Here is a 57,671-nt window from a genome sequence, read left to right as displayed (position 1 = left end):
CGGGAACCACCCCGCCGACTGCACCGCCGCTTCGCGCGTGCTGTGGCGTGAGGAGTTGCACGTCCGTCCGCTGCCGGGTTTCTGCGACCCGCCCCTCGGGTGGGTGTCGCGGCGGACGTTCGGCCGCGCGATGGACGGGCTGCTGCGGGGCGCGCCCTCCGGGCGCTGAGCAGTTCCAGCGGTGCGCGCCCCGGCCAGTGCCCGGCTGCCGGAGGCGTGCTGTTCAGCAGGGAGCAGGGTCACGCGCTCCAGCGCGGGTCACGGCCGAGGTGGCGCAGGAGGACCGCCACGTCGCCGTCGCCCTCGTCGGGGGCCAGACGTCCCAGTCGCTGGAGGGCATGTCATCGCTCGTCGGAGGTTCCGCGTTCGTGGTGCCGTCGCCGTGATGGATGTCGTGATGCATGTTGTGGTGTCGGTTCCGGGTCGCCGTTGCGGTGGGCGGCGAGGCCGTCCCGGCGGTCGCGGTCGCCGTCGCCCGTGGTGCTGAGGAGGGTGTCGCAGATCTCGCGGAGCTTGTCGGTGGCCTGCTTGGAGAACAGGCCGCACAGGCCCGCTATGCCGGAGAAGCCGTACGGGTTGGTGGCGCCCGCGCCGGAGCTGCCGGCGAACAGGCCGCCGCGCAGCAGCAGGTAGACGAGGAGCGCGAGGGCCACGCCGATGCCGGCGCGCAGCAGGTACCACCAGAGCCAGCTCGCGTAGAGCCGCCGGTTGCCGACGTACGTCGCGAACGAGGTGGCCGCGTGGACGAAGCTGCCGAGCGCGCTGCACACCACCACGGCCAGCAGCATCGCCGTGTCCGCGGTCAGCGCCCAGTCGCCGAGGCCGAAGGGCGACCAGCGGGCGGTGGCCGCGGGGTCCGCCCCCGGCTCGACCGTCGCCAGGACCACCGGCCACAGGGTCACGAGGGCGCCGCAGACGGCGACCACGTCGACCAGGAGGAAGAGGCCCAGCAGGGTGGTGGCGGGTGCGGACAGCCGGCGCTCGTCGCGGGTGCCGTCGGCTCCCCCACCGCCCTCGCCGTCGCCGGGGCCCGAGCCCGTGCCGCCGTCGCCCCCGTCCAGGCCCGTGCCGCCGTCGGGACCCTCGTCCAGGTCCTCGCCCGAGCCGCGCCCCACGCTCACCGTGCCCAACTGTCCGCTCCCGCCGCGCTGTTGTCGTATGACAGACGGTCAACCCTGCCGTCCGGGCGGTCAAGTCACAAGTCGGGGTGACCCCTGAGGGGGCGTCAGGATGTTGTGCGAGTCCTGAGGGGACGTCAGGACACCCGCAGGCTCGGTATGTCCGCCGTGTCCGACGACGGGCCGTCGTGGTGGATCGGGGTGTGCGCCCCCGTCAGGGGGACGCCGCTGCCGCCGCGGCGGTGGGCGACGATCTCGGAGGCGATGGACAGGGCCGTCTCCTCGGGGGTGCGGGCGCCCAGGTCCAGGCCGATGGGCGAGCGGAGGCGGGCCAGTTCCAGGTCGGTGACGCCCTCGTCGCGGAGGCGTCGCTCGCGGTCGAGGTGGGTGCGGCGGGAGCCCATCGCGCCGACGTAGGCGACGGGGAGGCACAGGGCGAGGCGCAGCAGCGGCACGTCGAACTTGGCGTCGTGGGTGAGGACGCACAGGACGGTCCGGGCGTCGACGTCCGTGCGCTCCAGGTAGGTGTGCGGCCACTCGACGACGATCTCGTCCGCCTCGGGGAAGCGGGTGCGGGTGGCGAAGACGGGGCGGGCGTCGCAGACGGTCACGTGGTAGCCGAGGAACTTGCCGATCCGGACGAGCGCGGAGGCGAAGTCGATCGCGCCGAAGACGATCATCCGGGGTGGTGGGACGGACGACTCCACCAGGACCGTGAGCGGTGCTCCGCAGCGTGAGCCCTGCTCTCCTATCTCCAGGGTGCCGGTGCGGCCGGCGTCCAGGAGGGCGCGGGCCTCGGCGGCGACCGTGCGGTCGAGTTCGGGGTGGCCGCCGAAGCCGCCGTCCCAGGAGCCGTCCGGGCGGACCAGCAGGGCCCGGCCGCGCAGCTCCGCCGGGCCGGAGACGATCCGGGCCAGCGCCGCCGCCTCCCCGCCCGCCGCCGAGGCGAGCGCGGCGGCGGCCACCGGGCGGACCGGGTCGCCGACCCGCACCGGTGTCACCAGGATGTCGATGACCCCGCCGCAGGTCAGGCCGACGGCGAAGGCGTCGTCGTCGCTGTAGCCGAAGCGTTCGAGGACGGCTTCGCCGTCCTCCAGCACCTGCCGGCACAGCTCGTAGACGGCGCCCTCCACACAGCCGCCGGAGACCGAGCCGATCGCCGTGCCGTCGGCGTCCACCGCGAGGGCGGCGCCCGGCCGGCGGGGGGCGCTGCCGCCGACGGCCACCACGGTGGCCACGGCGAAGTCGCGCCCCTGCACGGCCCACCGGTGCAGCTCGTCGGCGATGTCCAGCATCTCTCGGTCTCCTTTTCGTGCGGCGGTTGCGCGGACGGTACTCGACGAACGGCCCGCGGGCCCGGTCCGGCTAGTGCACGCCCAGCCAGCTCTCGATCGGGTCGAGGGCGAAGAAGACGACGAACACCGCCGTCAGCCCCCACATGAACGCGCCGATCTCCCGCGCCCGGCCCTGGGCGAGCCTGATGGCGACGTACGAGACGACTCCGGCCGCGACGCCCGCGGTGATGGAGTACGTGAACGGCATGATCACGACCGTCAGGAAGACGGGGATCGCGGTGGCGCGGTCGGACCAGTCGACGTGCCGGGCGTTGGTCATCATCATGGCGCCGATGACCACCAGGGCCGCCGCCGCGACCTCGCCGGGCACGATCGCCGTCAGCGGGGTGAAGAACAGGCAGGCGGCGAAGAACAGTCCGGTGACGACGGAGGACAGGCCCGTACGGGCGCCCTCGCCGACGCCGGTCGCCGACTCGACGAACACGGTCTGGCCGGAGCCGCCGGCCACACCGCCGATCGCGCCGCCCGCCCCGTCGATGAACAGCGCCTTGGACAGGCCGGGCATCCGGCCCTTGTCGTCGGCGAGGCCCGCCTCCGTGCCCACGCCGATGATGGTGGCCATCGCGTCGAAGAACCCGGCGAGGACGAGGGTGAAGACGATCATGCCGACCGTCATCGCGCCGACGTCGCCCCAGCCGCCGAACTCGACGTGCCCGAAGAGCGAGAAGTCCGGCATCGAGACCGCGCTGCCGTGCAACTCGGGTGCGCCGCCCGCCCATTGCTTCGGGTCGACGACGCCGAGGGCGTTGAGGGCGACGGCGAGGACGGTGCCGCCGACGATGCCGAGCAGGATCGCGCCGGGGACACCGCGCGCCTGGAGCATGAAGATCGCGAGGAGGGTGGCCGCGAAGAGCAGGACGGGCCAGCCGGCGAGTTCACCGGCGGGGCCGAGGGTGACCGGGGTCGCCTTGCCCTGGTGCACGAAGCCGGCCTTGTAGAAGCCGATCAGGGCGATGAACAGACCGATGCCCATGGTGATCGCGTGCTTGAGGGCCAGCGGGATCGCGTTCATGATCATTTCGCGGAGGCCGGTGACGACCAGCAGCATGATGATCACGCCGTACATCACGCACATGCCCATCGCCTGCGGCCAGGTCATCTGCGGGGCGACCTGCGAGGCGATGACCCCGGAGACGGACAGGCCCGCGGCGAGGGCGAGCGGCACCCTGCCGACGAAGCCCATGAGGAGGGTACTGACGGCCGCCGCGAGAGCGGTCGCCGTGATCAGGGCCTTCTGGCCGAGGGTGGCGCCCGCGGCGTCCGGGCCGGACAGGATGAGCGGGTTGAGCAGGAGGATGTACGCCATCGCCATGAAGGTGGTGACGCCGCCGCGGACCTCCCGGGCGACGGACGACCCTCGGTCGGTGATGCGGAAGTACCGGTCGAGTGAGGACCCGCCGGCGGGGACGCGGGGTTCCGGGGCCGCGTCGTCCGCTGCGGCGGCGTCCTTCGGATGGAGGGACTGCTGGGTCATGTGGGCCTACTCCCAAGGTTCACAGGGGCCCCCGCGCTGCGCTTGGCCTACGCGCGGGATTTGGGAAGGCGCCCGACCCGGGGGACGGCCCGAGACGAACGGGTTGCCTGCGGTGCTGGAACGGTGCCGGGCGGCCGTGGGGTGTGGCTGTTGCCCGGCGGTGGGGTTGCTTGCGTCGAGCCCGGTCGGTGCGGTTCGGTCGGCGACCGCGGGGGGCTGGGGGCTGATCGCGCGGTTCCGACGCGCCCCTTTGCGGCAAGGGGCGCGCCTGGGCTTGTCAGGGGCGCGGGGAACCGCGTGAGGGACCACACACCACCCGCAGCCGCAGACGAGACGGGATCCCCGGACTCACCGGCGGACCGACGGAGTCACGCCGTGCCCGTCAGGTGTTCGGGCCGTACCGGCGTCCGGTTCAGTTCCAGCCCCGTCGCCGCCCGGATCGCCGCGAGGACGGCCGGGGTGGAGGACAGGGTGGGGGCCTCGCCGACGCCGCGCAGCCCGTACGGCGCGTGCTCGTCGGCGAGTTCGAGCACGTCGACGGGGATGGTCGGCGTGTCGAGGATCGTGGGGATGAGGTAGTCCGTGAAGGACGGGTTGCGGACCTTCGCCGTCTTCGGGTCGACGATGATCTCCTCCATGACGGCGATGCCCAGGCCCTGTGTCGTGCCGCCCTGGATCTGGCCGAGCACGGACAGCGGGTTGAGGGCCTTGCCGACGTCCTGCGCGCAGGCCAGCTCGACGACCTTGACCAGGCCCAGCTCGGTGTCGACCTCGACGACGGCGCGGTGCGCGGCGAAGGAGTACTGGACGTGGCCGAAGCCCTGCCCGGTGCGCAGGTCGAAGGGTTCCGTCGGCCGGTGCCGCCACTCCTCCTCGACCTCGACGGCCTCGTCGCCGAGGACGTCCACCAGGTCGGCGAGGACCTCGCCGGCGTCGGTGACGACCTTGCCGCTCTCCAGGAGGAGTTCGGCGGTGGCCCACGCGGGGTGGTACGTGCCGAACTTGCGGCGCCCCAGCTCCAGGACCTTCTCCCGGACCAGTTCGCAGGCGTTCTTCACGGCGCCGCCGGTGACGTACGTCTGGCGGGACGCGGACGTCGAACCGGCCGAACCGACCCGGGTGTCGGCCGGGTTGATGGTGACCTGGGTGACGCCCAGCTCGGTGCGGGCGATCTGCGCGTGGACGGTGATGCCGCCCTGGCCGACCTCCGCCATGGCCGTGTGGACCGTCGCCACGGGTTCGCCGCCGACGACCTCCATGCGCACCCGGGCCGTGGAGTAGTCGTCGAAGCCCTCGGAGAAGCCGACGTTCTTGATGCCGACGGCGTAGCCGACGCCGCGGACGACGCCCTCGCCGTGCGTGGTGTTGGACAGGCCGCCCGGCAGCTCCCGTACGTCGGCCGCCTCGCCCGCCGCGAGCCACTGCTGCTCGGGGGGCATGGGCATCGCCTTGACGCGGCGCAGGAGTTCGGCGACGGGGGCCGGGGAGTCGACGACCTGCCCGGTCGGCAGGGCGGTGCCCTGCGACATGGCGTTGATCCGGCGGAACTCCACCGGGTCCATGCCGAGCCTCGCGGCCAGCTTGTCCATCTGGGCCTCGTACGCGAAGCACGCCTGGACCGCGCCGAAGCCGCGCATCGCGCCGCAGGGCGGGTTGTTGGTGTAGAGGGCGACGGCCTCGATGTCGACGTCCTCGATGACGTACGGGCCCGCGCCGAGGGAGGAGGCGTTGCCGACGACGGCCGGGGATGCGGAGGCGTAGGCGCCGCCGTCGAGGACGATGCGGGCCTTGAGGTGGGTGAGCCTGCCGTCCTTGGTGGCCCCGTGCTCGTAGTGGAGCTTCGCGGGGTGGCGGTGGACGTGGCCGAAGAAGGACTCGAAACGGTTGTAGACGATCTTGACGGGTTTGCCGGTGCGCAGGGCCAGCAGGCAGGCGTGGATCTGCATCGACAGGTCCTCGCGCCCGCCGAAGGCGCCGCCGACCCCGGCGAGCGTCATCCGGACCTTGTCCTCGGGCAGGCCGAGCACGGGGGCGATCTGGCGCAGGTCGGAGTGGAGCCACTGGGTGGCGACGTAGAGGTCGACGCCGCCGTCCTCGGCGGGGACGGCGAGCCCGGACTCGGGGCCGAGGAACGCCTGGTCCTGCATGCCGAAGACGTACTCGCCCTCCACGATGACGTCCGCGCGTTCGCGGGCCTTCGCGACGTCACCGCGGATGATGGGCTGGCGGTGCACGATGTTCGGGTGGGGGACGTGGCCGATGTGGTGGTCGGTGCGGTTGTCGTGGACGAGGATCGCGTCGGGCGCGGTCGCGGAGGCCTCGTCGGTGATGACGGGGAGTTCGCGGTACTCCACCTTGATCTTGGCGGCGGCGCGGCGCGCGGTCTCCGGGTGGTCGGCGGCGACGATCGCGACGGGCTCCCCGTGGTGGCGGACCTTGCCGTGGGCGAGGACCGGGGTGTCCTGGATCTCCAGGCCGTAGTTCCGCACGTCGGTCGGGAGGTCGTCGTACGTCATGACGGCGTACACGCCGGGGGTGGCGAGGGCCTCGCCGGTGTCGATGGAGACGATCTCGGCGTGGGCGACCGTGGAGCGCAGGATCTGGCCCCAGAGCATGTCCTCGTGCCACATGTCGGAGGAGTAGGCGAACTCCCCGGTGACCTTGAGGGTGCCGTCGGGGCGGAGGGTGGACTCGCCGATGCCGCCCTTGGTGCGGGAGCCCTGGGTGATGTTGGTGGGCAGGCCGGTGGTTCCCATGATCAGACCCCTTCGGACTGCCGGGCGGCCGCGAGGCGGACCGCGTCCATGATCTTCTCGTAGCCGGTGCAGCGGCACAGGTTGCCCGAGAGGGCCTCGCGGATGTCCGCGTCGGTCGGGTTGGGGTGGCGCTCCAGCATCTCGTCGGCGGCGACGAGCAGTCCGGGGGTGCAGAAGCCGCACTGGACGGCGCCGGCGTCGATGAACGCCTGCTGGATCGGGGAGAGTTCGGTGCCCTCGCCGGTATGGGAGTCGGTGCCGCGGGCGGCCCGGCGCCGGGCCTCGTCGAGCGGGGTGCCGGCCGCGGCGTCCGCGGTGCCGCACGCGCCGGAGGCGCAACCGCCGTGCTCGGCGCGCTGCTTGGCGTAGTCGGCGAGCCCTTCGACGGTGACGACCTCGCGGCCCTCCACCTGCCCGGCGGCGACCAGGCACGCGCACACCGGCACGCCGTCGAGGCGGACGGTGCACGAGCCGCACTCGCCCTGTTCGCAGGCGTTCTTGGAGCCGGGCAGGCCCAGGCGTTCCCGCAGGACGTACAGCAGGGACTCGCCCTCCCACACGTCGTCGGCCTCCTGCGGACGTCCGTTGACCGTGAATGTGACGCGCATCAGGCGACTCCCTCCGTGCGGGCGGCGTCGCCGCGGTACGACTCCCAGGTCCACATCAGCGTCCGGCGGGCCATGACGCCGACGGCGTGCCGCCGGTAGCTCGCGGTGCCGCGGACGTCGTCGATCGGGTTGCAGGCGGCGGAGCACAGCTCGGCGAACTGCTTCGCGACCGACGGGGTGATGATCCGGCCGTTGTCCCAGAAGCCGCCCTCGTCGAGCGCCGCGTTCAGGAACTCCTCGGCGGCCTTCGCCCGGACGGGCGTCGGCGCGGCCGAGCCGATGCCGGTGCGGACGGTGCGCGTCGCGGGGTGCAGGGCCAGCCCGAACGCGCACACGGCGATGACCATGGCGTTGCGGGTGCCGACCTTGGAGTACTGCTGCGGTCCGTCGGCCCTGTCGATGTGCACGGCGCGGATCAGCTCGTCGGGGGCGAGGGCGTTGCGCTTGACGCCGGTGTAGAAGTCGTCGATCGGGATGAGCCGGGAACCCCGTACGGACTCCACCTCGACCCGGGCGCCCGCCGCGAGGAGGGCCGGGTGGGCGTCACCGGCCGGGGAGGCGGTGCCGAGGTTGCCGCCGACGCCGCCGCGGTTGCGGATCTGCGGGGAGGCCACCGTGTGCGAGGCCAGGGCGAGGCCGGGCAGCTCGGGCCGCAGGTGCTCCATGATCCGGGTGTAGGGGACGGAAGCGCCCAGGCGAACCGTCTCCTCGCCGACCTCCCACTCGTAGAGGTCGCCGACGCGGTTCAGGTCCAGCAGGTACTCGGGGCGACGGTGGTCGAAGTTGATCTCGACCATCACGTCGGTGCCGCCGGCGATCGGCACAGCGGTGGGGTGCTCGGCCTTCGCGGCGAGCGCCTCCTCCCAGCTGGCGGGGCGAAGGAAGTCCATCTGACCGGCTCTCTTCTTCGTCTCAGTCGTCTCGGAGTGGTTCCGATCGAGCCAGATCGTGTGCGGCGGGCCCGGCTCGTCCATGTGCTGTTCATGAGGGGTCGATGCCAGTACACAGCGCCCTCGCGCGCCCCGGTCAGTCACGGAAACCATGAAGGAGTTGCCTGGCCAGGGGGCTCATCTTGTAGATTCGTATGAACGGAGGCCCTCCGCAACCTCCTCGTTCTGCTCTGGAAACACGCAGCACACATCTGGAGCGGGACGGGTCGGTTTTCGAAAGTCCCAGGCCACGCCCCGCACGTGTCCCGGCCTTCGGTGACCACCCTCCTCCGGAAGCCACCGGGGCGCCCTCCGGGCGAACCGACCACAGATTTCGAGACAGGAACGGCGGCGACGAGAATGCGCCTGCGCGCACTGCTGGACACCGACGCGCTGGGTCTGCGGCTGCTCGGCGGCGAGGACGAGCTGGACCGCACCGTACGGGGTGTCATGACCACCGACCTGCGGGACCCCAGCCGCTACCTCTCCGGCGGCGAACTGGTGCTCACCGGCCTGGCCTGGCGCCATGACGCCGCCGACTCCGAACCCTTCGTCCGGATCCTCGTCGGCGCCGGGGTCACCGCCCTGGCGGCCGGCGAGGCCGAGCTGGGCGACATCCCCGAGGACCTCGTCGTGGCCTGCGCCCGGCACCGGCTGCCGCTGCTGGCGGTCAACGAGTCGGTGGCCTTCGCGACGATCACCGAGCACGTCGTGCGGCAGGTGTCCGGCGAGCGCGCCGGGGACCTGGCTGCCGTCGTGGACCGCCACCGCCGGATGATGACGTCCGGCCCGGCGGGCGGCGGCCCGGACGTGGTCCTCGATCTGCTGGGCTCCGACCTGGACCTGCGGGCCTGGGTCCTCTCCCCGGTCGGCCGCCTCGTCGCGGGACCCAGGGGCGCGGGGCCGGCCCTGCCCGCCGAGCTGTGCGCGCGGCTGGCCGGCGAGCACCTGGCGGCGGCCCGTACGGGGCGGCGGGGGCCGCACCGGGTGGGCGTCGGGACGACGACGTACTCGCTGTTCCCCATCGGCGGCGCGGGCCGCACCGGGAACGCCGCCGCCCGGGACGCGCGCGAGAGGGTGCTGTCCGACTGGCTGCTCGCGGTCGAGGCGGACGCCGGCGACTGGCCCGCCGAGCGGCTCGACCTGCTGCACGGTGTCACCCAGCTGATCGCCGTCGAGCGGGACCGCCGCGACGCCGCCCGCTCGGTACGGCGCCGGCTCGCCCAGGAGGTCCTGGAGCTGGTGCAGGCGGGTGCGGCGCCCGCCGAGATCGCGGCCCGGCTGCGGGTCGCCGCGCCGGTGCTGCTGCCGGGCCTCGGGGCGGCCCCGCACTGGCAGGTCGTCGTGGCGCGGGTCGAGTGGGAGGAGCAGGGCTCAGCGGCCGGGGACGCGGGCGGGCGCCGGGCGGAGGGGATCGGCACCGGGCCGGTGGCGCAGCCGCTGCTGGAGGAGATCCTCGTGGACCCGCGGGCGACCGGCCCCGAGCAGTCGGACCGGATCGCCGTCGCCCACACGGGTGACGAGGCCATCGCGCTCGTCCCGCTGCCCGCCGTCGCGGCGGAGCCCGGTGGCTCCGCGTCGGGCATCCACGCCGACACCCTGCTCGCGGCCGTACGGGAGCCGCTGTCGGCCGGGCTCGACGGCGACGGGCGGCTCACCCTCGGCGTCAGCGCGGCCGTGCACTCGGCGGAAGGGCTGCGGGGCGCCCTGGAGGAGGCCCGGCACGCCCGCCGGGTGGCGGCGGCCCGTCCCGGCCGGGTCTGCGCGGCCGGCCACCAGGAACTGGCCTCCCACGTCCTGCTGCTGCCCTTCGTGCCCGACGACGTCCGCCGTGCCTTCACCGCCCGGCTCCTGGACCCGCTGCGCGACTACGACCGCCGCCACCGGGCCGAGCTGATCCCCACCCTGGAGGCGTTCCTGGAGTGCGACGGGTCCTGGACCCGCTGCGCGGCCCGCCTCCACCTGCACGTCAACACGCTGCGCTACCGGGTGGGCCGCATCGAGCAGTTGACGGGGCGGGACCTGTCCCGGCTGGAGGACAAGCTGGACTTCTTCCTGGCGCTGCGGATGAGTTAGCGCCCGCGCGGGGCGAGTTGGCGCTGACGCCCCGGAGCACGGGGGGTGGTGGACGAAGATCGAAGTGCGCCCTCCGCACCCCATGACTTTGTGAATTCTTTCACCCACCCTCTTGGCCAGCCCGGCCATTCGTGTTGAGATGCCGCCACCAACTCAAGGCTCAACGGTGTGCTCGGGGAGGGCAACGTGGCGCATACCGCCATGTCTGGTTACGGAACGACCGCCGGCGACGATCCACTCCAGACCGCGGTATGGCGCCTGCGTTCACGAGCGTGCTGGGTCGACGCGGCCGCTCTCGTCGAACCCGTCAGCCCACGGGCCGCGCTGCAGCGCACCGCGCTCCTCGTCGAACGCTGCCTCTACACCGAGCAGGGCTGGGAGGAGGCCGAGGACGCGCTGCGCACGGCCGAGGCGCAGGCCCGGACCGACGACGAGCGGGGCGCGGCGGCCTGTGAGCGGGGCCAGCTGGCGTACGCGGCCACGCTGCTCGGCGTCCGTGACCGCTCGGACGAGGCGCGGGCCGCGCTGGGCCGGGCGGCCGCCCTGATCGCGCCGGGCGCGCCCGGCCGGGCGCTGCTCGACTTCCGCCGGGGCCTCCTCGCGGAGAACCTCGCCGACGCCCCGCAGGCCGCACGCGCCGCCTACCGCCGCGCCCATGCCGGCGCCACCGCCCACGACGACCTGCTGCTGCAGTCGTTCACCTGGCGCCATCTGGCGGGACTCGCCCTGCGGGAGGGCGAGTTGGCCGAGGCACGCCACGGCTTCGCCGAATCCCTGCGCATCCGCGAGGAGTTGGGCTATCTGGTGGGTACGGCCCCCGCGCTCGCGTCACTCGCCGACGCCGAGCCCGAACCGGAGGCGTCCCGCCTCCGCGAGGAGGCCCGCCGCCTCTTCCGCCTGCTGGGCGGCGTACCGACCTGGCTCGCCCGCCAACTGGCCCCACCGGCGGCCACGGCGTGAGCGCGGGGCCGGGCCGTAACGGGACCTGGTGACGCGAGAGCCGGACGCCGCAGGACCGCCCTCCGGGCGGCGAAGGGGTCCGACGACTGCCCCCAGCTTGTTCTTTATCTACCAAGATCTTCCGGGCTTGCCGATGGCCTTGAGGGTCTCGGGGCGTTTGACGGTTTTCCCGACGTCGTAGCGGGGTGCCCGGCGTTTGTTCTTGGCGCCGGGTGGCCGCCCGGGACCGGTGCCACGAGGTTTGGGAACACGGCTCGGGCAGGCGAGGTGAGCGCGGATGTTCCTGAACCCCCGGCGGACACGGGCCGGGGTGAGCCGGCCGGAGGTGGTGGGTTTCTCCCACGGTCGGCGGAGGTCCTCAGCGAGTGTCCGGGCGAGTCTGAGCTGGGTGTGAGCGACGATCAGGAGCCAGGTCCAGCGGTCCGCGGCCTGAGGAGTGCGGAGTTTCGGCGTGGTCCAGCCCAGGGTCTGCTTCGCGAAGCGGAAGGTGTGCTCCAGGTCGAAGCGGCGGAGGAACACCTGCCAGAAGCGGTCCACGTCGTCCGAGGTGGCGCCGGTCTTCGAGGACCACAACCACACCGGCGGAGCATCTCGTTCCTTCGACAAGTGCTCAACCTTCAGCCGGATCAACGTCCCTTCCACCAGGGGAAGTTCGCCCTCATGGTCCAGCCACGAGGAACGGTGAGTGAGCCGGGGATGGACCCGGTCCCATGCCTGGGTCTCGGCCTTGCCGTAGTTGCTGGTGTCCGTGATCGTGGTGATTGCGGGCTCCGGCCAGGTCTCCGGTCTGGTGAACCGGAACTCCGGACCGTGCTTGGGCGGCCGGCCGTTGACGCCGTGCATCCGCGGTGGCTTCGGTAGACGCATGACGCGGTCGGAGCGGACCCGGCCGACCAGCTCAACCGGCAGGTCGCGCAGCACCCAGGCCAGACGGGTCACGTCGTAGCCCGCGTCACTGACGATCACGATGGCCGGGTCCCCGGCCTGCCACTGACCAGCGGCCATGAGCCGCTCGACGACACCTCTCAGCTGGTCTGCCGTGACGGCGGTCGCGTCGTCCACCGGACCCAGCCGGACCGCGTCCAGGATCGCGGTCCAGGAGGTGGCACCCGGCTCCAGCACGGCGACAAAGGAGTAGGGCCAGCCCGGAATGAACTGCGACGCCGTCTTCGCCCGGCCATACACGTGGCAGAACAGCCGCTCCGCCGAGCACGGCGCGTCCGAACGCAGCCACGGTGACACATCGACCGCCAGAACCAGGCGTCCACCATCGAAACGCGGCAGCGGCAGCCCTGCCAGCACTGTCCGCAGTTGGCCGACGTCGATCCTGCCGTGATTCAAGCCGCCGTACATCGCTCCGTGCCCACGCCGGTGCTCGGGCAGCAACGTCAGATCCACCGGTGACTTCACCGCACCGTCCGCGCACAGCACCGCGTCCACCAACTCGAACAACTCATCGCGCCGAGCGGTCAGACACTCGTAGAACTCGTCCCGGAAGCGTGACGCCTCCGCGAACGCTTCCCTCCGTACAGCATCAGGCAGCAGACTCACCCTCACGGCCTTCGTCTTGGTCACGTGCACCTTGGTCGGAGCACAGGATCAGACGAGGGCCGCCCCCACGTCCGGCGAATCCCCAGGTGAGCGACCCAGTTCGACACACGATTCGAGCCCGGAAGAAAAAGAACAAGCCCAGGGCGTGTTTTGAAAGTAGCGTCGTCTGCCCGAAGGGCAGGCTCGGCGGCGTCTGGTGCGTGCGATCGCACGGCGGAGGGTCGCCCCCCGGATACCGGTGGTATCGGGGTGATCCCGACAACGCGGCGAGCGTGCGCACCAGACGCCGCCGGGCAGACGGGACTTTCGCAACACGCCCTAGACCACCCCGCCGAAGTGGTTCCCCATGAGGCACTCCACGGCTTCGAGGTCGCCCGCGGCCAGCGCGTCCAGCAGCGCGATGTGCTCCGCCGCGTCGGCCATCAGCTCGATCCGCGTCCCCGCGGGCCCGGTGGTCAGCGGCAGCTGGCTCCTGCGGTGCAGGTCGTCCGCGACCTGCACCAACTGCTCGTTGCCGGCCAGCGACAGCATCCCACGGTGGAAGGCCCGGTCCGCCTCCCCGTAGGTCGCCCGGCATCCGGAGGACGCCGCCCGTGCCGTCTCCTCGGCCAGCGGCCTCAGCTCGGCCCAGCTGCCGGCCGGCAGGGTCCGCGCGAGCCGCAGGATCACCGGCACCTGGAGCAGCGCCCGCACCTCCGCCAGTTCGGCCAGCTCACGGGCGCCGCGCCGCACGACCCGGAAGCCCCGGTTGGGCACGACCTCGACGGCGCCCTCGATGGCCAGTTGCTGCATCGCCTCACGGACCGGGGTCGCCGAGACCCCGAACCGCTCGCCGAGCGCGGGCGCCGAGTACACCTCGCCGGGCGCCAGCTCACCGGCGGCGAGCGCGGCCCGCAGCGCGTCGAGGATCTGACCGCGTACGGAGGCCCGCTGCACGACGGGACGCCCCGGCGGCCGGGACCCGCCGGGCTCCGTGTCGTCCTTGTTGCCGCGGCCACGGGCGAGGGGGATGGGCGTCTCACTGTGGGTGTGCTCACCGCGGGCGGTGTCGACCGGCGGCGCACCCGCACGGCGGGCCGTACCGGCCGGCGGCACGGCGTCGCGGCGTCCCGCCTCACCGGTCGGGGCGGTGTCGCGGCGGCCGGCGGCCGCGGCGCGGCCCCGCTCCCGGTCCACGTCCGTCACCCCCGGCTGCGCGGGCACGCGGTAGGCCGTGGCCGGCCGGGCGGCGTCCGGCGCACTCGCGGCGGGGGCCTGGCGCGAACGCGGTCCGGCCTGGTTCACAGGTCCTCCTCCGAGCCGAGTCATGGGTCCACATGCGTGGGGCGGTGCGGCCGACCGGTGCGACCACCGGCGCCCGGGGGCGGTTGGTCACCACTGGGGTTGTTACCGGTCGTTAAGCACCATAGGCGCACATGCCCTCAGTTCAAACCCGGACCACCCAGAGCGAGCCTCGGGTAAGGTAAGCCTTACCTGGCAGCGACGGCGAAACGGCGGTCCCCGTATGCCCCACTCCGCACCGGCACCGGTCTCCCCCGCGCGCACGTCGCCCCTGACGGCCGCCTACGCGCGGTTGACCGAGGTCCTGCCCGTGATGAGCGTGACAGAACTCTCCCCCACGGATCCATTGCCCGAAGGGGAGGGATGGGTCAGCGCCGCCGGACTCGCGGCGGGCGGCGCGGACCTGGACGCGTTCCTGGCGTGGGACGAGGACCAGGTCCTCCGGGACCACGGGCGCACGGGACGCCCGGACGTCGTGGCCACCTTCGGACTGCACCGCTACTCCTGGTACGCGTGCCTCCTCTTCACCGTCCCCTGGTTCCTGGAGCGCCGGGTGCCGCGCTTCCCGGCGGAGCACGTGGCGTTCCAGCGGGAGCGGAGCCGGCTGGCGGTCCGCGGCGAGACGTTCAGCTGCCTGCCCGGCGATCCGGCCGCCACCGCGCCCGGCGCACGCGTGGTCCCGGACGAGGAGGCGCTGCGGGCCGAGGTGCGCGCCGCCTTCGCCGAGCACATAGAACCGGTCCTCGGCGGCTTCGGCCCGCGGATGCGGCGGCGCGGCCGCGCCCTGTGGGGCATGGCGACCGACGAGATCGTGGAGGGCATCTGGTACGTCGCCGAACTGCTCGGCCCCGACGAGCGGGAGCGGTGCCGGCGGGAACTGGAGCTGCTGCTGCCGGGCACGACCCGGCCGTACGTGGGCTCCGCGGGGTTCCGCGACCTGGCCGGGCCCGGCGGCGAGCCGCTGCCGACACGGGAGCGGGCGAGCTGCTGCATGTACTACACGCTGGCCCCCGAGGACATGTGCGTCACCTGCCCGCGCACCTGCGACGCCGATCGGATCGCCAAGCTGTCGGCGCCCGCGGCCGCCTGACGGTCCGTCTCCCGCGGGGCGGAACGGGACCCCCCGGCCATCGGCGGGGGCATGTGGCGTAAGATCCACTCCGGGTGGGACCCTCGTTGGGTTACAGGTGGTTCACAAATTCCTCACTCATCACGGGAACTTTCCGTAGAACCACTCGAACGGGTAATCTCACTCGCACTCAACTCCCGTCCCTCGCGCGGCAGTTCGAGCAGAATGCCGCCTGGCGTCACTCATTGCACTTCCTTGGCGGTCTCTTGCCCCGAAACCCCCTGAGGGCCGCGAGGATTGGGCCACTATGGCGGGCGTTACGCCCTATCCCAATGCAAGGGACCCCTGATGAGATTGACCGACATATCGCTGAACTGGCTGCTTCCGGGCGCCGTACTGCTCCTGGGCATGCTGGCGGCGGTGGCGGTGCTCGCGCGCGGCAAGCGCTCCGGGGAGCACGCTAAGACCGAGGATTCGTGGGAACGCAGTGAGGAGCGCCGCCGGCGCAAGGAGGCCCTGTACGGCACGGCCTCCTACATCCTTCTGTTCTGCTGTGCCGCGGTCGCCGCGGCGCTGTCCTTCCGGGGCCTGGTCGGGTTCGGTGAACAGAACCTGGGCCTCACCAACGGGTGGCAGTACCTGGTCCCGTTCGGCCTGGACGGCGCCGCCATGTTCTGCTCGGTGCTCGCGGTCCGCGAGGCCAGCCACGGTGACGCCGCTCTCGGCTCCCGCATACTCGTGTGGACGTTCGCGGGCGCCGCTGCCTGGTTCAACTGGGTGCACGCGCCCCGTGGCCTCGGTCATGACGGCGCCCCGCAGTTCTTCGCCGGCATGTCCCTGTCCGCCGCGGTGCTGTTCGACCGCGCGCTGAAGCAGACCCGCCGCGCCGCGCTGCGCGAGCAGGGCCTGGTGCCGCGTCCGCTGCCGCAGATCCGTGTGGTCCGCTGGCTGCGGGCTCCGCGCGAGACGTACAGGGCCTGGTCGCTCATGCTTCTGGAGGGCGTGCGCAGCCTGGACGAGGCCGTGGACGAGGTGCGCGAAGACAAGCGCCTCAAGGAGGAGACCCGCGCACGCAAGCGGGAGCAGGAGCGTCTGGAGCGTGCCCACCTCAAGGCCATCAGCCGCGGGCACCGCGGACTGCCCGGCCGTGGTGGCGGCGGTGGCGGTGGCGGCGGCCAGCGCCAGGTGGACACCACCGTGGAGCGCGTCCCGGCACAGGCGGTCTCGGAGCCTGCCATATCGGCGCCGGAGCCCCTGCCCGTGCGCACCCGCCCCTCCCTGCAGCCCGTGCGCAACGGCTCTGACAAGTCGATCACCGTGGACCTCACCGCGGAGGACGACACAATGGCCCTGCCACGACTGGACTCCCTGGAGCGGAAGCTCAAGGACCTTGAGCAGCAGTTCGGCTGAGTCCGGACACACCATCGGACAGGGGCGCGGCAGCAGCCGCGCCCCTGTCCGTTTCCGCTTCCAGCGCCGCGGCACGCCCTGAGGGCTGTCCCGTAACCCGCGGTGGATCAGCGCACGGCGTCGGATACGGTGCATCGCAAGGCGGAGGAGCGTCCGCATACTGGATGTATGCGGGCGTTCCGACAACGCGGCGAGGTGCCGTAGCCGACGCCGTGCGCCCGCCGGGGATCACGGGACAGCACTCAGGTGAGGCCGCCGTCGAGGTCGAACCAGACCGACTTGCCCACCCCGTGCGACCGTACCCCCCAGGCGTCGGCGAGGGACTGCACGAGGAGGAGACCGCGGCCGTTGGTGCCGTCCTCGGTCTGCGCCGTCCTCGGTCGGGGCCTGCGGGCCACGAAGTCCCGCACCTCCACGTGGAGTCCGCGGGGTGAGACCGTGGCGGTCAGCACCGCGTCGTCGTCGGTGTGGATCAGTGCGTTGGTGACCAGCTCACTGGTGAGCAGTTCCGCTATCTCCGATCGTCCCGGCCGCCCCCACTGCCGCAGCAACTCCCGCAGGGCCTTGCGGGACTCGGGCACCGCCCGGAGATCCGCCCGCCCGAGTCTGCGGCTGAGCCGACCGGCACCGGGCTGCGCCGGCACGTCGTCGGTCTCTTCCTCCACCGCTTCCGCCGAGGACGCCCCGATCGCCACGGGACCGCCTCCTCGCGCCTGCCTCTTCATGACCCCCGCCCACGCGCCGATGACCGATTCCCCTCCTGCTCGAACACGCACACGGGGATCCTTGCCCGGTCCGGATCGCGGCACTCATGCCGAATCGCCAACGACCCTCCGTACGCCTTCAAACGCACAGGGTCAAGCCAGCCGTCGGTGCCGGAAGACAGCGCTTCCCGCCCCGGAAAACCCCCTCACACACCGGCGAACCCGACGGCGCGCCCCGGCCGGGCGGCCGGCATTCGACCCCGTGGTCCCGGCCGACCTTCCACGTGGGACGGGGGATTCGGCCGTGTCGCGACGGCACGGGACGGGCGGACGAGCCCCGCACCAGCAGTACGGACGGACCGCTCGGCGAGGATGATGTTCATTGGCTGAAATCAGACGCTGGTACGGGCCAAACGGGCCGGTACGGCAGCCCGGCAAGGGCCGCCCGGCGGGAGCCGTACGTGCCGACCTCCGCCTACCCCGGTCCGCCCGCTCCACGCGGCCCACGTGTCCGGCGGTCCCGCTGCCCGTGTGGCTGCGATCGGGCGCGATGGCCGGGCGCGGTGGTCAGGCCTCCCAGACGGCCGCCGCCGTGCGGTCGTCCGCGTACCCCTTGACGCGGACCTGGGCGTCGGCGAGATAGGCGGCGAGGCCCGGCGGCTCGCCGGTGCGCCAGCGGGCCGCGAGGTGGTCGGCGAGTTGTTCCTCGCCCCGCAGGGGGTCGGCGAGCCCCGGGGTGCACAGGAGCAGGACGTCGCCCTCGCGGGCCACGGAGGCACGGAACCGGAAGGGTGCGCGGGGCGGCGCGGGGGCGGGTTCGTACGGGCTCGGCGGGGTCGCGATGCCGAGGTCCATGGTGAGCCGGTCGCCCTCGGGGGTCTCGTGCGGCAGCGAGCCGAATCCGACCACCGGCGCCCCGGCGGACTCCGCGACCCGTGGCTCGATGTCCTGCCATTCCCCGCCCCGCAGCCGGAACAGTCCCCCCGTCCCGACCCCGAAGAACACCCGGGTACGGCACCGGGGGTCGGCCGGGAGCAGCAGACAGCGCAGGCTCGCGGTGTACTCGTCCGGGTCGAGCCCCTGCTCGACCCCGCTCGCGCGGAGTCTGCCGAGGCAGCGGTCGGTGAGACGGTGCAGCCCCGACTTCAGCTCGCCGCGCCGGGCGCCCCTGATGTCCTCCGCCAGACGGGCGTGGCTACGCCCGACGGCCTGCGCGATCCACCGGCACGCCTCGGCCGCAGCCCGGTGCGCGCCCGGGGTCGCCCGGCCGCCGGTCGCCATCGCCACCAGCACCAGGGCCTGCTCGCCCACGCCGAACCGGGCGGTCAGCAGCGCGTCCCGGCGCGGTTCGCCGCGGTAGCGCGCCGAGTCGCCGCGCAGGGAGACGGCACGCAGGGTGCAAGCGCCGTAGCAAGCCCCGTCGAGCACCGTGTCCGCGACCAGGTCGCCGAGATCGTCCGGGTCGGCCGGCGGCAGGGCGGTCGGCTCCGGGTCGTACGTCGGCGGCCCGGACCCCACGTGGTCCACGTGCACCGGCCGGCTCCCGGTGGCGAGCCTGACCTCCCGCGCCTGGAGGGTGCGCGGGTCCACGTCCGCGTCGGGCCGCGCGTCGGAGGGCTCGGGGGCGGCGGGACCGGACGGCGCGGCGGCAGCCGCCGGGGCGCCGGGGACCGGGGGACGGTCCGGGGCGGGAGGCACTGTTTCCGGTGGGGCGTCCGGGGCGGGGGTGCCGGGCGGGGCGAGGGCCGGCTGGGGGTCGGCGGGACGCTGCGCGAAGGGGGCGGCGTCGGTGGGTGGGGGCGGGGTCGGAGGGCCGGCGGGGTCGGGTGCGGGGCGGTCGGGGGCGGGCGGCACCGACCCGGAGGGCGGGGGTGGTACGGCACCGGTGGGCGGGGGCGGGACGAGGGGTGGGGCCGGAGGTGGGGCGGGGTGCGACCAGGGGGTGGAGGTCAGCGGGCCCGTTCCGGAGCGGGTCGGTCCGGCCGGGCGCGCCCAGGGTCCCGGCGGCCAGGACGAGCCGGGCTGCCCCGACCGCCTCGACGACGGGGAGGCGGAACCGGGCAGCGCATCCGGCCGGGGCGGTGTGCCCGCGCCACCGGGGGCCGCATCGCCGAGGGCCGCGCCGCCCGTGGCCGCGCCGCCGGACGGCCGCCCACGCGACGCATCCGCACGGAACCCGGGGGGCCTCGGCCCGGGTGGGAAGACCCCGGGCTCCGGCGCCTCGGCCGAAGGGGGCTGAGCGGGGGGCGCCGGAGGCTGTCCCCCGGATCCGAACGGACCGCCTGACGGGGGCCGGCCACCGGCTGGGGGCTGCTCGGCGGACGGGGTCCGGTCTCCCGTCGGCTGCTGGGCGGCTGCCGACGGCGGGGCGGACGGCAGCCGGCCGTCCGCGGGGGGCCGGCCACCGGCTGGAGGCCGGCCCCCCGCGCGGGGCTGCCGCCCGGTCGGGGACTGCTCGGCGGGCGGCGCGGTGCGGTCCGTCGACGGCGGGTGGGCGGGCGAGGAACCGTCGGGCGGTGGTGAGGCGACGGGCGGCGGCTCCCACGGGGCCGGCTGAGGGTGCAGGCCGCTGCGGCGCAGGGCGGCGGTGGCGGGATCGGAGTCCTGCGGCGGAGGGGACGGCTCGGGGGCCGGGGTGGGAGCAGGCCCAGGACGGTCGGGGGAGCCCTGCGGCGGGACCCTGTCCGAGCGGGAGGCCCTGTCAGAAAGGGACCCACCGTCCGGGCGGGGCCCGGTGGCCGGGGGGTCCGACGGTCCTGTCGGGACCGGGGCGGCGGGGCTGCCGGGGCCGGTGCTTCCGGTGGCCGTACCGCTGGGGCCGTCCGGTTCGGCGGCCCGGGGTCGGCGCGCGCTCGGCGGGTCGGTCGGCCCCGTCCCGTTCGGTGGCGCCGCCGGCCCGTTCGCGACCGTGTTCGCCGCGGAGGCGAACCGGTCGTCGAGGGAATCGGCCGCGACCGAGGGCCCCGTGTCCCCACTGGCGTCGTCGTACAACTGCCGCCACCAGTCGTCCTCATGACCGGTCGGCCTCTCCCCCTGCTGACTCATGCCCGTAATTGTCCACCTCAACAGCCGTATGAAAACGGGGCATCCAGAAAATCAGCTCGTAGGGCCGACGGCCGCACGGCGTGTCGCATTACACGTCGAACTCTGGTGCGAGAAAAGGGAGTCGAGGGACGGGAGGACTCTCCGGGGGCGCCCGTCGTTCCGCGTCCGCGGGGGTGGTGCGGGACCGTCCGCCCGGGTCCGCCTGGGGGCGCGCCGTCTCGCGGAGCGGGACGGCGGCGGACGGGTCGCGGCCTCCCGGTGCCAGGCCACGGCCGACACCAAGGCCTCCTCCCTGACCTGCGGTTTCTCGTGCGGTCCTGCACCCTGGGCAGATGGGAGCGTGGGAACTCCTGCTGGTCGGCGTGGTCGTGCTGCTCGGCCTGTGCGGAGTGCTGGTGCCGGGTGTGCCGGGGTCCTTGCTGGTGTGGGCCGGGGTGATGTGGTGGGCGCTGGAGGAGCCCCGCCCGGTTGCCTGGTGGGTGCTGGTCGGCTCCACGACCGTCCTGCTGCTGTCCCGGGCGGTCCGCTGGATGCTGGCTCCCCGTCGCCTGGAGCTGAGCGGCGCCTCCCCCCGCATGGCGGTGTACGCCGGTGTCGGGGCGCTCCTGGGTTTCGTCCTCGTGCCGGTGGTCGGCGCGATCCCGGGCTTCGTCGGCGGGATCTACCTCTCCGAACGGCTCCGGCTCGGCCGGCACCGCGAGGCGCTGGCAGCCGCCCGCACGGCCATGCGGTCCGGTGGCTCCAGCGTGCTGGCGGAACTCTTCGCCTGCCTGCTCATCGCCGGGGCGTGGCTGGGGGCGGTGTTCGGCCGCTGAGCGGCCTCCCCCGCCCCGGCCCGCCCGTCCCGCCCCGTCTCACTCCGCCAGGAGAGCTCCCTCCAGGCCGAGCAGCTGACGCTTGCGGTCGAGGCCGCCGGCGTAACCCGTGAGGGTGCCGTCCGCACCGATCACCCGGTGGCAGGGGCGGAGGATGAGCAGCGGGTTGGCACCGATCGCGCCGCCGACGGCCCGGACGGCGGCCCGGGGCGCGCCGATACGGGAGGCGATGGCGCCGTACGTGGTGGTAGCGCCGTACGGCACGTCGTCGAGGGCGGCCCAGACCCGCTGCCGGAACTCCGTGCCCTCGGCACGCGTCGGGAGCCGGAACTCCTTGAGTTCCCCGGCGAAGTAGGCGGCGAGCTGCTCCACGGCCTCCCGGAAGGGTGCCGGGTCGTGGCGCCATTCCGGGAGCGGCACCCGGCCGCCCTTCTGCTCCGGCACGGACAGGGAGGTGAGCACGCCGGACGCGTCGGCGGTCAGGAGAAGGGGGCCGACGGGGCTGTCGACGGTGGTGCAGTAGGTACGCTGTGCGGCGCTCACGGCTGTGCTCCTCGGTGCCATCGGTCTGGTCGTCGTTACTGGTGGGGGCGTTGTCATCCGGTGCTCCGGGATGCCGGGTGCAGGTGGCGCAGGGCGTACGAGCGCCAGGGCCGCCAGGCGTCGGGCAGGGGGGTGTCCGGCGGGGCCACGTCCGGGTCGCCGAGGGCGCGGGTGCGGATCTCGGCGACGGTGCGCGGGTCCATGCCGGGCAGGGCGAGCAGCGCGGCCTCGGCCTCGTCGCGGTCGGCGCCCACGTCGAGGCGTACGGCGCCGTCGGCGAGGGCCGTGGCGAGCGCGCGGAGGGGGCCGCGGGTGTCGGCGTCGGCCAGCGCGGCCGGTTCGGGGAAGAGGTGGGTGAGCGTCCCGTGCGGGGCGTCCAGGGCCTTGCCGTACGTCTGTACGAGGCGTGCGGCTTCCGCCGGGCCGGCGAGGGCCCGGATCGCGAACTCCTCCGGGTCCGCCGCCCCCGGTGAGCGCAGGCCGGGCCGGGCGGCGACCAGCGGGGCGAGCCGCTCGTCGGCGCCGAGGCGCTCGTCGACGGCGTACGGATCGGCGTCGAGGTCGAAGAGCCGCCGCAGCCGCTGCACGGCGGTGGTGAGGTCGCGGGGGTCGGTGAGGTGGAGGCGGGCGTCCAGCCAGCCGCCGGGGCGGCCGGGCGCGGGGGCCGAGCGGTCGCGGCCGCCGGTGCCCGGACGTTCGTCGACCTCGGCGATCCCGGTGCCGTAGGGCAGGCGCAGGGTGCGGCGGTAGGTGCGGCGGCCCCGGGGGCCGCTGAGTTCCTCGACGCCGGGGATCGCCTCGGCGGCGAGGACGTCGAACAGGGCGGTGGACTGGTGGGGGCCGCGGTGGGCGAGGCGCAGGGGGATACCGGCGGACGGGATGCCGGTGCCCTCGGCGGAGGCGGCGCGGGCTGCGCGGGCGCCTCCTCCCGGGGCGGTGGGGGTGCCGGGACGCGAGCGGGCGGAGGTGGCCGGGCGCCGGACCGCGGGAGGTGCGGCGCGCAGGTCCGTGGGGGTCGCCGCGTAGATCGCGCGGATCGTGTCGTTGAACTGGCGGACGCTCGCGAAGCCGGAGGCGAAGGCGATCTCCGTGATCGGCAGGCTCGTGGTCCGCAGGAGGACGCGGGCGGTGTGGGCTCGTTGCGCGCGGGCGAGGGCGACGGGGCCCGCGCCCACCTCCGCGGTGAGCTGCCGCTGGATCTGGCGGGTGCTGTAGCCGAGCCGTCCGGCGAGTCCGGCGACGCCCTCGCGGTCGACGACGCCGTCCGCGATGAGGCGCATGGCGCGGGCCACGGCGTCCGCGCGGACGTTCCACTCGGCCGAGCCGGGGGTGGTGTCGGGACGGCAGCGGCGGCAGGCCCGGAACCCGGCCTGCTGAGCTGCCGCCGCGGTGGGGTGGAAGCGGACGTTGTGCCGTTTCGGGGTCACCGCGGGGCAGCTGGGGCGGCAGTAGATACCGGTGGTCGTGACGGCGAAGAAGAAGGTGCCGTCGAAGCGGGCGTCCCGGCTTCGCACGGCCTCGTACCTGGTGTCCTCGATGTCCTCCACGGTTCCAGTCTCGGTGACGACGAAGGGTTCGGCTGGCGGGATTCGGACACGGTTCTCCACGTCGACGGGCCTCGCCCGCGCCGCAGGCTGCGTGGGCACCGCCGGACGCCCGGCCCCGCTCAAGGTGGACCGGGCCGGCTCCAGGGGCCGGCCGGCCCCTGGAGGGACGGGCCTGCCGCCCGCCCTCCGGGGGCCTCGTGCCGGAGGCTGGTGCCGCGGCAGGTGACGTTCGCCCGTCGAGGAGCGGCGTGCGGTGCGTGCTCTCGGCGTGCCGGGCGCACGTCCTCGTACGGGATGTACTCGGGCTTGTGCCCGGTGCGGCGAGAGTGCGTGCCCACCGTCGCGACGGGGCGAACGTTGCCGGTCGCGGCACTAGTGACGGCCGCCGCGCTTCGCCTCCATCGCCGCGCGGCCCGCCGCGCCCCTGCGCTTCCACTCCTTGCGGATCTCCGCGCGCAGGCGGGCGTCGCTCTTGGCGACGATGCGCTGGTTCTCGCGGAGGAGCTTGCGGTAGCTCTCCAGACGGCGCGGGGACAGGTCACCCCTGTCGACCGCCTGGAGAACCGCGCAGCCCGGCTCGGCGACGTGCGCGCAGTCGTGGAAGCGGCAGCGCGCCCCGAGTTCCTCGATCTCGGCGAAGACCTGGTTGACGCCGGTCTCGGCATCCCAGAGGCCGACGCCGCGCAGTCCGGGGGTGTCGATGAGCACTCCGCCGCCGGGGAGGGCGAGGAGGTTGCGGGTGGTGGTGGTGTGCCGGCCCTTGCCGTCGACGTCGCGGGTGGCCTGGACGTCCATGACGTCCTCCCCGAGCAGCGCGTTGGCGAGGGTCGACTTGCCCGCGCCGGACTGCCCGAGCAGCACGGAGGTGCCGCCGGAGAGCACCGCGCCGAGGACGTCGAGGCCCTCGCCGGTGGTGGAGCTGACGGGGATGACGGGGACGCCGGGGGCGGTCGTCTCGACGTCCTGCACCAGGTACGCGAGCGTCACAGCGTCCGGTACGAGGTCGGCCTTGGTGAGCACGACCACGGGTTGCGCCCCGGACTCCCAGGCCAGCGCGAGGAACCGTTCGACGCGGCCGAGGTCGAGTTCCACGGCGAGCGACACGGCGACGACGGCGTGGTCGACGTTGGCGGCGAGGATCTGGCCCTCGGCGCGCTTGGAGGAGGTGGAGCGCACGAACGCGCTGCGGCGGGGCAGGTAGGTGCGGACATAGCGGGGGTCGCCCGCAGGTTCGACGGCGACCCAGTCGCCGGTGCACACGACCCGCATCGGGTCGTGCGGGGTGACGAACGCGGTGTCGGCCCGCAGCGGGCCGTCTGCCGTGACGACGTCGCACTGCCCCCGGTCGACCCGGACGACCCGCCCGGCGACGAGGCCCTCGGCGTCGTACGGGGCGAAGGCGTCCGCCCAGGCGTCGTCCCAGCCGTAGGGAGCGAGGGCGGAGGCAGAGGAGGCGGAACCGGAAGGAGAGCCGGAGAAAGTCAAGGGAGACCCTTCACAAGGGTGGTCCCGGCGGCCTCGCGCGGGCCCGTCAGGGGCGCCGCGGGGCGAGATCTGTGGGTGTCAGCCGGAGACCACGGAGGTGGACTGGATGGATTCCTGGATGCGGGCAGCGCTCGTCACCGTGACAGCCATCGGTCGACACCTCCTGTTCTCTGCTCGTCGTCGGCACCGGCGGCCGAAAGGGCCGCGGTGCGGGGTGGTCCCACCCTAGCGGGGGCCTACGGGGGCCCGTCAATCGAATTGACGGGCGGCCGGGAATCGGCCCGCCCGGCGGGCCGACCGAGGCCCCGGCGCGGTCGCCGACCCGCCGGTCCCCCGGCCCGCCCGCGGGCCGGGCCCCCCGCTGGTCAGCCGGCCGTCTTGCAGGGGCGGCCGTTGAGCGTGAAGTCGTCGGGAACGGTGTTGGCGTCGCTCTCCCAGGCGCCGAGGAAGCCGACGCCGAACGTGCCGCCCTTGGCCACCGTCTTGTTGTAGTCGGCGGCGGTGGCCGTCACGCGGGAGCCGTTCTGGTCGAAGGTGCCGTCCCACATCTGGGTGACGCGCTGGCCGCCCTCGTAGGACCAGCTGATGCGCCAGCCGTCGAGGGCCTTGGTGGTGGTGACGGTGACGGTGGCCTGGAAGCCGCCGGGCCACTCGTTGTCGACCTGGTAGCGGACGCGGCAGGTCGCGGAGGAGGGCTTGCCGGGCTCGACCGGCTCGTGCGACACCCGGGCGGGCGTCGAGGAGTCGCCCTGCGGTTGCTCGTTGCTGTTGCTGTCGCCGCCGTCCTCGTCGTCGGCGCCGGGCTCCTGCGGGCGGGTGGTGCTCTGCAGTTCGGACGACTTGCCGGACGGGCGGGGCTGTGCCTGCGGGAGGGAGGGGTCCCGCTGGGCGACCGGCGACTCGCTCGTGGTGCCGCCCCCGGCCACGGCCGTGTCGTCGTCGCCGAACTGCATGAGGGAGACGGCGAGCGCGAGCACGGAGACGACGGCGGCGCCGACCAGCAGCCCGGTGCGGCCGATCCGCGGGCGGGGTTCCGTGCCCGGCGACAGTCCCCGGTCGGTGCCGGTGGAGTCGGCGCGGCCGGGCAGGAGGCCCGCCTCGGCGGCGCGGCGGCGGCGCTCCAGGTAGGCGAGTCCGCCCCAGCCGATGACGCCGCCGGCGAGGGCGGCGGGCAGGCCGCCGCCGTGCAGCCCGAGGCAGGAGGCCGCCTCGGCGCACTCCACACAGGTGGCGAGGTGCCGGGAGAGGTCGTCGGGGGTCTCCGTGCCGGGCGAGCGGGTGACCGCGTCCAGCAGCCGCGCGTAGCTGCGGCAGTCGGCGTCCATGGGGGTGTCGGCCAGGTTGCGCTGGCAGCGGTCGCGGAACAGGCCGCGCACCTGGTCGAGTTCGGCGCGGGCGACGGCCGGGTCCAGGCCGAGCCTGCGGGCCACCGACGTCAGGGGCAGCGACTCGACCTCGGCCAGCCACAGCAGCGCCGCGTCGGGCTCCTGCATGTCCCGGAGGGCGCGCAGGGCGAGGGGGCGGTGCAGCGGCGGTCCGGCGTAGCGGAAGGCCTTGTCGGAGTTGAGCCACAGGCGCAGGTCGGGGTCGAGCCGGTGGCCCTGCCCGCCCGACTCCCAGGTGGCGGCGGTGGTCCTGACCCAGGTCAGGAGGAAGGGTATGCGGGGCAGGCGCAGGGCCCGCCGTCCCGCACCGCGGCCGGCGCCCGCCTCGAACTCCAGGACCTCGGCCTCCCGCATGCCGCTGCTGAAGGCCTGGGTGGCCAGTTGGGTCGCCGCGTTCGAGCCGGAGGTGCACAGATCGGCGTACGACAGGACCGCGTCCCAGCACTCCGAGAACAGCGCGGCTTCGACGGCGTCCTGGGGCTTCGGCAGGTCGGGCATGGGTCTCCTGCATCCACAGAGCGAGGGGGGAAGTCCACAAGAAAGGTCAACCGACCCCTGAGGCAAGGGAGTTGAGGGGACCACCTTGTGGCGGCCCCGAGCTTTTCACGCTTCCCACACAACTGACAAGCCGCGTGTTCAGATGTGCCGAACGTCGGTTTCCGCTGTGGAGTTGTACGTACCGGAGCCCCATCCGACTCACCGGTCACGGCGGTTACTCGACTGTAACCTCTTCGGTGGCGCCCTCGACCGCCGGGAGGCTGTCCATGAAGGAGCTGACCGAGAAGACCGCGTGACCGGGGCCGGGCGGGCCGTAGCCGGGGGGCGAGGACAGACCGAAGTCGTCCATCGTGGCGCGGTATGCCTCCAGCAGCCTGATGTGGTACTCCAGCGGCGCGCCCTGCGGGTTGGCCTTGCCGAGCGGGGTCGTGGGCTCGGGGCACCAGGTGGTGAAGCGGGGCGTGATGCCGTGCGACATGAAGAAGCGCAGCCCCTCGGTGGTGGACGCGATGGCCTCGTCGACCGTGGTGAAGCCGAACGGCTCGGCCATCTCGACGCCTGCGACGAAGTTCGGGATGACGTTGCGCGCGCCGAAGACCTCCGCCGAGTCGAGGATGCGCTTGTGCCACTCGTCGCGGCCGACGTAGCGCTCCTTGCCCGGGCAGTACATCTTGAAGAGGTACTCGTCCCACACCTCGTAGTTGGGGTGGTAGATCTTCACGCCGTAGTCGTGGAAGCGCTTGACGTCGTCCAGCGGCAGCGCCTGCGCGACGACCTTGCCGATCCAGCGGTTCGGGAAGCGCTCCTCGATGGCCTTGGCGTAGTGGCCGTAGAAGTCGGCCTCGTCCCGTCCGGCGACGGTCTTGGTGATCGCGCCACCGGTGAGGGTGTACGCGGTGGAGGTCTTCGCGGTGTCGTACCGGTCGATGATCTCCAGGGCCTCCAGGACCTCGTCGACGTCCTTCACGCCCGTGTACGGCCGGCCGGCGGCCTTGTGCTGGCGCCAGTTGTGGTTGATGTCGCAGTACTGGCACTCCTCCTTGGCGCCGAAGTACTGGCAGACCCGGAACACGGTCAGGTAGATGAGGTAGCCCCACTGGATGGTGGGGGCCACCTCCATCACGGACTTCCCGTTGGAGAGGGTGTGCCGGTAGTACTCGGGCATCGGCGGCACGCCGACGTCCGCGATGCGGCGGCCATCGAGGTAGAGGCCGAGGAGGCCGTCGTCGTCGGCCGCGACGCGGTACGGCGACGACGGGTTGACCCGTACGGAGACGACGGTGCGCCGCAGGTCGTAGGGGCCGCCGGTGAGGATGATCTCCTCGGGCGGGCGGCGCAGCGCGGCCTCGCCCAGTTCGGGCAGGGTGCCGTGGTCGAAGGAGAAGATGAAGTACGACTTCGGCTTGACCTCGCCGTTCTCGTTGTCGCTGAGGGCGGAGGCGTCGAAGGCCACGCCGCCCCTGAGCAGGTCCTCCTTGAAGACGGCTTCCCGTGGCACGTGCGGGAACCTCTCCATCAGGTCCTCCACCAGCGCGGTGCGGCTGCCCATGCCGTTTCTCCTCTCGTTCGACTCCTCACGGTATGCCTCCGGCCCGGCGGAGGTGGGAGCGGGGCCCCCGAGCGGGTCGCGCGGCGGCCACGACCGGGATCACCCTTGTCGCGCGCGTCACACTGAGCACCGCGTCCCACGGAGCCCGCACGTCACGCGGAGCGCCGCCTCACGCGGAGCCGCACATCACGCGGAGCGTTCCAGTACGGCGCGGTCGAGCGCGTGGGCCGGGAGGGTGCCGGCGGCGAGGCGTTCGGCCTCCTCGGTGACCGAGAGGCCCAGGCGGGCGAGCTCGTTGCCCTGGGAGCCGGCGAGGTGGGGGGTGACGAAGGCGTTGGGGAGGTCGAGGAGCGGGGAGTCGGCGGGCAGCGGCTCGGGGTCGGTGACGTCGAGGATGGCGGAGAGGCGGCCCGCGCCGAGTTCTGCGATGAGCGCGTCGTGGTCGACCAGGGCGCCGCGGGCGGTGTTGACGAGGACGGCCCCGTCGGGCATGAGGGCGAGTTCGCGCCGGCCGAGGAGGCGGTGGGTCTCGGGGGTGTCGGGGGCGTGGACGGTCACGATGTCGCAGGTGCGCAGGAGGTCGTCGAGCGGCAGCAGGGTCACGCCGAGGGCAGCGGCTCCCGCCTCGTCGACGTACGGGTCGGTGAGGCTCACCCGCAGGTCGAAGGGGCGCAGCAGTTGGATGACACGGCGGCCGATGCGGGAGGCCCCGATGACGCCGACGCGGCGGCCGTGGTTGCCGATGCCGGGGACGATGCCCCAGCCGGGGTGGCTCGGTTCGGCGCGCAGGCGGTCGCGCCGGACGAGGACGTCCTTTCCGGCGAGCAGGATCATCGCGAGGGTGTACTCGGCGACGGGCACGGCGTTGGCGTCGGCGGCGGTGGAGACCGTGATGCCCCGTTCCCAGACGGCCGGCGTGACGAAGCCCTTCACCGAGCCGGCGGTGTGCAGGATCGTGCGCAGGGCGGGCGCCGCGTCGAGCACCGCCGCGTCGATCAGGGGACAGCCCCAGCCGGTGATCAGCACCTCGGCCGCGGCGAGCACCGGCCGGACGCGCGGGTCGGCGAAGTCCTCGGCGCGCTCGACGACCAGCGCGGGGTCGACGTCCACAGCCTCCCGCAGCCGGGACAGCACCTCCGGCGGGAAGATCAGCGGAACGTTCTCGGCGGTCATGGCGAACACGGCACGGGGACGCTCGGGCAAGAAAGTGGCCTTCCGGTCGGGACGCTCGACGGCAGTAACCGTTCTCACACCGTAGGCGGGCGGGCGAGAGGGGGTCAACGGACCGCCCGGACCAGGGAGGATGAGCGCACCTAGGGAATGGGCCCCCGGGCTCGCGGACGGTGGAGGACTTCAGGCATGACGACCGAGACCCTGACCAACTGGGCGCGGAACATCACGTACCGCGCGAAGGAGCTGCACCGGCCGCGCTCGGTCGACGCGCTGCGGGCCCTGGTCGCGGGCAGCGAGCGGGTGCGGGTGCTGGGCAGCGGCCACTCGTTCAACGAGATCGCCGAGCCCGGCCCGGACGGGGTGCTGCTGTCGCTGTCCGCGCTGCCGCCGGTGATCGAGGTGGACCCGGCGGCCCGGACGGTACGGGTCGGGGGCGGCGTGCGGTACGCGGAGCTGGCCCGCGCGGTGCACGCCCACGGCCTCGCCCTGCACAACATGGCCTCGCTGCCGCACATCTCGGTGGCGGGGTCGGTGGCCACCGGCACCCATGGTTCGGGAAACGGCAACGGGCCGCTCGCGGCGGCCGTCAGCGAGGTCGAGCTGGTCCTCGCGGACGGCTCGACGCTGGTCCTGGGGCGCGGCGACGAGCGCTTCGGCGGGGCGGTGACCTCGCTCGGCGCCCTCGGTGTGGTCACGGCGCTCACCCTCGATCTGGAGCCGGCCTTCGAGGTGAGCCAGACCGTGCACGGCCCGCTCCCCCTGGCGGGGCTGGACTTCGGGGCGGTCTCGGCGGCGGCGTACAGCGTGAGCCTGTTCACCCGGTGGCGGCACTCCGGTTTCGACCAGGTCTGGGTCAAGCGGCGCACCGATCAGCCGGTCCGGGAGTTCCCGTGGGCCGAGCCCGCGGCCGGGCCGGTGCACCCGGTGCCGGGGATGCCGTCGGTGAACTGCACGGAGCAGCTGGGGGTGCCCGGCCCGTGGCACGAGCGGCTGCCGCACTTCCGGGCGGAGTTCACGCCGAGCAGCGGGGAGGAGTTGCAGTCGGAGTACCTGCTGCCGCGTGCGGAGGCCGGCCGGGCGCTGCGCGCGCTGGACGGGTTGCGGGAGGTGGTGGCGCCCGTGCTCCAGGTGTGCGAGGTCCGTACGGTGGCCGCCGACGACCAGTGGCTCAGCCCGTCCCACGGCCGGGACACGGTCGCGCTGCACTTCACGTGGATCGCCGACACGGCGGCCGTGCTGCCGGTGGTGGGTCGGGTGGAGGAGGCGCTGGCACCGCTGGGGGCCCGGCCGCACTGGGGAAAGGTGTTCACGGTTCCGGCGGCCGCGCTGCGGGAGCTGTACCCCCGGCTGGGTGAATTCCGTGCGCTGGCCGAGGCACTGGATCCGGCGGGCGCGTTCCGCAACGCGTTCGTGCGGGAGGTGCTCGGCGGCTGAGGCGGGTCTCTCACCTGGGGTTGCGGCGGCCCGCCACTCTTCGGCCATGTGCCGCCGCCCGCCACGGCCACTTTGTAAACCCCCTTTCCTAACCCCTTGTCGAAAGTCCCTCCTAGTCATAGCCTTGCGCCGCGCCGGGGCCGCATGCCTCGCCACGGCCCGGAGGGATCGAGGAGAACATGTCGTCGGTGAAGCGCACGTCTCGCGACATTCGCACCGCGAACCGCTACGAGGTGCTGCGCCAGATCATCGCCGAGTCTCCCACGTCCCGGCAGGAGCTCGCGGCGGCCACCGGACTGAGCCTCGCGACGGTCGCGACGCTGGTCGGGGAGCTGCTCGACCTGCGGTTGATCACCGAGGTCGGCTTCGAGGACTCCGCCGGCGGGCGCCCCCGGGGGCTCGTCGCCGTCAACACCACCGGCGGCGCGCTGATCGGCGTCGACATCGCCGAGACCTATGTCCGGGTAGAGCTGTTCGACCTGGCGCTCAACGTGCTGGCCCGCGCGGACGAGGACATGCGCCCGGGTGAGAGCCGGCCGGAGCAGGTCGTCGGCCATGTCGCGGCCGCCGTGGGCTCGGTGGTCACCCAGGCCGGGGTGGAGGGTGCGCGCGTGCTCGGGGTCGGGGTGAGCGTGCCGGGCCAGGTGGACCGGGAGGGTGGGGTGTCGGAGTACGCCCCGAACTGGGACTGGCACGACGTCCCGCTGCTCGACCTGCTCGCCGAGCACATCGCCTACCCGCTCTACCTGGACAATCCGCTGCGGGCCTGCGCGGTCGCCGAGCTGTGGTTCGGCGCGGCCCGGGGCCGGGGGGACGCCGTCGTGGTGAACCTCGGCACGGGGGTGGGCGCCGGGCTGGTGCTGGGCGGCGGACTGCACCGGGGGGTCAGCAACAGCGCCGGGGAGTGGGGGCACACCACGCTCGTGCTCGACGGGCGGCTGTGCCACTGCGGCAACCACGGCTGCGTGGAGACCTATGTCGGCGCGCCCGGCATCATGCTGCACCTGCGGGAACTCGCCCCGCAGAGCACCCTGCTGCACCCCGAGGACCAGACCGCGACCATCGACGCCCTCGCCCGGGGTGTGGCCGACGGGGACCCCGTCGCGCTGAAGGTCGTCCGGGACACCGCCCGTTACCTCGGTGCCGGTATCGCCGACCTGGTCAACCTGCTCAACCCCGAAGTGGTCGTGCTCAGCAGCTGGGTCGCGGCCACGCTCGGCGAACCGCTCCTCGCGGAGGTGCGGCAGGCCGTGGCCCGGCACTCGCTGCGCCGGCCGCTGGACGCCGCCGAGATCGTCCTGTCCCCCATCCCGACCGACCCGGTGTGCCTGGGCGCCGCGACCTTCGCCCTCGAAGGGGCGCTGTCGTCGTTCAGCCAGCGGCCCGCCCGGCGTGCCGTCCCGGCGAGGAGCCGTACCGCGTCGGCGTCGTGAGGGAACGGGTGCGCACCGCGCCGGCCGGGCGTCGGGCCTGGTCGCGGCGGTGACACCCCCATGAGCAGAGGGCCGCCGGACCCTGACCCGGCGGCCCTCGCACATGTCCCGACCGCCTCCGGAACCACGCGCGTTCGGCTGCTCGAACCGAATACAACGCTTCGAACAGACTTCGTTCAACCCCTTGCCGAAGCCTTAGCCGAAGGTTAACGTCCCGCTCCGCAAGCCTCTTTGAGCCACTGGCACTGAGCCGCAGAGCCCTGCACCGGCGCAGCGCCGGGAGCCGCACTCGAGACAAGGACGTCAGCATGTCGGCATTGAGCAACAGGAACTTCGACCGCCGCACCGCACTGCGGGCCGCGCTGGGTCTGGCCGCCGCCGGCGGTCTCGCCGCGTGCGGCAGCAACAACGGCCGAGGCGGCGGCTCCGGGTCCGGCAAGGCCCTGACGCAGTACTTCCACGCCTACGGCGAGGCCGGCACCGAGCAGGCCGTCAAGCGGTACGCGAAGGCCTACAAGGACGCAGGCGTCACCACGCAGTGGATCACCGGCTCCAACTTCGAGAGCAAGCTGTTCGCGTCGCTGCTCACCGACAAGGCCCCCGACTGCTTCGAGTTCCACCCGCAGCTGCAGATGATCGAGAGCGGCCAGGTGGCGGACCTGACCGACCTGATCGAGCCGGTCAAGGACGACTTCAACCCCGCCGACATCCAGTCGCACACGGTCGACGGCAAGATCTACGGCATCCGGATGATCGACGACCCGCAGTTCTTCTTCTACCGCAAGTCGATGTTCGAGAAGGCCGGCGTCGAGGTCCCGCAGACGCTGGAGGAGCTGATCGAGGCCGCCGCGAAGCTGACCACGAGCAAGGTCAAGGGCGCCTACCTCGGCAACACCCTGCACGCGGTCATCAGCCCGATGATCTGGTCGGCCGGCGCCCAGCACCTGGACGACAAGAACCAGATCGCCTACCACACGGACGCGGTCGTCGACGGCTTCAAGCAGCTCCGCAAGCTGTTCACCAGCGGTGACCTGCTGCTCGACGCACCCACCGACTTCTGGGACCCGGCCGCGCTCAACCAGGGCCTGACCGCGATGCAGTGGTGCGGCATGTGGGCGATGCCGCAGATGCAGGAGGCGCTCGGCGACGACCTCGGCATCTTCCCGTTCCCGAAGGTCGGCGACGCGGGCAAGCAGTCCGTCTACAACGGCGGCTGGTCGATGTTCGTCAACGCCAAGGGCAAGAACGTCGAGGCGACCAAGGAATACGTGAAGTGGCTGTGGATCGACCAGAAGGAGTACCAGGAGGACTGGGCCCTCTCCTACGGCTTCCACATCCCGCCGCGCACCTCGATCGCGGAGTCCGCCGACAAGCTGAAGTCGGGTCTGCCGGCCGAGGGCGTCAAGCTCTTCAACGAGTTCGGCCACTTCGACAACATCGGTTGGACCCAGGCGAGCATCACCGCCCTGGAGGACGTCATGGCCAACTCGGTGCGCAAGGGCGGTGACCCGGACAAGGAGCTGACCAAGGCCGACGCCAAGGTCAACCGCGAGCTGAAGAAGCTGTTCGGATAGGCCTGGGGACAGGTAGCCACGACATGTCGACCATCACCAAGGACGGCGTCTCCAGCCCCGCCCCGGCGAAGGCCGCTCCGGCCAAGCCGCGGCGGGGGCTGCGGGGCTCCCCCTCCCTCAACTTCTGGCTCTTCACCGGGCCGTTCCTGATCGGCCTCGCCGTCTTCGTCTACACGCCGATCCTGTGGAGCCTGTGGCTGTCGTTCTTCGAGGCCCGCTTCACCGTCACCCCCGACAAGTTCGTCGGCCTCGAGAACTACGTCGTGATGCTGACCGACGAGGACTTCGTGGGGTCGCTCGGCACCTTCACCGTCTTCGCCGCGATCATCGTGCCGCTGACCTGGGCGACCTCGCTCGGGCTCGCGCTGATGGTGAACCGGCTGCGGTTCATGCGGGCGTTCTTCCGCTCGGTGTTCTTCCTGCCGACGGCGGTCAGCTACGTCGCCGCCTCGCTGATCTGGAAGATGTCCATCTTCAACGGTGTCCGCTTCGGCATGATGAACACCTTCCTCGGCCTGTTCGGGATCGACAACACCGCGTGGCTCGCCAGCCCCGACCCGCCGTGGTACTGGCTGGTCATCGTGACCGTGCGGCTCTGGCTCCAGGCCGGCTTCTACATGATCCTCTTCATCGCGGCCCTGCAGAACATCCCGCAGGAGATGTACGAGGCCGCCGCGATCGACGGCGCGAAGCCCGGCTGGCAGACGTTCTGGCACATCACCCTGCCCCAGCTGCGGGCCACCTCCACCGCCGTGATCCTGCTGCTCCTCGTGGCCGCCTACCAGGCGTTCGACGAGTTCTTCAACCTGCTGTCGAAGACCACCTGGGGCCGGCCACCGCTGATCGAGCTGTACTACAAGGCCCTCGGCGACAGCCAGGACTACGGCGCGGGCAGCGCGGGCGCGCTGATCCTCACCGTGCTGATCTGCCTCGTCACCCTGCTCCAGGGCAAGATCATGGGATTCGGAAGGGGTGAGGAGTCCAAGTGACCACCACGACGACACCTCCGGCGGAGCGGGTCGAGGCACCGGCCAGGCCGCGCAGGGTCCGCAGCGGCAGCGTGATCGGCTCGACCGGTCTCTACGTCGCCACCGGCATCGCCGCGCTCCTCTTCCTGATCCCCTTCTACCTGATCGTCCGCAACGCGCTGATGACGGACCCCGAGATCACCGGTGAGGAGTGGAAGTGGTTCCCCTCCGAGATCCAGTGGGGGAACTTCACCAAGCCGTTCGACGACCCGTCGGTCGACTTCGCGCGCTCGATGTGGAACTCGGCGGTCGTGGGCGTCCTGCACACCCTCGGCACGCTGCTGGTCTGCTCGCTGGCCGGCTACGGTCTCGCGCGCATCCCGTACAAGCACGCCAACAAGGTCTTCTACGCCGTCCTCGGCACCCTGATGGTGCCCACCGCCGTGACGTTCGTGCCCAGTTTCGTGCTGGTCTCGTCCCTCGGCTGGATCGACACCTACCGCGGCCTCATCATCCCCGGCCTCTTCAGTGGTTTCACCTGCTTCCTGTTCCGGCAGTACTTCCTGGGCTTCCCCAAGGAGCTGGAGGAGGCGGCACGCGTGGACGGGCTCGGTTACATGGGCGCGTACTGGCGGGTCGTCGTACCCAACTCACTGAACTTCTTCGCCGCCATGGCGACGATCACATTCATCAGTGGCTGGAACTCCTTCCTGTGGCCCCTGGTCATCGGTCAGGATCCCAGTGCGTGGACCGTCCAGGTCGCGCTCTCGAACTACATGACCGGCCAGACCATCACCTACCACCTGATCTTCATGGCCACGGCCATATCCATCCTGCCCCTGGTGTTCGTGTTCCTCTTCCTCCAGCGCTGGCTGGTGCAGGGCATCGCGCAGACTGGCATCAAGGGCTAGGAACCAGCAAGGAGACCGATGTCTTTCCGCACCACCGGCACCACCGCCTCGTCCGTCGACTACGTCGAGGACGTGTCGCCGGGCAGCGGGGCCCTGCCGCCCCGCGCCTGGTACGCGTCCTCCGACGCCCGCACCCTGTCCCTCAACGGCGACTGGCACTTCCGGCTGTCGCCGACCGCCGACGCCGAGGACGACTCCTTCGCCGCGGAGGGGTACGACGCCGGGGACTGGTCCCGGGTGTCCGTGCCGGGGCACTGGGTGCTGCAGGGCGACGGGGCGTTCGGGGCTCCGATCTACACCAACCACCTGTACCCCTTCCCGGTGGACCCGCCCCGGGTACCGACGGAGAACCCGACCGGCGACCACCTGCGGTACTTCGACCTGCCCGAGGGGTGGCCGGCGGACGGCTCGGCCGTGCTCCGCTTCGACGGCGTGGAGTCCTGCGCCCGCGTCTGGCTGAACGGCACGGACATCGGTGAGTTCAAGGGCTCGCGGCTCGCCCACGAGTTCGCCGTCGGGCAGCTGCTGAAGCCCACGGGCAACGTCCTCGCGGTGCGGGTCCACCAGTGGTCGGCGGGCTCCTACCTGGAGGACCAGGACCAGTGGTGGCTGCCCGGCATCTTCCGGGACGTCACCCTGCTGCACCGCCCGGTGGGCGCCGTCCTCGACTTCTTCGTGCACGCCTCCTACGACCACGTGGGCGGCACCGGCACCCTGCGCGTGGACTCCGACGTCGACGGCCGGGTCCTCGTGCCCGGCCTGGACATCGATGTCGCGACGGGCGAGCCGGTGACCGTCCCGGTCGAACCGTGGACCGCGGAGACCCCCCGCCTGTACGACGGTGAGCTGGTGACGGCGGGCGAGCGCGTCCCGCTGCGGATCGGCTTCCGCACGGTCGTGCTGGAGGACGGCCTGATCAAGGTCAACGGCCGGCCGATCCTGTTCAAGGGCGTCAACCGCCACGAGTGGCACCCGGAGCGGGGCCGCGCGCTCGACCTGGAGACGATGCGCGCGGACGTGCTGCTGATGAAGCGGCACAACATCAACGCCGTGCGCACCTCGCACTACCCCCCGCACCCCGCCTTCCTCGACCTGTGCGACGAGTACGGGCTGTGGGTGATCGACGAGTGCGACCTGGAGACCCACGGCTTCACCGAGCAGAACTGGCGGGACAACCCCGTCGACGACGACCGCTGGACCCCGGCCCTGCTGGACCGGGCCGCGCGGATGGTCGAGCGCGACAAGAACCACCCGTCGGTCGTGATGTGGTCCCTCGGCAACGAGTGCGGCACCGGACGCGGCCTGACCGCCATGGCCGAGTGGATCCACGGCCGTGACGGCTCCCGCCTGGTGCACTACGAGGGCGACTGGGACTGCCGCGACACCGACGTGTACTCCCGGATGTACGCCGACCACGCCGAGGTCGAACGCATCGGCAGGGGGCTGGACGGCGGCACCCACAAGCGCCGCGGCCTGCCCTTCATCCAGTGCGAGTACGGCCACGCCATGGGCAACGGTCCCGGCGGTCTCGCCGACTACCAGCGGATCTTCGAGGCGCACGACCGCATCCAGGGCGGCTTCATCTGGGAGTGGATCGACCACGGCGTCAAGCACCCCGAGCTGGGCTACGCCTACGGCGGCGACTTCGGCGAGGAGCTGCACGACGGCAACTTCGTCTGCGACGGCCTGGTCTTCCCGGACCGGACGCCCTCCCCCGGTCTGGTCGAGTTCAAGAAGGTGATCGAGCCGGTCCGCATCGACGGCGACGGCACCGCCGGCACCGTCCGGGTCCGCAACGCGTTCGACTTCGCGGACCTGTCGGAGCTGGCCTTCGAGTGGTCGTACCAGGTCGACGGGAAGACGCTGGAGGCCGGCGTCCTCGCCGTGCCCTCCCTGAGGCCCGGTGAGTCGGCCGAGGTGAAGCTGCCGCAGCCGCCGGCCGGCGCGGCCACGGGCGAGGCGCTGTGGACCGTACGGGCGCTGCTGGCCGAGGACACCGCGTGGGGCCGCAGGGACCACCAGGTGGCGTGGGCCCAGCTGCCGGTCGTGGAGCGTCCGTCGCCGGTCGTGGTGCCGGGCGACCGTCCCACGGCGGACGAGAAGCTGATCTACCTCGGCCCGGCCTCCTTCGACGCCCGCACGGGCGCCCTGAGGACCATCGGCGGCGTCGACGTGACCGGGCTGCGCCTGGACGTGTGGCGGGCGCCCACGGACAACGACGCCGGGGCCGACTGGCAGCCGGAACTGCGGTACGGCCTGCTGTGGCGCCAGTACGGCCTGCACCGCATGCGCCACCGGCTGGACGCCGTCGAGGTGGGCGAGGACGCGCTGACCGTACGGACCCGGGTGGCGCCGGCGGCGTGGGAGATCGGGCTGCGCACGACGTACCGCTGGACGTCGGACGGGACACGGCTGCGGCTGACCGTGTCGGTGGACCCGGAGGGCGACTGGACGGTCCCGCTCCCCCGCCTCGGCATCCGCTTCGGGCTGTCCTCGGCGGACACGGTGACCTGGTACGGCGGCGGCCCCGGCGAGGGCTACCCCGACACCAAGTCGGCGTCCATGCTGTACCGGCACCGCTCCTCGGTCGACGAGCTGCAGACCCCGTACCTGCGCCCGCAGGAGAACGGGGCCCGCCCCGACGTCCGCTGGGCGGAGCTGGGCGGTCTGCGGATCGACGGCGACCCGGAGTTCTGGTTCACCGCGCGGCGCTGGACGAGCGAGCAGCTCGACGCGGCCGAGCACCTGACCGACCTGCGGGCCGGTGACACGGTGTGGGTCAACCTGGACCACGGTCAGATGGGCATCGGCTCGCAGTCGTGCGGGCCGGGCGCGCTGCCGCAGTACCACCTGCGGGCGGAGCCGGCGGAGTTCTCGTTCGTGTTCTCCGAGGCCCGCTGAGCGGCGGTGACCCCGTGACGGTGAGGGCGGCCCGGCCGTGCGGCCCGGCCGCCCTCACGGTTGTCCGCCGGCTCGTCCCGGTGGCCCGCGCGGCACGGCGTCGGCACGGCGTCGGCGCGGGGAGAGTGGTCCCGGTTCGGCAGCGGAGTGCCGGGATCAGAGGCGTCCGCCTCACCTAAGCTTGTTCTTTATCTACCAAGATCTTCCGGGCTTGCCGATGGCCTTGAGGGTCTCGGGGCGTTTGACGGTTTTCCCGACGTCGTAGCGGGGTGCCCGGCGTTTGTTCTTGGCGCCGGGTGGCCGCCCGGGACCGGTGCCACGAGGTTTGGGAACACGGCTCGGGCAGGCGAGGTGAGCGCGGATGTTCCTGAACCCCCGGCGGACACGGGCCGGGGTGAGCCGGCCGGAGGTGGTGGGTTTCTCCCACGGTCGGCGGAGGTCCTCAGCGAGTGTCCGGGCGAGTCTGAGCTGGGTGTGAGCGACGATCAGGAGCCAGGTCCAGCGGTCCGCGGCCTGAGGAGTGCGGAGTTTCGGCGTGGTCCAGCCCAGGGTCTGCTTCGCGAAGCGGAAGGTGTGCTCCAGGTCGAAGCGGCGGAGGAACACCTGCCAGAAGCGGTCCACGTCGTCCGAGGTGGCGCCGGTCTTCGAGGACCACAACCACACCGGCGGAGCATCTCGTTCCTTCGACAAGTGCTCAACCTTCAGCCGGATCAACGTCCCTTCCACCAGGGGAAGTTCGCCCTCATGGTCCAGCCACGAGGAACGGTGAGTGAGCCGGGGATGGACCCGGTCCCATGCCTGGGTCTCGGCCTTGCCGTAGTTGCTGGTGTCCGTGATCGTGGTGATTGCGGGCTCCGGCCAGGTCTCCGGTCTGGTGAACCGGAACTCCGGACCGTGCTTGGGCGGCCGGCCGTTGACGCCGTGCATCCGCGGTGGCTTCGGTAGACGCATGACGCGGTCGGAGCGGACCCGGCCGACCAGCTCAACCGGCAGGTCGCGCAGCACCCAGGCCAGACGGGTCACGTCGTAGCCCGCGTCACTGACGATCACGATGGCCGGGTCCCCGGCCTGCCACTGACCAGCGGCCATGAGCCGCTCGACGACACCTCTCAGCTGGTCTGCCGTGACGGCGGTCGCGTCGTCCACCGGACCCAGCCGGACCGCGTCCAGGATCGCGGTCCAGGAGGTGGCACCCGGCTCCAGCACGGCGACAAAGGAGTAGGGCCAGCCCGGAATGAACTGCGACGCCGTCTTCGCCCGGCCATACACGTGGCAGAACAGCCGCTCCGCCGAGCACGGCGCGTCCGAACGCAGCCACGGTGACACATCGACCGCCAGAACCAGGCGTCCACCATCGAAACGCGGCAGCGGCAGCCCTGCCAGCACTGTCCGCAGTTGGCCGACGTCGATCCTGCCGTGATTCAAGCCGCCGTACATCGCTCCGTGCCCACGCCGGTGCTCGGGCAGCAACGTCAGATCCACCGGTGACTTCACCGCACCGTCCGCGCACAGCACCGCGTCCACCAACTCGAACAACTCATCGCGCCGAGCGGTCAGACACTCGTAGAACTCGTCCCGGAAGCGTGACGCCTCCGCGAACGCTTCCCTCCGTACAGCATCAGGCAGCAGACTCACCCTCACGGCCTTCGTCTTGGTCACGTGCACCTTGGTCGGAGCACAGGATCAGACGAGGGCCGCCCCCACGTCCGGCGAATCCCCAGGTGAGCGACCCAGTTCGACACACGATTCGAGCCCGGAAGAAAAAGAACAAGCTAAGGGCTGTCCCGTAATCCCCGGCGTCGTGCGCCCGCCGGGGATTACGGGACAGCCCTTAGGCTGTTCCCGCACACCCCAGGCGCGCGGAACACGAGGTGGTCGCCCATGCCCAGAACCGGTCTCACGGCCGATCGGGTCGTCGTGGCCGCGGCCGACCTCGCGGACGAGGTCGGGTTCGAGAACGTGACGCTGTCGGCGCTCGCCCGGCGGTTCGGGGTGAAGGACGCCAGCCTGTACTCCCACGTCAGGAACCTCCAGGACCTGCGGACCCGGGTCACGTTCCTGGCCGCCGGGGAGATGATCGAGCGGATCGCGGACGCGGTGGCCGGCCGGGCCGGCAAGGACGCGCTGGCCGCGTTCGCGGGGGCCTACCGGGCGTACGCCCTGGAGCGGCCCGGCCGGTACGCGGCCACCCAGTCCCGCGTCGACCAGGACCTGGTGGCCGCCTCGCCCGCCTTCCGCCGCACCGCCGAGATCACCTACGGCATGCTCCGCGCCTACGGCCTGGAGGAGCCCGACCTCACCGACGCCGTGCGCCTGCTGCGCGGCACCTTCCACGGGTACTGCGTCCTGGAGGCGGGCGGTGGTTTCGGCGCGGCACGCGACGTACGGACGTCCTGGGACCGGGCGATCGAGGCCCTGCACGTGGCCCTGGAGAACTGGCCGCGGGAAGCCGCCGCGCGGGGCGCGGGCGCCCCGGACCGGTCGCCGCGTACGGCAGGGACCGGCTCTCCGTGCCCTACGGGGCCCTGACGCACGCCCGGTGCGCGCACCGGGCGCGCGCCGTCACGGCTCCAGGTCATCGGAGAGGACCGCGCCGTCCGTCAGGTGGACCCGGACCTCCGGGCCGTCGCTCCAGCGCACGTGGAGTGCGCCCTGCTCACCGAGGCGCACGGTGACCGTGTCCTCCAGGGAGGTCGGGGTGGGCGCGGCCGTCAGACGGGACAGGGCCACGAAGAGGGTGGTGCCGCCGGTCGTCTCACCGGTGAGGGCCCGCGGGCCGGGAGCGTCGTCGGCGGCGTCCCGGAGACCGACGGCCGGCCGGAGGTCGGTGCGGACGCCGACGGCCGGCGCCCAGCCGGTCACGCGGACCGGGGTGCCGGGGGCCGCCCCCGCCACCAGGTGGGCCCTCACCTCCACCGCCCCGCGGGCGAGCACGAGGTTCGTCACGCGGACTCCCCCGCCGGCCGTGTGCCGGGACGCCGCCCAGCCCTCGCCCACGCCGAGCGGCTCGATGTCCGTGCGGGTGGCGTCGCCGTCGACGATCACGCTGTTGTCGTACCGCGACGGGGGTTCCGCCAGGGGCACGGGCGCCGTCACCGTGGAGTACGCCAGACGCGTGTAGTAAGGGTCGTAGCGGACGTCCTCGCTGCCGTGGTTGTGGAGGCGGACCAGACCGTCCGAACGGGTCGACTGCAGGAGCCAGTTGGGCGGGCCCAGGGGGCGCAGCGCGTCGGCGCGTTCCACCGGCGCGGCCTCCTCCGGCGCCGTCCACACCGGGTGGTCCGGCGGCAGCAGCAGACCCAGGAACCCCTTGCTCGCCCAGTACGGGGAAGCGGGGCCCGAGTAGCCCTGGAGGACGGCCGGGTCGGGGCCGTGCCAGCCCAGCGACAGCAGGCCCCGGCCGTCGACGGCGCCCCGGTCGAGGAAGTACCTCAGGGCGCCGGACGCCAGCCGGCGCGTCTCGCCCGGCCCGAGCGGTGTCCGGCCGGTCAGCGCGCCGAGCCAGAGCGGCACCGTGGTGGCGAAGCGGTACGTCAGGGAGCGGCCCTGGTGCATCGGGGCGCCGTCGCCGCCGAACAGGCCGGCGTAGTCGGCGAGATGGGTCGACAGACGCCCGCCGTACAGGTCGAGCAGGCGTGCGTCGTCGGCGAGCCAGGCGTGCAGCACCGGGTAGAGGTGCATCGCCCAGCCGTTGTAGTAGTCGAACTTGCGGCCGTCGCCGTCGGTGTACCAGCCGTCCCCGAGGTACCACTGCTCGATGCGGTCGAGCCGCTCCTCGATCACCCGGCGGGACCTCTCCGGTTCGTGGCCGATCTCGGCGAGGAACCCGCCGACGGTCACCGGGAACAACTCCCAGTTGCACGGCCAGGGTTCGGCGGTGAGCGCGTCGCCGAGCCAGGCCGCCGCGCGCTGCCGCACTCCGTCGTCGAGGCGGTCCCACAGCAGCGGCCGGGTCAGCCGGAGCGCGAGGGCGATGGACGCCGCCTCCACGAGGGGCTGGCCCCGGTCCTCGATGCGCGGCCACACCCCCTGGACGCCGGCCGCGAGTCCGTCGGCGTAGCGGGCGAGGGCCTTCTCGTCCTTGCGGAACGCGGCGAGGAGCAGGGTGCGGGCGTAGCCCTCCAGGCCGTCCGAGAGGCGGCCCGACCAGCTCGTGCGGTCACCGGGGAGGTCGTACAGGGCGCCGTCGGCGGTCGCGTACGGTGCCACGGCGGCCAGCAGCGCGTCGGCGGCGGCCTCCCAGTGGGCGCGGGTGTAGCCGGTGTACGGGCTGAGGCTGCGGTCCTCGTCGGGCTGGGAGTGCATGGGCGCACGCTTCCTGGGTCGTCGCTGTCCGTGGTGACCGGGTCGGTGGGAGTGCCTGGTCGGTGTGGAACCTGGGGCGCCCCGGTTCCGGTCGGGGCGCCCCAGGGGCTCATCCCACCCTGGTCCGCCCGGCGGGCACCAGCCCCAGGGCGACGAGTTCGTCGCGGACGAGGCCGGCGTACACGGTGGCGCCGTGGACGGAGGTGTGGGTGTTGTCGCGCTTCTCGTTGTAGAGGTAGAGCGCCTTCGAGGCTTCGGGGCCCAGTGACTCGACCAGGGCCTTCGTCCTCGCGGTGAGGTCGATCAGCGGCACGTCGTGGGCGGCGGCGACGGAGCGGGTGACGGCCGGGTGGTCGACGCCGAGGCCGTTGACGAGGAGGGCCGTGTTGTTGTTCAGGGTGCCGTCCGCGTTGAACCAGCGGCGCACGATAGGGGTGACCAGGACCGGCCTGCCGCCCTTCTCGCGGACGCCCGCGACGAGGGTCTCCAGGTTGGCGCGGTAGGTGGCCTCGTCGGTCTGCTTGTCGTTGTGGGCGAGCTGGACGAGCACCAGGTCACCGCGGTGGATCCGCGGCTGGACGGTGGCCCACAGCCGCGTGTCGGCCAGGTAGGACACCGTGCTCTCGCCGGAGTCGGCGTAGTTGGCGACCGACAGGCCCTTGCGCAGGTACTGCGGGAGCTGCTGGCCCCAGCCGGAGTACGGGTCGCCGGGCTGGTCGCACACCGTGGAGTCGCCGACGAGGAAGATCTGCCGGGGCACGGGGGTCCCCCCTGCTCGAGCGGAGCCGAGAGCTCGGGGGAGGGCGGGCGTCACGCGGATGTCGGCCAGCGCGGGCGCCGAGCCGCCGATGACGAGGTCGAGGCCGGGGGTGCCGTCGGGGCCGGTGGGTTCGCCCTCGGGGGTGCGGACGTTCACGGTGAAGCTGCGCACGACCGGTTGGCCGGCCGCGGTCGCCGTCTCGGGCAGGAGGGTGCGGCGGGTCTCGCCGGTGATCCTCGTGCCGGCGGCGCTCTCGCCGCCGAGGCGGACGGTGACGTCGTAGGTACCGTCGGGGACGTCGAAGTGGCAGGCGTTCGCGGCGCAGTTCTCGGGGCCGAGGACGGGTCGGCCGTGGTGCGCCTGGGCGGGTGCGGCCGACAGGACGGTGCCCAGGGTCGCCGCCGTCAGCGCGGCGACGGTGAAACGTCTCATTGCGGCTCCTCGGGAGGGATGACAAGACCCGGCGGCTGGACCGTACCCCGTTTGGCAAGCGCTTTCTAGATGCCGGACCACTTTCACAAGATTGCCAACTTCCCTGCGGCGAAAGCCCTTTCGCGAAATCGATTCAACTGTCACCCTTCCGAATCACCCGCACTCCCCCACCCCTCCCGAGGAGGCCCCCATGTCCCAGGCCAACGGCCAAGAGCCGCTCGGCCGCCGCGGCTTCGTCCTCGGCACGGCCGCCGCCGCGGCCGGCGCGGCAGTCGCCGGGCCGCTCGCCGGTACCGCCCGCGCCGCCGCGTTCGGCTGGAGCGACGACGGCACCCACTACGTCGTCGACACCGGCGCGCAGCTCGTCTTCAAGGTCAGGAAGAGCAACGGCGACCTGGCGTCGCTCGTCCACCGGGGCACGGAGTACCAGGGCTACGGCGGCATGAACTCGCACATCGAGTCCGGCCTCGGCAGCTCCACGGTGACGATCCGTCAGACCGGCTCCACGATCCTGGTCTCCGTCACGTACGGCACCCTGCGGCACTACTACGCGGCCCGCAGCGGCGAGAACAACATCTACGTGTGGACCGACAAGGCCGACACCTCGGTGTCGGCGACCCGCTTCATCCTGCGCGTCAGGGCGGGCCTGTTCCTCAACGACGCGCCCGACTCCTACACCTACGCGCCCACCACCATCGAGGCGTCGGACGTGTTCCGCAAGTCCGACGGCCAGACCCGCTCGAAGCACTTCTCCCGGCTGCGGGTGATCGACTACGACTACGTCGGCTGGTCGGCGAACGGTGTGGGCCTGTGGATCGTGCGCTCCAACCACGAGAAGGCCTCCGGCGGCCCGTTCTACCGCTCGCTGCTGCGCCACCAGAGCGCGGACGGCGGCGGCCTGTACGAGATCCTCTACTACGGGCAGAACCAGACCGAGGAGCAGCGGTTCGGGCTCCAGGGCCCGTACGTCATCGCGTTCACGGACGGCGGGGCGCCCTCCTCGTCGCTGTTCCCGGGCACGCTGACCACCCCGTGGGCGGACGCGCTCGGCATCGCCGGGTACGTGGGCGCGGGCGGCCGGGGCCGGGTCGCGGGCGTCGGCATCACGGGGCGCGACACGGCGTACCCGTACACCGTGGGACTCGCCAACCCGGCGGCCCAGTACTGGGGTTCGGCTCGCTCGTCGGACGGTTACTTCTCCCTGTCGGGGGTATTGCCGGGGACGTACACCCTGACGGTCTTCAAGGGCGAACTGGCGGTGTACACCGGCTCGGTGTCGGTCGCGGCGGGCGGGACGACGACGCTCAACTCGATCGCGATCCCGTCGTCGAACGACCCGTCCAGGGCGAGTGCGATCTGGCGGATCAACGACTGGAACGGGACGCCTAGCGGCTTCAAGAACGCCGACCTGATGACGTACGCGCATCCGTCGGACGTCCGGGCCGCCGCCTGGACGGGCAACGTCGTCATCGGCAGCGGCACCGAGACGTCGGCCTTCCCCTGCTACCTGTGGAAGGACGTCAACAGCGGCATCCTCGTCTACTTCAGGCTGACCGCCGCGCAGGCCGCCGCCGCCCACACCCTGCGCATCGGGGTGACGACGGCCTACGCCAACGGCCGCCCGCAGGTCGTCGTCAACGACAGATGGACGTCGGCCATCCCCTCCCCGCCCACCCAGCCGAACACGCGGTCCCTGACCAACGGGTCCTACCGGGGCAACAACCACACGTTCACCTACAGCGTCCCGGCGTCCGCCTGGCTGACGGACACCGGTCAGTACAACGTGCTGAGGATCAACGTGGTGAGCGGGTCGGGGACGACCTCCTACCTCAGTGCCGGGACGGCGATCGACGCGATCGACCTGCTGAGCTGAGGCTCCGTCACGTCCCGCGCGTCCACTGCTGGTTCGTGCCGCCGTTGCACGTGTACGTGATGATCGCGGCCGAGTCGGCGGTGGACCCGCCGTTCACGTCGAGGCACTCGCCGGTCGCGCGGGACTTGACGTTCACGTAGGAGCCGGTGGTGGTCAGGGACCACTGCTGGTCGATCGCCGAGGAGTCGCAGTTCTCCTGGGTCACGGTGCTCGCGTTCTCCCGCACGCACAGGGAGCTGTGGCGGGTCACCAGTTGGTAGTAGCCGCCGCCGACGGACTTGAACCAGTACTTCTGGTTGTTGCCGCCGTTGCAGGCGTACTGCTTGAGCTGGCCGCCCGCCCACTGCGACTGGCTCGTGACGTCGGCGCACTTGGAGGAGTGCCGCGCGACCAGCGTGTTGTAGGTGGCGCTGGTCCCGCCGACCGTGCCGGTGGCCGTGTCGACGGTGATCTCCGGCGACCAGGACAGGGACATCGTGGTCGAGGTCGGGAAGGTCAGCGGCAGCCACACGTAGCGGGAGTCGTTGACCGTGCCGCCGAAGGAGTTGCCCCAGCGGTCGCCCATGTACAGGTACGAGGTGGTCGACGTGCCCTGCACGGGCAGGACGTACGCGGTCTGCGACCCGAACGTGGTGGAGTCGCCGATGTTCGTCATGGCGGTCCAGGGTCCGGCGATGTTGGTGGCGGTGGCGTACTGCTGCTGGTTGGGGCTCCAGCCGGTGGCGCCCGACGTCAGCATGAAGTACACGCCGCCCCGCTTGAACAGGGCGGGGGCCTCGCGGTGCCCGCCGTGCCAGGGGTCGGCGACGAGGGCGGCGACCTGGGTGTAGTCGGCGGTGAGCCGGTAGATCTGGAGGTCGTAGTTCTCACGGGCCGCCGAGATCATGTAGCCGGTGCCGTCGGTGTCCACGAAGGTGGTGATGTCGCGGGACATGTGCTGGCCGAGCGGGCGGAAGCTGCCCCGCCAGCTGTAGTCGCCGTCGACGGTGTCGGAGACGGCGACGGCGGCACGGGCCTCGCTGTAGTCGACGCCGTTCTCCTTGTGCATCCACATCACGAATTTGCCGGTGGACGCGTTGTAGACGACCTTCGGCCGCTCGATGTTGGCGGTCGCCAGCTCCGGGTCGGTGGCCTGGGTGAGGACGTTGTTGCGGAACTCCCAGTTCTTCAGGTCCGTCGAGCGGTACGCCGAGACGTACTTGAAGGTGTTGTCGGGGTTGCGGTGCTCACCGAACCAGTAGTAGTACGAGCCGACCTTGAGGACACCGCCGCCGTGCGCGTGCAGGGGGTTGCCGCCGCTGTCGGTGAACTGGACGCCGTTGGGGATGGTCTGGGGTGCCGCCTGGGCCGGGCCCGCGGTGACGAGGGCGCCGGCCAGTGCGAGGCAGAGCGCGAGGAGGATCGCGTGGGCACGTCTCATCTCAGCTCTCCTTCCGGGTGCTCGGGGTGGGGGTGTCGGCGACGGGGACGCCGAAGTCGGGGGTGCCGTCGGGCTTCCAGCCGAGGCGCTGCACACGGGTGTGGCGGTTGGGGTCGTTCAGGGGGTCGCCGACGATGTCCTTGTACGGGCGGGCGTGGTAGACGAGGACGTCGGTGCGGCCGTCCTCGGCGACGGTGAAGCTGTTGTGGCCCGGCCCGTACTGCCGGGTGGTGTCGTTGCTGGTGAAGACCGGCACCGGGGACTTCGACCAGTTGGCGGGGTTCATCAGGTCGGCGTCCGCGTCGGCCGTCAGCAGGCCCATGCAGTAGTTGGCGTCGGTGGCGCTCGCCGAGTACGACATGAAGAGGCGGCCGTTGCGCTTGATGACCGACGGGCCCTCGTTGACCTTGAAGCCGACGACCTCCCAGGGCAGTTCCGGCGTGGAGAGCCGGACCTGGGGCCCGGTCAGGGTCAGCGGGTCGGCCATCCTCGACAGCCAGAGCGCGGTGTTGTTGTCCACGCCTGGCTCGTGCTGCGCCCAGGCCAGATAGCGGGTGCCGCGGTGGGTGAAGGTGGTGGCGTCGAGGGAGAAGGTCTCCCAGGCGGTCTTGAGCTGACCGCGTTCGACCCAGGTGCCCTGGAACGGGTCGCGGTGCGTGTTCTCCAGGACCCAGATCCGGATGGCCCAGATGTCCTCGGCGGGCGCGGCGGCGAAGTAGACGTACCACCTGCCGTCGATGTGGTGGATCTCCGGCGCCCAGATGTGGGCGCCCATGGCACCGGTGGCGTGCTTGCGCCAGATCACCGACTCGGGCGCGGTCGACAGACCGCGCAGCGTGCGGGATCTGCGCAGGATGATCCGGTCGTACTCGGGTGCGGTGGCCGTGAAGTAGTAGCAGCCGTCGCGGTGGCGGTGGATGTGCGGGTCGGCCCGGTTGCGGACCAACGGGTTGGCGTACGGGGCTGCGGCACCCGGTCCCGCCGGGGCGGCGGCCGGACCGCCGGTCGCCGCGTGGGCGGCATCCGGCAGGGCGGTGAGGGCGCCCGCGGCCAGGGCGCCCTTCAGCAGCAGCCGGCGGTCGGGCGGTAGGGGCAAGGCGTGGTCGCGGCTCATGCGGTCTGCCTCTCTGAAGGTTCTGCGTGGGGGGTGTCGGGGCATCGGAGCGTGGCGAGGCGGCACAGAAAAGAACAGAATCGTTCGGAATTTCGCACAAGATCGGTCACACCGATCGGCGAAAAGGTAAGGGCGCGCTCCCGGGAGGTCAACGGGTCCGACACGACCGGAGAGAGCGCTTTCTGCCGTGAGGGGACGCCGGGTTTCTGTCGTCGGGCCGCGTCCGGGCCGTCTCCCAGGTCGTGGGCGGCCATGTCCACCCGACAGCGGCGGCCGCCGGAGCCCTGGCCGTCACCGCCCTGATGCCCGGTGCCCCGACCGCGACCGCCGCGGGCCCCGCGATGTGACCGCCGACGGGCCGACGGGCCGGGACATCCGGCTCGACGGCGACACGGTCGTCTCCGTGCCGCCCGGGAAGACCACCTACGACGGCACGTTCAGCGGCACGGGCACGCTCACCGTGCGGAGCACCGGGACCCTGGTCCCCATCAGGAACAGCGACTTCCCCCTGCCCGAGGCCCGGCAGCGGCAGGTCGTGAGGTCACTCGCCGGCCGACGGCGACCTCGGCCGCCGGCCGTACGCCCTCGCCGCCGGCCTGCTCCGCGGCCTCGCCGTACCGATGAGCCGACGCCGCGGCCGGAACAGGCACCGGGGAGGCGGCCGCCGCGCGGCGACGGGGTGAACCCGGGGCGGCAGCGCCGTGACGGTGACCGTCGTGTCGGGGTTTCCCGCCCGGGTTCGCGAGGAGAGGCGTTCTCCGTGTGCCCGGTCGGCAGGATCAGTCCATGAGTCGGCACTCGGTGGCCCTGACCGGGATCGCGCCGGAGGACCGGCGGGCCGTGCACCCGTGGGCCCGCCTCCCGGAGGTCTGCCGTTTCCAGCCCCGGGGTCCCCACACGGAAGAACACACACGCGCCTTCGTGACGGCGGCGGCCGGGGCCTGGCCGAGCACGCCCCGGCAGAGGTTCGCACATGTGGCGTGCGTGGGCGACGACGTCGTGGGGATGGGCGAGCCGCACGTCCACGGCCGCGCCCCACGGCCAGGGCGAGATCTCCTACGTCGCGCCTCCGCGGGTCCGGGGCAGGGGCATCGGCACGGACGTCGGCCGCCGCCTTCTCGCCCTCGGATTCGCCGAGTTGATCCTCCACCGGATCCACGCCACGTGCGACCCGCGCAACGCCGGCCCGGCCCGCGCGCTGAACAAGCCCGGCATGACGCATGAGGGCAGGCTCCGCCACACGGCGTGGATCCGGGACGGCCGGCGGGACTCCTTGGTGTTCGGCGCGCTCGCGGAGGAACGGAGCGCGGCGAACCCGGAGGGCCGGGGGGAAGGCGGCGGACGGACAGGACGCACGGCGACCGCCCCGCCGCCGGGGCCGGGCCGGGGTGGGGTGGCCCCGTCCCCCGGGGTTGCCCCGTCCCCCTGCCTAGGCGACGGTGTTCGCGTCCTCGGGGCTCTCCTGTCGTCCGCGCAGCCACACATAGACCGGGATGCCCGCGAAGAGGAACAGGGCGCCCTGGTAGACGGCCGCGTAGCCGGCGCCGGCGATCAGCCAGAAGGAGAACGCGAAGGAGAGGCCGGCGACGATCAGGTCGCGGACCAGACCGGCGGGGCGCACGCGCTCGCGGGTGCCGCGGGCCAGCCAGTACAGCTGGGCGGCGGCCGACAGCAGGTACGGGACGCAGCCGGTGAACGTGGTGATGAGGACGAGGACACGGAACGCGGTGTCCGGGTCGTCCGCGTAGTTCACGACGATGAGGATCGTGCCGAGCACCGCGGTGGCGAGGACGCCGAAGCCGGGGACGCCGCCCTTGCCGAGCCGGGCGAACGGCTTCGGGAAGAGACCGTCGCGGGCGGCGGCGTACGGCATCTGCGCGCTCAGCAGGATCCAGCCGTTGAGGCAGCCGACGATCGAGGCGACGGCGACCAGCGCGATCACCGTGCCGCCCCAGCTCCCGCCGGCGATGTAGTCCACGGCGTCGGCGAACGGGGCGCCCGACGCGACGAGTTCCTTGTGCGGGACGAGGCCGAAGACGGCGACCGTGCCGAGGATGTAGACCACCGCGGAGGCCACGGTGCCGAGCACGCTGGCGCGCCCCACGGTGCGTTCGGGGTCGCGGACCTCGCCGGCGCTCACGGCGGCCGACTCGACACCGAGGAAGCTGTACAGGAGCAGGGCGGCGGAGGCGGCGATCGCGCCGGGGACGCTCTCCCCGGAGGCGTTGAACGGGCCGTAGTTGTCGGTGTCGATGAAGAACAGGCCGACCGTGGCGACCAGCAGCAGCGGCACGAACTTCAGCACGGTCGAGACGACCTGCACCGCGCCGACGTAGCGGGTGCCCGCGAAGTTCGCGGCGGCCGGCAGCCACAGCGCGGCCAGGGCCACCAGCGCGAGGACGGCCTTGCCGTCGCCCAGGGGTATCAGCACGTCGACGTAGCCGACGACGCCGACGGCGAGGGCCGCGATGCTGACCCAGCACATCGTCCAGTACGACCACGCCGACAGGAAACCCGCGAAGGGGCCGAAGGCGTCGCGCGGGTAGACGTAGAGGCCACCGGTGACCGGGCTGCGCCTGGCCAGCTTTCCGAACAGCAGGGCCAGCAGGACGGCGGCCACGGAGAGGACGGCGAACGCGACCAGGCTCACCGTGCCGTACGGGGCGACGGCGGCGGGCAGCGTGAAGATGCCGCCGCCGATGATGTTGCCCATGACGAGGGCCGTGGCCGCGGCGAGACCGAACTTGCGGCCGGCGGGCGCGAGGACGGCGGCCGGTGCGGCACCGGGCGCGGCGGTCCCGGCGGCGGAGTCGGCGGTCCGGTCGGCGGCGGGGCCCGAGTCGGCCGCTGCGGGCCCGTCGGCCGGGGCGGGTTCGGGCTCGGCGGCCTCGGGGGTGCTCGTGGTGCTCATGGCGGTTCCCTGGGGATGGGGAGGGGTGGGACGGGGAGGGCCGTGATCGTATCCCGGCGTTCCACATGGTGGTCAATCTGTTCACAAGGTGGACACATTCGGTTCGGGCGCACGGCCTCGGCTCGATTACCGTCGTCGTATGACCAGCAACGCCCCGGGGAGCCCCTCCCCCTCCTCCGCCCCCTCCCCCGCTCTCGGTGAGGCGCTCGCCGCCGGGCCCCTCGTCCTCGACGGCGGCATGTCCAACCAGCTCGAATCGGCCGGCCACGACCTGAGCGACGAGCTGTGGTCGGCCCGGCTGCTCGCCGAACGGCCGGAGGCGATCACCGAGGCCCACCTCGCCTACTTCGAGGCGGGCGCCGACGTGGCGATCACCTCCAGCTACCAGGCCACCTTCGAGGGCTTCGCCAAGCGCGGCATCGACACCGCGCGGGCCACCGAACTCCTCAGCCTCAGCGTGGAGTCGGCCCGCGACGCGGCGCGGCGGGCGCGGGCGAAGGGCGTCGGCCGGCCGCTGTGGGTGGCGGCCTCGGTCGGCCCGTACGGGGCGATGCTGGCGGACGGCTCCGAGTACCGGGGACGGTACGGGCTGAGCGTCGCCGAGCTGGAGCGGTTCCACCGGCCTCGCCTGGAGGTGCTGGCCGCCGCCGCGCCCGACGTCCTCGCCCTGGAGACGGTGCCCGACGCCGACGAGGCCGAGGCGCTGCTGCGGGCCGTGCGCGGGCTCGGGGTGCCGGCGTGGCTGTCGTACACCGTGGCCGGGGACCGCACGCGGGCCGGGCAGCCGCTGGAGGAGGCGTTCGCCCTGGCCGCGGAGGCCGAGGAGGTCGTCGCGGTGGGCGTGAACTGCTGCGCCCCGGAGGACGTGGACGCGGCGGTGGCGACGGCGGCACGGGTCACCGGCAAGCCGGTCGTGGTCTACCCGAACAGCGGCGAGGCATGGGACGCGTCCGCCCGGGAATGGACCGGCCGCTCCCGGTTCACCGCGGCGGAGGTCGAGGGCTGGCGGACGGGCGGAGCCCGACTGATCGGCGGGTGCTGCCGGGTGGGCCCGGAGGCGATCTCGGCGATCGCGCAGGTGCTGGCCTGACCCCGGGGGATCGGTACCGGCCGACTCCCGGTTCACGGCCCGGCCGCAGACCCCGGGCGGCGGCGTCATCACCGAGCACGGCCTCCTGACCCGCCGCCCGCGGGAGTGGGACCGGCTCCGAGCCGTCTCGCCGGGCGATCCCTGGGGCCCCGAGGAGCCGACCACCGCGTCCGTCCGGTGCCGGCGCACGGCCACGGCCGGGCCGGGCGCCGCCCCGCCCCAGGCGCTCGCGCCGCTCGCCGAGCGGGGACGGACCCGCCGCGTTCGCGGCGCGGCCGCACAGCGCCTGCGGCACCACGCTCCCGCATACAAGAACGATCATTCTTGACCGATCGTTCTTTAACGTCGTACGATCAGCGCCATGGGACGACCACGCGCATTCGACACCGATCAGGCTGTGACCGCCGCGGCCGCGCTCTTCGCCGCTCACGGCTACGAGGGCACGTCGGTGGACGACCTCGTCACCGCCACCGGCGTCCACCGGGGCAGTCTGTACAAGGTGTTCGGTTCCAAGCGGAGCCTGCACCTGGCGGCCCTGCGCGCTCACCTCGACCGTGAGATCGGCCCGGCCGTCGCGGCGGTCGCCGCCCTCACCGACCCCGCGCAGGCCCTCACCGCGGCCATCGCCTCCTACGACGGCGGCCCGGCGGCCGGTCTCCTCCTCCTGGCGGCCGTGGAACGCGCCCCTCACGACCCGGAAGTCGCCGCGCTGGTCACGGACGCCGTCACCGCGCTGGAAGACGCCCTCCGGCCTTCCCACGGCGAGGCCGCCCCCCACCTCGCCTCCACCGTCCTCGGCGCCCGCCTGCGCCTGCGCGCACAGCCCACCGCACCCAAGGAGCACTGACATGGCACGGATCGCCATCGATCGTGAACACGGCCTTCTGACGGTCGAATTCCAGGGCCTCGACAAGCTCTGGACCCTCAAGAGCCGCCTGGAGATCCCCCTCACCCACGTGCGCGGCGCCACCCACGACCCCGGCATCGCCCGCGAGCCGAAGGGCATCCGGGTCGGCGGCACCCATCTCCCCGGCGTGATCACCGCCGGCCGCTTCCGCCGCGACGGCGAACGCGTCTTCTGGCAGGTGAAGAACCCGGGCAAGGCGATCGTGATCGAACTCGCCGACGCCGAGACCTACGACCGCCTCGTCGTCGAGGTCGACGACCCGCGCGCCGCGGTCGCCCTCATCGACCGGTCCATCAGCCACAGTTGAGAGGCGACCGCCTGGTCCACACGGGTCCGCGTCGCTGTGATTGACTGCGGCGATGTTGCCAGAGTCGGTGTTCCGTTCCCTGGATCTGCCTCCGGGTGACCGGTTCGACGCGTGGACGGAGCGCATGGGCCGCACGCATGCTCCGCTGGAGCTGTCCAGCGACCGTGCCGCGGACTACCGCGTGCACCAGCGGCTGATCGGGCTGGGTGATGTGACGGTGTGGCCGGCGACGTTCGACTCGCTGGTCTTCCGCCGCACACCGAAACTCGTCCGCCAGTCCGACCCCGAGGTCTACCACCTGTCCCTGCTGCTGCGCGGAGAGGGCAGGGCCACCTGGGGCAGACAGGAGGTCACGTACCAGCTCAGCGACATCCACGTCAACAGCTCGTCGCGGTCGTGGGACATCTTCACCGGCGCCGACCCGGTGACCATCGTCGGCATGGAGATCCCCCGGGCGCTGGTGGCGCTGCCCGAGAGCCGGGCCGACCAGGTGGTGGGGCGTCCGATATCGGGCCGTGAGGGGGTCGGCGCGCTGCTGTCGCAGTTCCTGGTGAACCTGACCGCGGACACCTGCCCGTACCAGCCGCAGGACGCCCCCCGGCTGGGCACCGTCGTCGCCGACCTGGTCACCGCCGCCTTCGCCCACACCCTGGACGCCGATCCGCTGATGCCGCCGGAGGCCCACGACCGCACGCTGACGCTGCGGATCAAGGCGTTCGTCCGCCGCCATCTCGCGGACCCGGAACTGACCCCCGCCGCGATCGCCGCCGCCCACCACGTCTCCCGCAGCCGTCTGTACGCCCTCTTCCGCGCCGAGGGCGTCGGGGTCGCCGCGTACATCCGCGACCAGCGGCTGGAGCGGGCCCACCGCGACCTCGCCGACCCGGCACTGCGCGCCGAGCCCATCCACTCCATCGCAGCCCGCTGGGGCTTCCCCCGCCCCGCCGACTTCACCCGCGCCTTCCGCACCGCCTACGGCATGCCGCCCAGCGAACTCCGCGCGGCCTGCTCGCCCGAGGCGGCCGGCGGTGCGGCCGGGGGCCGTCCGCCGCGCTCCCCGGCCCCCTCCACGCCCGGACCCGACCCGGACCGACCCGTCCGGCCCAGTGCGCGCGGCGAACGCATCCGTGGCCCGGTGCCGCGCGGAACACTCCGGTGAAGGGGCGGCACGGGGCCGCGCCGCGGACGGGAGAGGTGGTCGTGTGTCCCCAGCCCAGGACGCGACGGACGTGCTGGTCGTCGGGGCCGGTGTCGCCGGTCTCGCATGCGCCCGGGACCTGCTGGCGGCCGGTGTCGGCGTACGGGTGCTGGAGGCCGGTGACGAGGTCGGCGGGCGGATGCGGGCGGACCGGGTCGAGGGGTTCGTGGTGGACCGCGGGTTCCAGGTCGTCAACACGTCCTATCCGCAGCTGCGGCGCCGCCTCACCCTGCGGGACCTGAGGCTGCGGCCCTTCACCCCCGGTGTCCTCGTCCACAGCCCCTCCGGCCGGCTGCGCTTCAGCGACCCCACCCGCCGTCCCCGCACCCTGCCCGACCTGCTGCCGGGCCGCCTCGCCGGACCCCGTGACCTGGCCGCGCTCGGCCTGCTGTCCGCCCGCGCCCTGCTGTCGCCGCCCGGCCGGCTCAAGCGGCGCGCGGACACCACCACCCGTACCGCGCTCGCGCAGGCCGGGTTCTCCGAGGAGTTCGTCGAGCGGTTCTTCCGTCCCTTCCTGTCGGGGGTCTTCCTGGAGGACGACCTGGAGACCTCCTCGCGGATGTTCCACCTGGTGTGGCGGAGCATGCTGCGCGGCACCCTGTGCCTGCCCACCGAGGGCGTCGGGGCGGTTCCCCGGGCGCTCGCGGCGGCCCTGCCGCCGGACACCGTGCGGCTGGAGAGCCCCGTGGCGGAGCTGACGGACGACGGGGCGCTGACGGCCCGGGGCCGGGAGATCCCCGCCCGCGCGGTCGTGGTCGCCACCGGCCCCGGCCCCCTCCCCGGGCTGCTGCCCGAGGTCGCCCTGCCCGACTACCGGACCGTGACGACGTACTACCACGTGGCTCCGCGATCCCCCCTGGGCGAACCGACCCTCCTCGTGGACACCCGGCGCCGTTTCCTCAACACGTGCGTCGTCAGCGATGTCGTCCCCGAGTACGCCCCGCCCGGCCACGCCCTCGTCGCCACCTCGGTCCTCGACGGTGACGGAGAGAGCCGGGAGGACCGGGAGCGGCGGGTGCGCGCGGCGCTCGGGGAGGCGTACGGCACCGGCACGGACGACTGGACCCTGCTGACCGTCCGCCACATCGAGGACGCGCTGCCCGCGATGAGGCCGCCGCAGCCGCTGACCCGCACCACGCGCGTGGCACCGGGCCGGTACGTGTGCGGCGACCACCGCGCCACCGGCTCCGTCCAGGGCGCGCTGGCCTCCGGCGCACGGGCCGCGCGCGAGGTGCTGAGCGACATGCGGACGGAGGGCTGACGGGGACGGGGGACGGGGCGCCGTCGTCCGTGTCAGGGCTCAGGGCGGGGTGTCGCCGCGTCGGCCCTCCTGCTGGAGCACCTCGTCCAGGTCGGCCAGCCGGTCCAGTCCGCGGACCGGCTGCGCCATCCGGGGGTTGCGCTCCAGACGGGCCCGGTGCCGGTGCAGGAAGGCCCAGTAGCCGGTGGTGAACGGGCAGGCCCGGTCGCCGGTGCGCGCGCCGGGCCGGTACGCGCACCCGCCGCACAGGTCGCTCATCCGGTTCACGTACGAGCCGCCGGAGGTGTACGGCTTGGTGGTCATGCGCCCGCCGTCGGCGTACTGCGACATGCCGACGACGTTGGGGACCATCACCCAGTCGTAGCCGTCGACGAAGCTGCGGTGGAACCAGTCCGTCACCGCCAGCGGGTCCCAGCCGCGCTGCAGGGCGTGACTGCCCAGCAGTATCAGCCGGGGGATGTGGTGCGTCCATCCGGTGTCCCGCACCTGTGCCAGCACCGTGGCCAGGCAGCGCGCCCGGACCGCGTCCGCGTCCAGTTCCAGGAACCACTCGGGGAGCGGCTCGTGGTGCCGCAGGGCGTTGCGGTGGCGGTAGTCCTCGCCGAAGTACCAGTAGAGCTGCCAGACGTACTCGCGCCAGCCGGCGACCTGGCGGACGAACCCCTCCACGCTGTTGACCGGGGCGTGCCCCGCCCGCCACGCGTCCTCGGCGCGTTCCACGCACTCCGCCGGGTCCAGCAGGCCGAGGTTGAGGGAGGACGAGAGGAGGCTGTGGCTCATCACCGGGTCCCCCGCGAGCATCGCGTCCTCGTGCGGTCCGAAGCCGGCGAGCCGGTGCTCGACGAACCGGCGCAGCGCCGCCAGCGCCTCGCGCCGGGTGGCGGGAAACAGGCGGGGGCCGTCCCTGCCGACGAAGGCGACGGAGCCCTCGCGCTCCCAGCGGTCGAGATCGCGGCGCACCTCGTCGTCGATCTCGTCCTCCCTCGGGCGGTAGGGGCGCGGGGCTCCCAGGGTGCGCGCGCCCTTCGGCGGGGGTTCGCGGTTGTCGTGGTCGTGGTTCCACCGGTCGCCGGCCGGCCGGTCACCGTCCATCAGCAGGTCGTGCGAGCGCCGCACCCACCGGTAGAAGTCCTCCTGCCGCAGCCGCCCTCCCCCGTGTCCGTCGGCCCAGGCGCGGAAGTCGTCGTGCGCGACGAGGAACCCGCGCGCGGGCAGCACGGTCACCGACTCCAGTGACCTCACCAGCCGCAGCGCCGCGTACGACGTGGGGTGGCATACCGTCACCGGGTCGTCCCCGACCGCCTCGCGGAGCCCCTCCCGGTAGGTCTCGGCGCGGACGTAGCGGACCCGGTCACCGAGTTCGGCGGCGCGGTGGCGCATCGCGGACAGCACGAGGTGCGCCTTGGCCCGGTGGAAGCGGCGGCGCCGCAAGACCGAGCGGGCCTCGATCATCACCACCGGTGTGTCGCTGCGACCGGTCAGGAAGTGCGGCCCGAGCTGGTCGCCGAACAGCCAGTGGGGGACGGCCATGCCGACGTCTC

General features: G+C 72.9%; 42 protein-coding genes and 1 pseudogene (1 of these 43 cut by a window edge). 20 read left to right on the top strand and 23 right to left on the bottom strand.

Features of this window, described 5'->3' with window-relative positions:
* Positions 1–169 carry the 3' end of an SRPBCC family protein gene (locus tag GSY65_RS29680; RefSeq protein ID WP_159776512.1) on the top strand. 335 nt of this gene lie to the left of the window's left edge, so the window shows 169 of its 504 coding nt (coding positions 336–504); its start codon lies beyond the left edge, outside the window; the stop codon is at positions 167–169.
* Between the two features lie 172 nt (positions 170–341).
* On the opposite strand, the gene GSY65_RS29675 is transcribed toward GSY65_RS29680, so the two are convergent.
* From GSY65_RS29675 to GSY65_RS29650, 6 genes are all read right to left on the bottom strand, one after another.
* Positions 342–1,121: a hypothetical protein gene (locus GSY65_RS29675; RefSeq protein WP_236580110.1), complete on the bottom strand. Its 780-nt coding sequence runs from the start codon at positions 1,119–1,121 to the stop codon at positions 342–344.
* A 134-nt stretch (positions 1,122–1,255) separates the two neighbouring features.
* Complete coding sequence (locus GSY65_RS29670; protein WP_159774397.1) at positions 1,256–2,413, bottom strand: XdhC family protein; 1,158 nt, start codon at positions 2,411–2,413, stop codon at positions 1,256–1,258.
* Positions 2,414–2,483: 70 nt separating this feature from the next.
* Positions 2,484–3,947 carry an NCS2 family permease gene (locus GSY65_RS29665; RefSeq protein ID WP_159774395.1) on the bottom strand — a complete coding sequence of 488 codons (1,464 nt, stop codon included), beginning with the start codon at positions 3,945–3,947 and terminating at the stop codon, positions 2,484–2,486.
* A 368-nt stretch (positions 3,948–4,315) separates the two neighbouring features.
* Complete coding sequence (locus GSY65_RS29660; protein WP_159774393.1) at positions 4,316–6,703, bottom strand: xanthine dehydrogenase family protein molybdopterin-binding subunit; 2,388 nt, start codon at positions 6,701–6,703, stop codon at positions 4,316–4,318.
* Positions 6,704–6,705: 2 nt separating this feature from the next.
* Positions 6,706–7,311: a (2Fe-2S)-binding protein gene (locus GSY65_RS29655; RefSeq protein ID WP_159774391.1), complete on the bottom strand. Its 606-nt coding sequence runs from the start codon at positions 7,309–7,311 to the stop codon at positions 6,706–6,708.
* Positions 7,311–8,201, bottom strand: a complete 891-nt coding sequence (locus GSY65_RS29650; protein ID WP_159774389.1) for an FAD binding domain-containing protein — start codon at positions 8,199–8,201, stop codon at positions 7,311–7,313. Before GSY65_RS29650 ends, GSY65_RS29655 begins: the two co-directional genes overlap by 1 nt.
* 399 nt (positions 8,202–8,600) lie before the next feature.
* On the opposite strand from GSY65_RS29650, the gene GSY65_RS29645 reads away from it, so the two are divergent.
* Together GSY65_RS29645 and GSY65_RS29640 are read left to right on the top strand one after the other, a co-directional pair.
* Positions 8,601–10,316 carry a PucR family transcriptional regulator ligand-binding domain-containing protein gene (locus tag GSY65_RS29645; RefSeq protein WP_159774387.1) on the top strand — a complete coding sequence of 572 codons (1,716 nt, stop codon included), beginning with the start codon at positions 8,601–8,603 and terminating at the stop codon, positions 10,314–10,316.
* Positions 10,317–10,502: 186 nt separating this feature from the next.
* Positions 10,503–11,276: a hypothetical protein gene (locus tag GSY65_RS29640; RefSeq protein WP_159774385.1), complete on the top strand. Its 774-nt coding sequence runs from the start codon at positions 10,503–10,505 to the stop codon at positions 11,274–11,276.
* Positions 11,277–11,384: 108 nt separating this feature from the next.
* On the opposite strand, the gene GSY65_RS29635 is transcribed toward GSY65_RS29640, so the two are convergent.
* A complete protein-coding gene (locus tag GSY65_RS29635) occupies positions 11,385–12,827 on the bottom strand; it encodes an NF041680 family putative transposase (RefSeq protein ID WP_159775849.1) in 1,443 nt (480 codons plus the stop codon).
* 318 nt (positions 12,828–13,145) lie between these two features.
* Entirely contained in the window at positions 13,146–14,111 is a 966-nt protein-coding gene (locus GSY65_RS29630; RefSeq protein ID WP_236580109.1) for a GntR family transcriptional regulator, read from the bottom strand.
* A gap of 220 nt (positions 14,112–14,331) precedes the next feature.
* On the opposite strand from GSY65_RS29630, the gene GSY65_RS29625 reads away from it, so the two are divergent.
* Together GSY65_RS29625 and GSY65_RS29620 are read left to right on the top strand one after the other, a co-directional pair.
* Positions 14,332–15,198 (top strand): (2Fe-2S)-binding protein, encoded by an 867-nt coding sequence (locus tag GSY65_RS29625; protein WP_201452709.1) that lies wholly within the window; start codon positions 14,332–14,334, stop codon positions 15,196–15,198.
* Positions 15,199–15,525: 327 nt separating this feature from the next.
* Positions 15,526–16,587, top strand: a complete 1,062-nt coding sequence (locus GSY65_RS29620; protein ID WP_159774381.1) for a DUF2637 domain-containing protein — start codon at positions 15,526–15,528, stop codon at positions 16,585–16,587.
* A 242-nt stretch (positions 16,588–16,829) separates the two neighbouring features.
* On the opposite strand, the gene GSY65_RS29615 is transcribed toward GSY65_RS29620, so the two are convergent.
* Both GSY65_RS29615 and GSY65_RS29610 read right to left on the bottom strand, forming a co-directional pair.
* Positions 16,830–17,312 carry an ATP-binding protein gene (locus GSY65_RS29615; RefSeq protein ID WP_159774379.1) on the bottom strand — a complete coding sequence of 161 codons (483 nt, stop codon included), beginning with the start codon at positions 17,310–17,312 and terminating at the stop codon, positions 16,830–16,832.
* Positions 17,313–17,858: 546 nt separating this feature from the next.
* On the bottom strand, positions 17,859–19,670 hold the full coding sequence (locus GSY65_RS29610; protein ID WP_443043307.1) for a protein phosphatase 2C domain-containing protein: 1,812 nt from the start codon (positions 19,668–19,670) through the stop codon (positions 17,859–17,861).
* Positions 19,671–20,668: 998 nt separating this feature from the next.
* Between GSY65_RS29610 and GSY65_RS29605 the strand changes: the two genes are divergently transcribed.
* A complete protein-coding gene (locus GSY65_RS29605) occupies positions 20,669–21,151 on the top strand; it encodes a DUF456 domain-containing protein (protein WP_159774377.1) in 483 nt (160 codons plus the stop codon).
* A gap of 39 nt (positions 21,152–21,190) precedes the next feature.
* Here the strand turns inward: GSY65_RS29605 and GSY65_RS29600 are convergent, their stop codons facing one another.
* The 6 genes from GSY65_RS29600 to GSY65_RS29575 all read right to left on the bottom strand — a co-directional run bounded on the left by GSY65_RS29600 (position 21,191) and on the right by GSY65_RS29575 (position 29,361).
* The gene (locus GSY65_RS29600; RefSeq protein ID WP_443043262.1) at positions 21,191–21,751 is read right to left on the bottom strand and encodes a methylated-DNA--[protein]-cysteine S-methyltransferase; all 561 of its coding nucleotides are present in this window, start codon (positions 21,749–21,751) and stop codon (positions 21,191–21,193) included.
* A complete protein-coding gene (locus GSY65_RS29595) occupies positions 21,748–23,241 on the bottom strand; it encodes an AlkA N-terminal domain-containing protein (protein ID WP_159774373.1) in 1,494 nt (497 codons plus the stop codon). The genes GSY65_RS29600 and GSY65_RS29595 overlap by 4 nt, the downstream gene beginning before the upstream one ends.
* A gap of 372 nt (positions 23,242–23,613) precedes the next feature.
* The gene (gene rsgA / locus GSY65_RS29590) at positions 23,614–24,726 is read right to left on the bottom strand and encodes a ribosome small subunit-dependent GTPase A (protein ID WP_159774371.1); all 1,113 of its coding nucleotides are present in this window, start codon (positions 24,724–24,726) and stop codon (positions 23,614–23,616) included.
* 365 nt (positions 24,727–25,091) lie between these two features.
* Positions 25,092–26,609: a cellulose-binding domain-containing protein gene (locus tag GSY65_RS29585; protein WP_159774369.1), complete on the bottom strand. Its 1,518-nt coding sequence runs from the start codon at positions 26,607–26,609 to the stop codon at positions 25,092–25,094.
* Between the two features lie 214 nt (positions 26,610–26,823).
* The gene (locus tag GSY65_RS29580) at positions 26,824–28,158 is read right to left on the bottom strand and encodes a radical SAM protein (protein WP_159774368.1); all 1,335 of its coding nucleotides are present in this window, start codon (positions 28,156–28,158) and stop codon (positions 26,824–26,826) included.
* Positions 28,159–28,344: 186 nt separating this feature from the next.
* Entirely contained in the window at positions 28,345–29,361 is a 1,017-nt protein-coding gene (locus tag GSY65_RS29575; protein WP_159774366.1) for a hydroxyacid dehydrogenase, read from the bottom strand.
* 156 nt (positions 29,362–29,517) lie between these two features.
* Between GSY65_RS29575 and GSY65_RS29570 the strand changes: the two genes are divergently transcribed.
* The 6 genes from GSY65_RS29570 (at position 29,518) to GSY65_RS29545 (ending at position 38,552) form a co-directional block, all read left to right on the top strand.
* Positions 29,518–30,765 carry an FAD-binding protein gene (locus GSY65_RS29570; RefSeq protein WP_159774364.1) on the top strand — a complete coding sequence of 416 codons (1,248 nt, stop codon included), beginning with the start codon at positions 29,518–29,520 and terminating at the stop codon, positions 30,763–30,765.
* Between the two features lie 179 nt (positions 30,766–30,944).
* Entirely contained in the window at positions 30,945–32,198 is a 1,254-nt protein-coding gene (locus GSY65_RS29565) for an ROK family transcriptional regulator (protein ID WP_201452708.1), read from the top strand.
* Between the two features lie 308 nt (positions 32,199–32,506).
* Positions 32,507–33,772, top strand: coding sequence for an ABC transporter substrate-binding protein (locus tag GSY65_RS29560; RefSeq protein ID WP_159774360.1), 1,266 nt, complete (start codon positions 32,507–32,509; stop codon positions 33,770–33,772).
* Between the two features lie 23 nt (positions 33,773–33,795).
* Positions 33,796–34,761 (top strand): carbohydrate ABC transporter permease, encoded by a 966-nt coding sequence (locus tag GSY65_RS29555; RefSeq protein WP_159774358.1) that lies wholly within the window; start codon positions 33,796–33,798, stop codon positions 34,759–34,761.
* Positions 34,758–35,651, top strand: coding sequence for a carbohydrate ABC transporter permease (locus GSY65_RS29550; protein ID WP_159774356.1), 894 nt, complete (start codon positions 34,758–34,760; stop codon positions 35,649–35,651). The genes GSY65_RS29555 and GSY65_RS29550 overlap by 4 nt, the downstream gene beginning before the upstream one ends.
* A gap of 18 nt (positions 35,652–35,669) precedes the next feature.
* The gene (locus GSY65_RS29545; RefSeq protein WP_159774354.1) at positions 35,670–38,552 is read left to right on the top strand and encodes a glycoside hydrolase family 2 TIM barrel-domain containing protein; all 2,883 of its coding nucleotides are present in this window, start codon (positions 35,670–35,672) and stop codon (positions 38,550–38,552) included.
* Between the two features lie 192 nt (positions 38,553–38,744).
* Here the strand turns inward: GSY65_RS29545 and GSY65_RS29540 are convergent, their stop codons facing one another.
* On the bottom strand, positions 38,745–40,187 hold the full coding sequence (locus GSY65_RS29540) for an NF041680 family putative transposase (protein WP_159775849.1): 1,443 nt from the start codon (positions 40,185–40,187) through the stop codon (positions 38,745–38,747).
* Between the two features lie 246 nt (positions 40,188–40,433).
* Here GSY65_RS29540 and GSY65_RS29535 point away from each other — a divergent pair, with 246 nt between their 5' ends.
* Positions 40,434–41,081, top strand: coding sequence for a TetR/AcrR family transcriptional regulator (locus GSY65_RS29535; protein WP_159774352.1), 648 nt, complete (start codon positions 40,434–40,436; stop codon positions 41,079–41,081).
* Positions 41,082–41,114: 33 nt separating this feature from the next.
* Here GSY65_RS29535 and GSY65_RS29530 read toward each other — a convergent pair whose 3' ends face one another.
* Both GSY65_RS29530 and GSY65_RS29525 read right to left on the bottom strand, forming a co-directional pair.
* Positions 41,115–42,857 (bottom strand): DUF2264 domain-containing protein, encoded by a 1,743-nt coding sequence (locus tag GSY65_RS29530; protein ID WP_159774350.1) that lies wholly within the window; start codon positions 42,855–42,857, stop codon positions 41,115–41,117.
* Between the two features lie 109 nt (positions 42,858–42,966).
* Complete coding sequence (locus tag GSY65_RS29525) at positions 42,967–44,049, bottom strand: rhamnogalacturonan acetylesterase (protein WP_159774348.1); 1,083 nt, start codon at positions 44,047–44,049, stop codon at positions 42,967–42,969.
* Between the two features lie 190 nt (positions 44,050–44,239).
* Here GSY65_RS29525 and GSY65_RS29520 point away from each other — a divergent pair, with 190 nt between their 5' ends.
* A complete protein-coding gene (locus tag GSY65_RS29520; protein WP_159774346.1) occupies positions 44,240–45,922 on the top strand; it encodes a rhamnogalacturonan lyase B N-terminal domain-containing protein in 1,683 nt (560 codons plus the stop codon).
* A gap of 7 nt (positions 45,923–45,929) precedes the next feature.
* Here GSY65_RS29520 and GSY65_RS29515 read toward each other — a convergent pair whose 3' ends face one another.
* Both GSY65_RS29515 and GSY65_RS29510 read right to left on the bottom strand, forming a co-directional pair.
* Entirely contained in the window at positions 45,930–47,342 is a 1,413-nt protein-coding gene (locus GSY65_RS29515) for an RICIN domain-containing protein (RefSeq protein WP_159774344.1), read from the bottom strand.
* 1 nt (position 47,343) lies between these two features.
* Positions 47,344–48,456 (bottom strand): glycoside hydrolase family 43 protein, encoded by a 1,113-nt coding sequence (locus tag GSY65_RS29510; protein ID WP_159774342.1) that lies wholly within the window; start codon positions 48,454–48,456, stop codon positions 47,344–47,346.
* A 973-nt stretch (positions 48,457–49,429) separates the two neighbouring features.
* Between GSY65_RS29510 and GSY65_RS34125 the strand changes: the two are divergent.
* Positions 49,430–49,615: pseudogene (locus tag GSY65_RS34125) on the top strand (hypothetical protein); the annotation flags it as partial.
* Between the two features lie 270 nt (positions 49,616–49,885).
* On the opposite strand, the gene GSY65_RS29500 reads toward GSY65_RS34125, so the two are convergent.
* Positions 49,886–51,367: an amino acid permease gene (locus GSY65_RS29500; RefSeq protein WP_159774340.1), complete on the bottom strand. Its 1,482-nt coding sequence runs from the start codon at positions 51,365–51,367 to the stop codon at positions 49,886–49,888.
* Between the two features lie 139 nt (positions 51,368–51,506).
* Between GSY65_RS29500 and mmuM the strand changes: the two genes are divergently transcribed.
* From mmuM to GSY65_RS29475, 5 genes are all read left to right on the top strand, one after another.
* Positions 51,507–52,457, top strand: coding sequence for a homocysteine S-methyltransferase (gene mmuM / locus GSY65_RS29495; protein ID WP_159774338.1), 951 nt, complete (start codon positions 51,507–51,509; stop codon positions 52,455–52,457).
* A gap of 361 nt (positions 52,458–52,818) precedes the next feature.
* Positions 52,819–53,304, top strand: coding sequence for a TetR/AcrR family transcriptional regulator (locus GSY65_RS29490; protein ID WP_159774336.1), 486 nt, complete (start codon positions 52,819–52,821; stop codon positions 53,302–53,304).
* A gap of 1 nt (position 53,305) precedes the next feature.
* A complete protein-coding gene (locus GSY65_RS29485) occupies positions 53,306–53,671 on the top strand; it encodes a hypothetical protein (protein WP_159774334.1) in 366 nt (121 codons plus the stop codon).
* 52 nt (positions 53,672–53,723) lie between these two features.
* A complete protein-coding gene (locus GSY65_RS29480) occupies positions 53,724–54,830 on the top strand; it encodes a helix-turn-helix domain-containing protein (RefSeq protein ID WP_159774333.1) in 1,107 nt (368 codons plus the stop codon).
* Between the two features lie 43 nt (positions 54,831–54,873).
* A complete protein-coding gene (locus GSY65_RS29475) occupies positions 54,874–56,130 on the top strand; it encodes an NAD(P)/FAD-dependent oxidoreductase (RefSeq protein WP_159774331.1) in 1,257 nt (418 codons plus the stop codon).
* Between the two features lie 39 nt (positions 56,131–56,169).
* Here GSY65_RS29475 and GSY65_RS29470 read toward each other — a convergent pair whose 3' ends face one another.
* Entirely contained in the window at positions 56,170–57,660 is a 1,491-nt protein-coding gene (locus tag GSY65_RS29470) for a cryptochrome/photolyase family protein (protein WP_159774329.1), read from the bottom strand.
* Positions 57,661–57,671: the final 11 nt, after the last annotated feature.

The organism is Streptomyces sp. HM190 (assembly GCF_009857135.1).
Classification (GTDB): Bacteria; Actinomycetota; Actinomycetes; order Streptomycetales; family Streptomycetaceae; genus Streptomyces; species Streptomyces heilongjiangensis.
The sequence above is the reverse complement of the archived record's forward strand: the minus strand, read 5'-3'. Positions and strand labels throughout refer to the sequence as shown.

Bases quoted from the DNA above. Each gene is read 5' to 3' on its own strand.
- GSY65_RS29670 (WP_159774397.1), bottom strand. From the start codon at position 2,413: ATGCTGGACATCGCCGACGAGCTGCACCGGTGGGCCGTGCAGGGGCGC.
- GSY65_RS29665 (WP_159774395.1), bottom strand. From the start codon at position 3,947: ATGACCCAGCAGTCCCTCCATCCGAAGGACGCCGCCGCAGCGGACGAC.
- GSY65_RS29660 (WP_159774393.1), bottom strand. From the start codon at position 6,703: ATGGGAACCACCGGCCTGCCCACCAACATCACCCAGGGCTCCCGCACC.
- GSY65_RS29655 (WP_159774391.1), bottom strand. From the start codon at position 7,311: ATGCGCGTCACATTCACGGTCAACGGACGTCCGCAGGAGGCCGACGAC.
- GSY65_RS29650 (WP_159774389.1), bottom strand. From the start codon at position 8,201: ATGGACTTCCTTCGCCCCGCCAGCTGGGAGGAGGCGCTCGCCGCGAAG.
- GSY65_RS29645 (WP_159774387.1), top strand. From the start codon at position 8,601: ATGCGCCTGCGCGCACTGCTGGACACCGACGCGCTGGGTCTGCGGCTG.
- GSY65_RS29625 (WP_201452709.1), top strand. From the start codon at position 14,332: ATGCCCCACTCCGCACCGGCACCGGTCTCCCCCGCGCGCACGTCGCCC.
- GSY65_RS29620 (WP_159774381.1), top strand. From the start codon at position 15,526: ATGAGATTGACCGACATATCGCTGAACTGGCTGCTTCCGGGCGCCGTA.
- GSY65_RS29615 (WP_159774379.1), bottom strand. From the start codon at position 17,312: ATGAAGAGGCAGGCGCGAGGAGGCGGTCCCGTGGCGATCGGGGCGTCC.
- GSY65_RS29605 (WP_159774377.1), top strand. From the start codon at position 20,669: ATGGGAGCGTGGGAACTCCTGCTGGTCGGCGTGGTCGTGCTGCTCGGC.
- GSY65_RS29600 (WP_443043262.1), bottom strand. From the start codon at position 21,751: ATGACAACGCCCCCACCAGTAACGACGACCAGACCGATGGCACCGAGG.
- GSY65_RS29585 (WP_159774369.1), bottom strand. From the start codon at position 26,609: ATGCCCGACCTGCCGAAGCCCCAGGACGCCGTCGAAGCCGCGCTGTTC.
- GSY65_RS29580 (WP_159774368.1), bottom strand. From the start codon at position 28,158: ATGGGCAGCCGCACCGCGCTGGTGGAGGACCTGATGGAGAGGTTCCCG.
- GSY65_RS29570 (WP_159774364.1), top strand. From the start codon at position 29,518: ATGACGACCGAGACCCTGACCAACTGGGCGCGGAACATCACGTACCGC.
- GSY65_RS29565 (WP_201452708.1), top strand. From the start codon at position 30,945: ATGTCGTCGGTGAAGCGCACGTCTCGCGACATTCGCACCGCGAACCGC.
- GSY65_RS29560 (WP_159774360.1), top strand. From the start codon at position 32,507: ATGTCGGCATTGAGCAACAGGAACTTCGACCGCCGCACCGCACTGCGG.
- GSY65_RS29555 (WP_159774358.1), top strand. From the start codon at position 33,796: ATGTCGACCATCACCAAGGACGGCGTCTCCAGCCCCGCCCCGGCGAAG.
- GSY65_RS29545 (WP_159774354.1), top strand. From the start codon at position 35,670: ATGTCTTTCCGCACCACCGGCACCACCGCCTCGTCCGTCGACTACGTC.
- GSY65_RS29535 (WP_159774352.1), top strand. From the start codon at position 40,434: ATGCCCAGAACCGGTCTCACGGCCGATCGGGTCGTCGTGGCCGCGGCC.
- GSY65_RS29530 (WP_159774350.1), bottom strand. From the start codon at position 42,857: ATGCACTCCCAGCCCGACGAGGACCGCAGCCTCAGCCCGTACACCGGC.
- GSY65_RS29525 (WP_159774348.1), bottom strand. From the start codon at position 44,049: ATGAGACGTTTCACCGTCGCCGCGCTGACGGCGGCGACCCTGGGCACC.
- GSY65_RS29520 (WP_159774346.1), top strand. From the start codon at position 44,240: ATGTCCCAGGCCAACGGCCAAGAGCCGCTCGGCCGCCGCGGCTTCGTC.
- GSY65_RS29515 (WP_159774344.1), bottom strand. From the start codon at position 47,342: ATGAGACGTGCCCACGCGATCCTCCTCGCGCTCTGCCTCGCACTGGCC.
- GSY65_RS29510 (WP_159774342.1), bottom strand. From the start codon at position 48,456: ATGAGCCGCGACCACGCCTTGCCCCTACCGCCCGACCGCCGGCTGCTG.
- GSY65_RS29500 (WP_159774340.1), bottom strand. From the start codon at position 51,367: ATGAGCACCACGAGCACCCCCGAGGCCGCCGAGCCCGAACCCGCCCCG.
- mmuM (WP_159774338.1), top strand. From the start codon at position 51,507: ATGACCAGCAACGCCCCGGGGAGCCCCTCCCCCTCCTCCGCCCCCTCC.
- GSY65_RS29490 (WP_159774336.1), top strand. From the start codon at position 52,819: ATGGGACGACCACGCGCATTCGACACCGATCAGGCTGTGACCGCCGCG.
- GSY65_RS29485 (WP_159774334.1), top strand. From the start codon at position 53,306: ATGGCACGGATCGCCATCGATCGTGAACACGGCCTTCTGACGGTCGAA.
- GSY65_RS29480 (WP_159774333.1), top strand. From the start codon at position 53,724: ATGTTGCCAGAGTCGGTGTTCCGTTCCCTGGATCTGCCTCCGGGTGAC.
- GSY65_RS29470 (WP_159774329.1), bottom strand. From the start codon at position 57,660: ATGGCCGTCCCCCACTGGCTGTTCGGCGACCAGCTCGGGCCGCACTTC.